Origin of the sequence: Pseudomonas sp. BF-RE-22 (assembly GCF_019956155.1) — a bacterium.
Classification (GTDB): Bacteria; Pseudomonadota; Gammaproteobacteria; order Pseudomonadales; family Pseudomonadaceae; genus Aquipseudomonas; species Aquipseudomonas migulae.
On record NZ_JAHBDD010000029.1, the window covers coordinates 1 to 52,969 of the forward strand.

Annotated in this window: 41 protein-coding genes and 2 pseudogenes; 24 read left to right on the top strand and 19 right to left on the bottom strand. The window is 59.3% G+C overall.

Features of this window, described 5'->3' with window-relative positions; translation table 11 throughout:
* Positions 1 to 813, bottom strand: an 813-nt coding sequence (locus KGA82_RS15880) for a UDP-2,3-diacylglucosamine diphosphatase (RefSeq protein ID WP_008043641.1), incomplete at its 3' end; no start/stop codon positions are given.
* A 135-nt stretch (positions 814 to 948) separates the two neighbouring features.
* Here KGA82_RS15880 and KGA82_RS15885 point away from each other — a divergent pair.
* Both KGA82_RS15885 and KGA82_RS15890 read left to right on the top strand, forming a co-directional pair.
* The gene (locus tag KGA82_RS15885) at positions 949 to 1,707 is read left to right on the top strand and encodes a helix-turn-helix transcriptional regulator (RefSeq protein WP_008030432.1); all 759 of its coding nucleotides are present in this window, start codon (positions 949 to 951) and stop codon (positions 1,705 to 1,707) included.
* A gap of 78 nt (positions 1,708 to 1,785) precedes the next feature.
* Positions 1,786 to 2,679 (top strand): DMT family transporter, encoded by an 894-nt coding sequence (locus tag KGA82_RS15890; protein ID WP_223451153.1) that lies wholly within the window; start codon positions 1,786 to 1,788, stop codon positions 2,677 to 2,679.
* On the opposite strand, the gene KGA82_RS15895 is transcribed toward KGA82_RS15890, so the two are convergent.
* The 4 genes from KGA82_RS15895 to recQ all read right to left on the bottom strand — a co-directional run bounded on the left by KGA82_RS15895 (position 2,673) and on the right by recQ (position 7,514).
* Complete coding sequence (locus tag KGA82_RS15895) at positions 2,673 to 2,960, bottom strand: SelT/SelW/SelH family protein (protein WP_008030428.1); 288 nt, start codon at positions 2,958 to 2,960, stop codon at positions 2,673 to 2,675. The genes KGA82_RS15890 and KGA82_RS15895 overlap by 7 nt on opposite strands.
* 45 nt (positions 2,961 to 3,005) lie before the next feature.
* Positions 3,006 to 4,694: a FimV/HubP family polar landmark protein gene (locus tag KGA82_RS15900; RefSeq protein ID WP_223451154.1), complete on the bottom strand. Its 1,689-nt coding sequence runs from the start codon at positions 4,692 to 4,694 to the stop codon at positions 3,006 to 3,008.
* 128 nt (positions 4,695 to 4,822) lie between these two features.
* Positions 4,823 to 5,257: a MarR family transcriptional regulator gene (locus KGA82_RS15905; protein WP_008030423.1), complete on the bottom strand. Its 435-nt coding sequence runs from the start codon at positions 5,255 to 5,257 to the stop codon at positions 4,823 to 4,825.
* A gap of 130 nt (positions 5,258 to 5,387) precedes the next feature.
* A complete protein-coding gene (gene recQ, locus KGA82_RS15910) occupies positions 5,388 to 7,514 on the bottom strand; it encodes a DNA helicase RecQ (RefSeq protein ID WP_008043638.1) in 2,127 nt (708 codons plus the stop codon).
* Between the two features lie 1,389 nt (positions 7,515 to 8,903).
* Between recQ and KGA82_RS15915 the strand changes: the two genes are divergently transcribed.
* The 3 genes from KGA82_RS15915 (at position 8,904) to KGA82_RS15925 (ending at position 11,546) form a co-directional block, all read left to right on the top strand.
* Positions 8,904 to 9,491, top strand: coding sequence for a YecA family protein (locus KGA82_RS15915; protein WP_008035840.1), 588 nt, complete (start codon positions 8,904 to 8,906; stop codon positions 9,489 to 9,491).
* A 10-nt stretch (positions 9,492 to 9,501) separates the two neighbouring features.
* Positions 9,502 to 9,888: a YbaN family protein gene (locus KGA82_RS15920; RefSeq protein ID WP_008040608.1), complete on the top strand. Its 387-nt coding sequence runs from the start codon at positions 9,502 to 9,504 to the stop codon at positions 9,886 to 9,888.
* Between the two features lie 149 nt (positions 9,889 to 10,037).
* On the top strand, positions 10,038 to 11,546 hold the full coding sequence (locus KGA82_RS15925) for a hypothetical protein (RefSeq protein WP_223451156.1): 1,509 nt from the start codon (positions 10,038 to 10,040) through the stop codon (positions 11,544 to 11,546).
* A 61-nt stretch (positions 11,547 to 11,607) separates the two neighbouring features.
* Here KGA82_RS15925 and KGA82_RS15930 read toward each other — a convergent pair whose 3' ends face one another.
* From KGA82_RS15930 to KGA82_RS15940, 3 genes are all read right to left on the bottom strand, one after another.
* Positions 11,608 to 13,887, bottom strand: coding sequence for an autotransporter outer membrane beta-barrel domain-containing protein (locus KGA82_RS15930; protein WP_223451158.1), 2,280 nt, complete (start codon positions 13,885 to 13,887; stop codon positions 11,608 to 11,610).
* 211 nt (positions 13,888 to 14,098) lie between these two features.
* Positions 14,099 to 16,060: a hypothetical protein gene (locus tag KGA82_RS15935; RefSeq protein ID WP_223451159.1), complete on the bottom strand. Its 1,962-nt coding sequence runs from the start codon at positions 16,058 to 16,060 to the stop codon at positions 14,099 to 14,101.
* A gap of 287 nt (positions 16,061 to 16,347) precedes the next feature.
* Complete coding sequence (locus tag KGA82_RS15940; RefSeq protein WP_223451162.1) at positions 16,348 to 21,543, bottom strand: retention module-containing protein; 5,196 nt, start codon at positions 21,541 to 21,543, stop codon at positions 16,348 to 16,350.
* A 590-nt stretch (positions 21,544 to 22,133) separates the two neighbouring features.
* On the opposite strand from KGA82_RS15940, the gene KGA82_RS15945 reads away from it, so the two are divergent.
* Genes KGA82_RS15945 through KGA82_RS15955 form a run of 3 tightly spaced genes read left to right on the top strand, consistent with a single transcriptional unit; the run spans position 22,134 to position 27,036 of the window.
* Positions 22,134 to 23,492: a TolC family outer membrane protein gene (locus KGA82_RS15945; protein WP_223451164.1), complete on the top strand. Its 1,359-nt coding sequence runs from the start codon at positions 22,134 to 22,136 to the stop codon at positions 23,490 to 23,492.
* A gap of 18 nt (positions 23,493 to 23,510) precedes the next feature.
* Positions 23,511 to 25,670 carry a type I secretion system permease/ATPase gene (locus tag KGA82_RS15950; RefSeq protein ID WP_223451166.1) on the top strand — a complete coding sequence of 720 codons (2,160 nt, stop codon included), beginning with the start codon at positions 23,511 to 23,513 and terminating at the stop codon, positions 25,668 to 25,670.
* A gap of 10 nt (positions 25,671 to 25,680) precedes the next feature.
* A complete protein-coding gene (locus KGA82_RS15955) occupies positions 25,681 to 27,036 on the top strand; it encodes an HlyD family type I secretion periplasmic adaptor subunit (protein ID WP_223451168.1) in 1,356 nt (451 codons plus the stop codon).
* Between the two features lie 135 nt (positions 27,037 to 27,171).
* Here the strand turns inward: KGA82_RS15955 and KGA82_RS15960 are convergent, their stop codons facing one another.
* Positions 27,172 to 27,768, bottom strand: a complete 597-nt coding sequence (locus KGA82_RS15960; RefSeq protein ID WP_223451170.1) for a tRNA-uridine aminocarboxypropyltransferase — start codon at positions 27,766 to 27,768, stop codon at positions 27,172 to 27,174.
* A 4-nt stretch (positions 27,769 to 27,772) separates the two neighbouring features.
* Complete coding sequence (locus KGA82_RS15965; protein ID WP_008034255.1) at positions 27,773 to 28,666, bottom strand: LysR family transcriptional regulator; 894 nt, start codon at positions 28,664 to 28,666, stop codon at positions 27,773 to 27,775.
* 333 nt (positions 28,667 to 28,999) lie between these two features.
* Between KGA82_RS15965 and speB the strand changes: the two genes are divergently transcribed.
* From speB to KGA82_RS15995, 6 genes and pseudogenes are all read left to right on the top strand, one after another.
* Positions 29,000 to 29,950, top strand: coding sequence for an agmatinase (gene speB, locus KGA82_RS15970; protein WP_008034256.1), 951 nt, complete (start codon positions 29,000 to 29,002; stop codon positions 29,948 to 29,950).
* 9 nt (positions 29,951 to 29,959) lie between these two features.
* A complete protein-coding gene (locus tag KGA82_RS15975) occupies positions 29,960 to 30,382 on the top strand; it encodes a YybH family protein (RefSeq protein WP_223451172.1) in 423 nt (140 codons plus the stop codon).
* A 54-nt stretch (positions 30,383 to 30,436) separates the two neighbouring features.
* Complete coding sequence (locus tag KGA82_RS15980; RefSeq protein WP_008034259.1) at positions 30,437 to 31,948, top strand: purine-cytosine permease family protein; 1,512 nt, start codon at positions 30,437 to 30,439, stop codon at positions 31,946 to 31,948.
* 205 nt (positions 31,949 to 32,153) lie between these two features.
* Positions 32,154 to 33,533: a sodium:solute symporter gene (locus KGA82_RS15985; protein WP_192225980.1), complete on the top strand. Its 1,380-nt coding sequence runs from the start codon at positions 32,154 to 32,156 to the stop codon at positions 33,531 to 33,533.
* 85 nt (positions 33,534 to 33,618) lie between these two features.
* Entirely contained in the window at positions 33,619 to 34,344 is a 726-nt protein-coding gene (locus tag KGA82_RS15990) for an MBL fold metallo-hydrolase (protein ID WP_223451174.1), read from the top strand.
* Between the two features lie 34 nt (positions 34,345 to 34,378).
* Positions 34,379 to 34,468 (top strand): annotated as a pseudogene (locus KGA82_RS15995) (acyl carrier protein); the annotation flags it as partial.
* A gap of 93 nt (positions 34,469 to 34,561) precedes the next feature.
* Here KGA82_RS15995 and KGA82_RS29340 read toward each other — a convergent pair.
* The 3 genes from KGA82_RS29340 to KGA82_RS16005 form a co-directional block, all read right to left on the bottom strand.
* Positions 34,562 to 34,690 (bottom strand): PA1414 family protein, encoded by a 129-nt coding sequence (locus KGA82_RS29340; RefSeq protein ID WP_007914492.1) that lies wholly within the window; start codon positions 34,688 to 34,690, stop codon positions 34,562 to 34,564.
* A 183-nt stretch (positions 34,691 to 34,873) separates the two neighbouring features.
* Entirely contained in the window at positions 34,874 to 35,806 is a 933-nt protein-coding gene (locus KGA82_RS16000; RefSeq protein ID WP_223451177.1) for a DMT family transporter, read from the bottom strand.
* A 165-nt stretch (positions 35,807 to 35,971) separates the two neighbouring features.
* A complete protein-coding gene (locus KGA82_RS16005; protein WP_008034266.1) occupies positions 35,972 to 36,808 on the bottom strand; it encodes a S1 RNA-binding domain-containing protein in 837 nt (278 codons plus the stop codon).
* A 351-nt stretch (positions 36,809 to 37,159) separates the two neighbouring features.
* Between KGA82_RS16005 and KGA82_RS16010 the strand changes: the two genes are divergently transcribed.
* On the top strand, positions 37,160 to 37,348 hold the full coding sequence (locus KGA82_RS16010) for a hypothetical protein (protein ID WP_028621608.1): 189 nt from the start codon (positions 37,160 to 37,162) through the stop codon (positions 37,346 to 37,348).
* Between the two features lie 275 nt (positions 37,349 to 37,623).
* Positions 37,624 to 38,493: a DUF6279 family lipoprotein gene (locus tag KGA82_RS16015; RefSeq protein WP_223451179.1), complete on the top strand. Its 870-nt coding sequence runs from the start codon at positions 37,624 to 37,626 to the stop codon at positions 38,491 to 38,493.
* 124 nt (positions 38,494 to 38,617) lie between these two features.
* On the opposite strand, the gene KGA82_RS16020 is transcribed toward KGA82_RS16015, so the two are convergent.
* On the bottom strand, positions 38,618 to 39,007 hold the full coding sequence (locus tag KGA82_RS16020; protein ID WP_008040973.1) for a hypothetical protein: 390 nt from the start codon (positions 39,005 to 39,007) through the stop codon (positions 38,618 to 38,620).
* Between the two features lie 177 nt (positions 39,008 to 39,184).
* Here KGA82_RS16020 and KGA82_RS16025 point away from each other — a divergent pair, with 177 nt between their 5' ends.
* Positions 39,185 to 39,919, top strand: a complete 735-nt coding sequence (locus KGA82_RS16025; protein WP_223451181.1) for a DUF899 domain-containing protein — start codon at positions 39,185 to 39,187, stop codon at positions 39,917 to 39,919.
* A 257-nt stretch (positions 39,920 to 40,176) separates the two neighbouring features.
* Complete coding sequence (locus KGA82_RS16030) at positions 40,177 to 40,452, top strand: hypothetical protein (RefSeq protein WP_008034277.1); 276 nt, start codon at positions 40,177 to 40,179, stop codon at positions 40,450 to 40,452.
* Between the two features lie 144 nt (positions 40,453 to 40,596).
* Here KGA82_RS16030 and KGA82_RS16035 read toward each other — a convergent pair whose 3' ends face one another.
* Positions 40,597 to 41,943, bottom strand: coding sequence for a DEAD/DEAH box helicase (locus tag KGA82_RS16035; RefSeq protein WP_008034278.1), 1,347 nt, complete (start codon positions 41,941 to 41,943; stop codon positions 40,597 to 40,599).
* A gap of 193 nt (positions 41,944 to 42,136) precedes the next feature.
* Between KGA82_RS16035 and KGA82_RS16040 the strand changes: the two genes are divergently transcribed.
* A complete protein-coding gene (locus tag KGA82_RS16040) occupies positions 42,137 to 43,435 on the top strand; it encodes a mechanosensitive ion channel family protein (RefSeq protein ID WP_008034280.1) in 1,299 nt (432 codons plus the stop codon).
* A 116-nt stretch (positions 43,436 to 43,551) separates the two neighbouring features.
* Here the strand turns inward: KGA82_RS16040 and KGA82_RS16045 are convergent, their stop codons facing one another.
* The gene (locus KGA82_RS16045; RefSeq protein WP_008040938.1) at positions 43,552 to 44,196 is read right to left on the bottom strand and encodes a hydrolase; all 645 of its coding nucleotides are present in this window, start codon (positions 44,194 to 44,196) and stop codon (positions 43,552 to 43,554) included.
* Positions 44,197 to 44,355: 159 nt separating this feature from the next.
* On the opposite strand from KGA82_RS16045, the gene KGA82_RS16050 reads away from it, so the two are divergent.
* Positions 44,356 to 45,243: a LysR family transcriptional regulator gene (locus KGA82_RS16050; protein WP_008034284.1), complete on the top strand. Its 888-nt coding sequence runs from the start codon at positions 44,356 to 44,358 to the stop codon at positions 45,241 to 45,243.
* Between the two features lie 104 nt (positions 45,244 to 45,347).
* Here the strand turns inward: KGA82_RS16050 and KGA82_RS16055 are convergent, their stop codons facing one another.
* From KGA82_RS16055 to KGA82_RS16065, 3 genes are all read right to left on the bottom strand, one after another.
* On the bottom strand, positions 45,348 to 46,214 hold the full coding sequence (locus KGA82_RS16055; protein ID WP_008040940.1) for a carboxylate/amino acid/amine transporter: 867 nt from the start codon (positions 46,212 to 46,214) through the stop codon (positions 45,348 to 45,350).
* Between the two features lie 334 nt (positions 46,215 to 46,548).
* A complete protein-coding gene (locus KGA82_RS16060; RefSeq protein WP_207286301.1) occupies positions 46,549 to 47,148 on the bottom strand; it encodes an FMN-dependent NADH-azoreductase in 600 nt (199 codons plus the stop codon).
* 262 nt (positions 47,149 to 47,410) lie between these two features.
* The gene (locus KGA82_RS16065) at positions 47,411 to 47,725 is read right to left on the bottom strand and encodes a hypothetical protein (RefSeq protein ID WP_008034289.1); all 315 of its coding nucleotides are present in this window, start codon (positions 47,723 to 47,725) and stop codon (positions 47,411 to 47,413) included.
* 49 nt (positions 47,726 to 47,774) lie between these two features.
* On the opposite strand from KGA82_RS16065, the gene KGA82_RS16070 reads away from it, so the two are divergent.
* The 4 genes and pseudogenes from KGA82_RS16070 (at position 47,775) to KGA82_RS16085 (ending at position 52,008) form a co-directional block, all read left to right on the top strand.
* Positions 47,775 to 48,698 carry a LysR family transcriptional regulator gene (locus KGA82_RS16070; protein ID WP_008034291.1) on the top strand — a complete coding sequence of 308 codons (924 nt, stop codon included), beginning with the start codon at positions 47,775 to 47,777 and terminating at the stop codon, positions 48,696 to 48,698.
* Between the two features lie 14 nt (positions 48,699 to 48,712).
* Positions 48,713 to 49,518, top strand: a pseudogene (locus tag KGA82_RS16075) (alpha/beta fold hydrolase).
* A 3-nt stretch (positions 49,519 to 49,521) separates the two neighbouring features.
* On the top strand, positions 49,522 to 50,085 hold the full coding sequence (locus tag KGA82_RS16080; RefSeq protein WP_008040944.1) for a peptidylprolyl isomerase A: 564 nt from the start codon (positions 49,522 to 49,524) through the stop codon (positions 50,083 to 50,085).
* Positions 50,086 to 50,175: 90 nt separating this feature from the next.
* Entirely contained in the window at positions 50,176 to 52,008 is a 1,833-nt protein-coding gene (locus KGA82_RS16085; protein ID WP_223451184.1) for an ABC transporter ATP-binding protein, read from the top strand.
* Positions 52,009 to 52,969 lie beyond the last annotated feature (961 nt).

Genomic DNA, 52,969 nt, shown 5'->3' on the forward strand with positions numbered 1-52,969 from the left:
CGCGGGCTCCGCGATTTTGATGGCCTTCAACTCCGCCTCCCGCGCCTGGGCATCCGCCAACCGGTACAACTCGATCGAACCATCCCAATGTTCGATCAGCGCCGTGCACGACTCCACCCAATCCCCGCAATTGAGGTAATCCACCTCGCCCACCTTGCGAATCTCGGCATGGTGAATGTGCCCGCACACCACGCCGTGCAACTCGCGTTTGACGCATTCGTGGGCGATGGCTTCTTCGAAGTCGCTGATGAAGCTGACCGCGGTTTTCACTTTGTGCTTGAGGTACGCCGACAGTGACCAGTAACCGTAGCCATACCGGGCACGCCAATGGTTGAGCCAGCGGTTGAGGGTCAGGGTGAATTCGTAGGCCGAGTCGCCGAGGAACGCCAGCCAGCGGTGATAGCGGGTAATCACGTCAAACTGGTCGCCGTGGATCACCAGCAAATGACGGCCGTCGGCGGTCACGTGCACGGCCTCATCCACCAACTGGATGTTGCCCAGAATCAGCTTCGAGTAACGGCGCAGGAATTCGTCGTGGTTGCCAGTGACATAAATCACCTCGGTGCCGCGCTTGCTCATGGTCAACAGACGACGGATCACGTTGGTGTGCGCCTGGGGCCAGTACATGCCGCCGCGCAGCTTCCAGCCATCGATGATGTCGCCGACCAGGTAGATCTTGTCCGCGTGGTAGCCCTTGAGAAACTGCGACAAGTGCTCGGCCTGGCAATCCCGGGTGCCCAGATGCACATCGGAAATCCACAAGGTCCGCACACGTTGCTTACGACTGGGTTTGGCGAGCTCGGCGCTGGTCATGGGCAACCCTCTGCGATTGTTTGCGCAAGCTTGCGCCGGTCGGGTTAATTGCCCATGACAGGGACAAGTCAGTCCTGTGACAACGCACATGAACGCCCTCGGTGTAGACTGGCAGCCTTAATCGGGAGACCTGCGATGAGACCGATCCTCACGCTGCGCCAATACACTCACGACCTGATCGTCCACAGCCACGACCACGCGCAACTGGTGTTCGGGTTGTCGGGTGCGCTGGATTTCGAGGTCGACGGGCATGGCAGCCAGGTGGTTCAGCAGAGTTTCGTGGTCGTCCCGTCCGGCTTCCATCATGCGTGCGGCAGCGCCAATGGCAGCCGCTGCCTGGTGCTGGATGTGCCGAGCGATCAATGGGTGGTTCAGTCCCTTGGCGAACACGCCGATGCCAGCCGCCGCTTGCTCGACAACGCCGGGCGCCTGCCGCTGGATGCCGGGCAAAGCCAATTGGTCAGTTGGCTGGCGGGCAGTCAGGTCAGCGACCCGCTGATCGCGCAACAAGGCGCGGTGCTGTTGCTGGCCAGCCTCAACAACGCCAAAAGCGAAGGGGTGGGCGGTCGGCGTCTGCCGTACGCCGCCTTGAATGCGCACATCGATCAATACGCGGCCTATCCGTTGCAAGTGGCCGATCTGGCGCGCATTGCCGGGCTGTCCAGCGCTCGGCTGCATGCGCGATTTGTCGCTGAATGCGGGCAGACGCCGATGGACTACATCCGCAGCCGTCGCTTGCACATGGCCGTGAGTATGTTGCGCGATTCGGCATTGCCCGTTGGCGAGATTGCGAGTCGGGTCGGCTACAGCTCTCAAAGTGCATTTTCAGCGGCGGTGCTGCGGGAGTTTGGTGTCTCACCCGGCAAATTGCGGCGCGAGGCTGGCGACAAATGATGCGAGCCTGACGACAGACAGGCATACCGACAGCCCTCTAGACTGCACCTCTGTTGGTTATGTTTATCAAGGATCGCAATGACTCCCCGTACCGCCCTGGGCGCACTGCATATCGGCGCATTGATGTTTGGCCTGACCGGTGTGTTCGGCAAACTCGCCGCCGCCTCCCCCGCCGTTATCGTCTTCGGTCGTGCGGCCTTTGCCGTGCTCGCCCTGGCCCTTTTCGCGCGGTTCGCCAGCCACACCCGCTGGCAAAAACTCGACGCCGTGGACTGGCGCCGATTGCTGCTCAGCGGTTTGTTGCTGGCCGGACACTGGGTGAGTTTCTTCATTGCGGTAAAGGTGGCGGGCGTGGCGATCGCGACCCTCGGTTTCGCCAGTTTCCCGGCGTTCACCGTGATCCTGGAAGGGTTGATCTTCCGTGAGCGAATTCGCGCCAACGAGATCCTGCTGGTGGTGCTGGTGAGTGTCGGGTTGGTGCTGGTCACGCCGGACTTCGATCTGGCCAGCGGCGCCACCACCGGCCTGTTGTGGGCGGTAGGTTCAGGCCTGCTGTTCGCGTTGCTGTCGCTGACCAACCGCGCCAGTTCCGGACGAATCCCGCCGGTCCAGGCTGCGCTGTGTCAGAACGTAGTGGTCGCGTTGTGTTTGCTGCCGGTAGCGGCACCGCAATTGAGCGAAGTGCGCACCATTGACTGGCTGTGGATCGGCCTGCTGGGAATATTCTGTACCGGCGTCGCTCACAGTCTGTTCGTCGCCAGCCTCGCGGTGATCAAGGCACGAACCGCCGCCGTGGTGTTTGCGCTGGAGCCGGTGTACGGCATCACCATGGCGTGGTTGCTGTTCAATGAAAACCCGACGCTGCGCATGCTGATCGGCGGCGCGTTGATCATCGTCGCGATTGTCGTGTCCAGCAGGCTCTCCGGCGGTTCAAGCAAGAAAGTGGTCGCTGCCGAAGCCGCGTCTCACTGAGTGCGGTCGTTGTGGCCCAGGTCGCGGTCCGGATCAATCTGATCGCGGACCCGCTGCTTGAGTACCTTGGCCTCCGGAAAACCGCCGTCAGCCTTGCGCTCCCAGATCTGCACATCGTTACAGAAAATGTGAAACACGCCACCGGTGCCAGGCACCAGCGACACCTTGCCCAAATCGTCGCCAAAGGTACTGAGCAGTTCTTGCGCCAACCACGCCGCACGCAACAGCCATTGGCATTGCGTGCAGTAAGTGATGACGATTTCCGGTTTATGCGCGGTCATGACAGGCGAAACTCCTGAGCCAAGGGGCACCGCCATGATAGAGCGTCAGCGGATGCCGGCCAACAACGTCCGCGCAGTCTGTTTGAGTGGCTCATCACCGTCCTTGAGCAACTCGTTCAGCAGCTCGATGGCGCTGTCCAGATCGCCGTCATCGATGCAGGTCTGAGCCTGTTCCAGTTTGCCTGCATTGGTCGGTTCCATAGGTTCCGGTCTCAGCGGTTCAAGCTCAAGCGATTGACCTGCATCGGCGAATTCGTTGAGAAAATCGTCGTCCAGAGACTGTGAGTCCGGTTCGGCGATCCATTCCAGCTCGGGCTCGCCCAGGGTCGGTTCTTCGGGTTTGGGCGATTCGTCCGAGGGTTTAGGGTTTTCGAATGGACTGACCAGGTCCCAACTCGAATCCATCGACAGGTCCTCCAGGTTCAACTGGAACTCATCGCCCGGCGCTGCTTCGGATTTTACCGGTGTCGTGATAACGCTGGTCACCGCCTCGGGCACCGCGCTGTTCACCTTCGGGTAGCGGGCACGGATTTCCTGAAGTTGCCGGGAATCGAACCCGGTGTCTCGCAAGCTGCTCTCCTGCACATCATAGGCTGGCACATCCCCTTGTTTACCGAGGACTTCCAACAGTTGCACCGCCAGATCCGTGCGCTGTGGTTCCTTGACCAGGGCTTCTCGCAACAATGCCGCTGCTTCGGAAAAACGCCCATACGTCAGGTAGATGCCCACACCCTCCAGCACATCGCCAGATGGCGTCTCTTCGTGATGGACAGGGGCGGCCTTCACAACCGGCGCTACGGTTCGATCAAGCACCGGTTCATGCCGCGACGGTAAAACCGGGAGATCTTCGGGCAATGCCTGAGTCTGCTGTCGTAGCCGACGAACAATCAGCCCCAGCAATAGCAACAGCAACGCCAGCAACCCGATAATCAGCGGCCAGTTGAACGCCCCGGGTTCTTGTGCCACTACCGGGGCGGGCACCACGGCTTGCGGCGTGACCGGCGGTGCTTGCTGGACCTCCGCCAGGCGGGTTTGCAATTCGGTGATCTGTTTTTTTTGGCCGGCGATCTGTTCGTCTTGAGCCTGCAGCTTCGCATTCAACTCATCGACGTTTTTTTGCAGCTGCTGATTTTGCAGCACGTTGGCAGCCAGCTGTTCTGCGACAGGATCAATCACCGGTACAGCGGCCGGTGGCTCAACCTTCGCCTGGGCGGTTTTCTTCGCTACGGGTGGAGGCGCAACGGCAGGTGTAACGCTCGGGAATGGAGAGTTCGGTGAACTGGCGGCGGGTTCGTCAGTGACCGGAGTAATCCCCGGCGTTCCCGGAGGATCGATCAGCACGGTGTACTCGCGCAGCACACGGCCGTTCGGTTGATTCAGTTGCACGAGAAAATTCAGGAAGGGTTCGTTGACCGCTTTGTTGGAGCTCACCCGGATCAGGCTGCGATTGCCCCGCAGGATCGGCGTGAACTTCAGGTCATTGAGAAAGAAAAGCCGTTCGACACCAGCACGGCTGAACTCGTCTGCCGTCGCCAGGCTGACCGACAGCTCGCCCTCCTCCAGACCGGCGGCATCCACCAGGGCGATGTCGGCACGCAACGGTTGATTGAGCGCCGAATGCAGGGTGATCTCACCCAGGCCCAGTGCAGGCGCCAATGCCGAGTAGCTGACAACTCCACCGGCCAGCAGCAGCCTGGCGCAACACCGCAATACAACGTGCCAACTCTCAAGCATGAGCATCCCTTAGATAACCAGAACCAACCAGTGCGTGTTCGCACATCCGTTACGAACACGATATTGCCTGGTAGTTCTTTATAGTCTGCCCAACGGGGTATCTCAAAAAGCCGGCGCTTGCTTATGCCTCAAGATTTTTCCAGGTTGGCCAGTATGTGCCCGTGGACTCGCATGCAGACCTTCAAATCCGCCTCATCGACGCCGTCGAACAGCTCGTGGCGCAGTTGAGTGGCAATGGTTTCAATTTGTTCGATCAGGGGAAGGGCCGGTGCACAGAGGACGATTTTTTTTGCCCGGCGATCTTCGAGCACTGCCTGGCGCTGAACCAGGCCCTGGCTTTCCAGGCTGTCGAGCAGTCGTGCCAGGGTGGGCCCTTCGACGCCGACGCTTTGCGCCAATTCACGTTGGGTCGGGGCGTCGTCAAAACGCGCGAGGTGCAGCAGCACCAGCCAGCGCGCCTGAGACAAACCCAGGCCGGCCAGACGGCGGTCCAGTTCGGCACGCCAGCCGCGCGACATCTGGGCCAGTTGCATGCCAAAGCGGTGTTGATCGGTTAACGGCATAAAACACTCATGGTTAGACTGAAATAGAGAAAAACTAATTATTAGTCAGCTAAGCATGACCCTTGGCTTGAGGCAAGGTTTGCTCTGTACTGAATCGTTACATCAATACAACCGTTTCAGGATTTGAGCGTCAGATCTCGAATTCCGATTGCAGTGCGGCACGTACGCAGTACAAAACACCTTCCGGCACACGACCGGCGAACAGTGCAGCAATCTCCGCCACCGGCGGCAACTCGCCCTCGCCGTCGAGGAACGCGTCCTGCACTTCCCCCATCAAGTCTTCGGGCAGATCCAGCGCCTGTTCCAGCGACAACTGCTGCTTGCCAATGGCCTCGGCGAGCATGGTGTAGACATTCTTTTCCGAACATTGCAGCTGACCGGCGATTTGCAGCGGCGTCATGCCGGCCCGCGCGAGCGTTATCAATTCGTGGCGCACGTCGGCCACCACTTTTGGTGCCTCGACCTGACCGCCGAGGACTTCAAGGAAGGCCTCGCCGTAACGCTCCAGTTTGCGCGCACCGACACCGCTGACCGTGGCCATTTCCGATAGAGAGGTCGGCTGGCTGCGGAGCATTTCCAGCAAGGTCGAGTCGGGGAAGATGACGTACGGCGGCACCCCATGCTCCTCGGCGAGCTTGCGGCGCAAGGCGCGCAAGGCTTCCCACTGTTCGCGTTCTTCGCCGCGAACCAGCTGGCTTGCCTGGCTCTTGCTGCTTTTCGCCGTGGTTTGCGGCTTGAGGTCGCGACGCAGTTCCAGGGTCACTTCGCCCTTGAGCAGCGGTCGGCAGGTGTCACTCAGGCGCAGGCCGCCATAGCCTTCGAGATCGATGTCGGCCAGACCGCGAGCCACCAATTGGCGAAACAGCGAGCGCCACTCACTCTCGCCCATCGCCTTGCCGACACCGTATACCGACAGGTGTTGATGGCCGAAGCTGCGGACCTTTTCGTTGTCCTTGCCCAGCAACACATCCACCAGATGCCCGACGCCATAACGCTGGCCGGTGCGATAAATCGCCGAGAGCGCCTGACGGGCCGGTTCGGTAGCGTCCCAGGTCTGCACGCCGTCAACGCAGTTGTCGCAGTGACCGCACGGCTCGGGCATGTCTTCGTCGAAGTAGGCCAGCAAGGTTTGACGACGGCAGCGGGTTTCTTCGCAGAGCGAGAGCATGGCGTCGAGCTTGTGATGCTCCAGACGCTTGTGGCGCTCGTCACCTTCGGAGTTCTGCAACATCTGCTTGAGCATCACCACGTCTTGCAGGCCGTAAGCCATCCAGGCATCCGCCGGCAGACCGTCACGGCCGCCGCGACCGGTTTCCTGGTAGTAAGCCTCGAGGGATTTCGGCAAATCGAGGTGAGCAACAAAACGTACGTTGGGTTTGTCGATGCCCATGCCGAACGCCACGGTGGCAACCATGATCAGGCCTTCCTCGTTGAGGAAGCGCTTCTGGTGCAGCGCTCGTGTTTCGTTGGGCAGGCCGGCGTGGTACGGCAGCGCCGGGAAACCCTGCTCGCTGAGGAACACCGCCACTTCATCGACTTTCTTGCGCGACAGGCAGTAGACAATGCCGGCATCGCTGCGCCGCTCCGCGAGGAACGCCAACAACTGTTTGCGCGGCTGCTCCTTGGGCACGATGCGGTAAAAAATGTTCGGGCGGTCGAAACTGGAGAGGAAGCGCTCGGCATCCTGCAGGTGCAAACGATCGACGATTTCTTCGCGAGTCCGCTTGTCCGCCGTCGCGGTCAGGGCGATGCGTGGAACATTGGGAAACAGTTCCGCCAACTGGCCCAGTTGCAGATACTCGCGGCGGAAGTCGTGGCCCCATTGGGACACGCAGTGGGCTTCGTCGATGGCGAACAGGGCAATTTCAAGGCTTTGCAGGAAGGCCAGCATGCGTGGCTGGACCAGACGTTCCGGCGCGAGGTAGAGCATCTTCACTTCGCCGCGCTTGATCCGCGCAGCGAGATCGCGCTGCTGCTCGGCGCTCAGCGTGGAGTTCAACGCAGCGGCAGCGACGCCCAATTCTTCGAGGGTCGCGACCTGGTCGTCCATCAGGGCGATCAGCGGCGACACCACCACCGCCAGCCCTTCGCGCAGCAGCGCCGGCACCTGGAAGCACAGGGATTTACCGCCACCGGTAGGCATCAGCACCAGGGCGTCGCCGCCACTGGCCACGCGCTCAATGATTGCACCCTGACGGCCACGGAAACTGTCGTAGCCGAAGATGTCCTTGAGGACGCGTTGAGCCTGTTCGAGCATAAAAACTCCAAAAATCACCGAAACATCCCTGCAAGGCTGGTTCAGAACCACGCGGGCTGCACTGACAAATCGTAAGTGCGCATTGCATGACGCTTCACATTTCAGCCGCGACGCCAGCAGGGCATCACAAAGCGCGGGAGTATACCCGAGGGCTTCCTTGCAAAGGGCGCCGCTTAGAAGAGGATGCTGTGTACATATCCGTTTCTGCGGTAACGGCTGCTATTGGTTTCGCCCTTACGGCGAGTTACTTGGAAAAGCGCCAAGTAACCAAGCGCTCTTGCCCCTTTCGTTCGGCCCTTCGCCAAGGCTCAGGGTTCCCTCGCTCCGGTCCTGCTCCGTGGGCCCGCCGCCATCGGCCATCCATGGCCGGGGGCGGCTAACCCGGCCTCCATGCCGGGTTGCCCACTGCGCAGAACCTCCACTCGGCCTCTCGAGGGGGCGACTACCGCCACAGCCGCCGAGGCGGCCTGAAAGCCGACCTGGCTCTTCAGTTGTCCGCGTTGTTCTTCTCTACTGCATTCACTCATTCCGAACATGTACACCAATCCCCTGTAGGAGCCGGCTTGCTGGCGATGGCGTCCGTCCAGCCAATACATGCGTCGACTGATCCACCGCTATCGCCAGCAAGCCGGCTCCTACAGGGGATTGGGTTCACACGATTCAAAATGGTAGGAGCTGGCTTGCCAGCGATGGACGTCAACGATAACGCGGGCTGTCTGAATGAACGCGTTGCCCCGACGCTTTTCGCCGGCAAGCCGGCTCCTACAATGGATTGGGTTCACACGATTCAAAATTGTAGGAGCCAGCTTGCTGGCGATGGACGCCAACGATAACGCGGGCTGTCTGAATCAACGCGTTGTCCGGTCGTTTTTCGCGGGCAAGCCTCGCTCCTACAGGGAATCGTGTGTGTTTTTGATTTCCACCACTCATCAGGCCGAGCGTTAGCTCGCCTTCCGCTTTTGATCTGAGCGCCCCCTCGAGAGGCCGAGCGCAGGTTCTGCGCAGTGGGCAACCCGGCATGGATGCCGGGTTAGCCGCCCCCGGCCAGGGATGGCCGATGGCGGCGGGCCCACGGAGCAGGACCGGAGCGAGGGTATGGCGAGCCTTAGCGAGGCACCGAACGAAAGGGGCAAGAGCCCTTGGTTACTTGGGGCTCTTCCAAGTGACTCGCCGTAAGGGCGAAACCAATAGAAGCCGTAACCGCAGGAATGGATATGTACACCATCAAAATCCTCGCCGACTGACACACAGCATTCGCAAGCAGGCTCGCTCCAGCAAGGAATGCGCTGTTCTGGAAAATCACTGAGCGCAAATATGCCGCGCGGCTGGCCTGAGTGCTCAAGAAGGCCTAGAATTCCCGCATCTGTTAATTCCCAAGGTAGCCCTTTAATGTCCTTCGCTGAGCAACTAACCCGCCTGCAAGTCTTCCTCGACGCCGATGAACTGCATGACGAGGCGCTGGACTACGTGGCCGCCCACGGCTACCTCACCGCGCTGTCGATCTGTTCCGAAAGCGTTCCCGACCGTGAATGGATCGACGCCCTCTTCGCCGAAGAGCCGCATTACGCCGACGACACCGAGCGTGAAGCCATCGAATCCACCCTGCTGGCCCTCAAGGCTCACATCGCCCGTCAACTGGCGTCCGATGAAGAGTTCGAGCTGCCGTGCGAACTGGACCTGGGCGACGACCCGGACGATTCCGACCTGCGCGGCTGGTGCATCGGCTTCATGGAAGGCGTGTTCCTGCGCGAAGCGGCCTGGTTCGAAACCGCCGAAGACGAAGTCAGCGAAATGCTGCTGCCGATCATGGTCGGTTCGGGTCTGTTCGACGAACAGCCCGAGTTCTCCGACATCGCCGCCGACGCCAACCTGATGGACGACATGATCGTGCAGATCCCGGAAGCCCTGACCGCGCTGTACCTGCTGTGCAACGCGCCAGACGAAAAACCGGCGATCCTCAAGCCACGTCACCACTAAGGTTTTGCCTATGGACAACCCCATAGGCAACCGCTCCCTGATGTTGCGTTACGGGCTGCTGGCCATCGGCTGGCTGAGCGTAGCGCTGGGGGTGATCGGGATTTTCCTCCCGGTATTGCCCACCACGCCTTTCCTGCTGTTGGCGGCCGCCTGCTTCGCCCGCAGTTCGCCGCGTTTTTACAACTGGCTGGTGGAGCATCCACGGCTGGGTCCGTGGATTCGCGACTACCTCGACGGCAACGGCATTCCGCTCAAGGGCAAGGTCTACGCCATCGGCCTGATGTGGGCGAGCATTCTGTTGTCCTGCTACCTGGTGCCCCTGCCGTGGGCGCGCGGGTTCATGCTGACCAGTGCGGTGCTGGTGACGGTATATATTCTTCGGCAAAAAACACTCTGAAAATCCGGGCCATTGCGATGTGATGCTGGCTGTCACTCCAACCGCTTATCGGAAACCCTCCCACAACTGTTATTTCTGACAGTAGTCAATGCTGATGCTTCACGCATTAAATCAATCCGGCACTCACACCAGGACCGGAGTCCATCACCATGACAGCCAGACAACCGAACGTCCCGTCGGGCACTGCGCCCGAGGAAACAGATTTGACATTGAGTATCACAGCCGTCTGGGACTCCGAAGGGGTCCTTGTAGGTCAAAACCGCGAGACCTCGGACACCTTCTTCAAGGTCGGTGGAACCGCTGAGCCGAACAAGCCGATTCTGGTACGGGACGGCTTCAGTGTATTGGCACCCGCCCAAAGCGACGTGAACGGCATTTGGAAGACCGAGTTGTTCGAAGTCAGGGAAGTCAAACGCTACAGCCTGACGGCCTTGGGTGATTACGGCAGTAAGCCCGTTTCTACCCCCCCTCGAAACTTCACCGTGGTCGCCGACGCCCCCATCATCGAGTACATAGAAGATGACGAGGGAACGATTGATGAAGGCGAAACGACCTACTCCTCATCGGTGAGCGTCACAGGTAAAGCCCTCCCGAGCCAGAAGGTTCAGGCGTTCAATGGCAGCACACCACTTGAAGAGGCGCCGGTTAACCAAAATGGCGTTTACACACTTGAACTCAAGAATCTGCTGTCAGGCACCTCCTACACCATCACCGTCAAGGCACTCTACGGCGAAGGTAAATCATCCGAACCACGAAACTTCAACGTTGCAGCGGACATCGGCCTGTCTCTCGATGCTGTCGAAGACTCGGACGGCAATCCTGTCAACGAAGGCGACACTACCTCCGACCAAAACCTCACCGTCACGGGCAAGTGCAGGCCAGGCAAGGATGTTCAACTCCTCGACCACGACGACCCAGAAGGATTTCCGCCGGCGACCGCCAAGGGTAACGGAGAGTGGGAAATCAAAATCAGCCTGGCCCCTGGCGAGCACAGCCTGAAAGCCAAAAAACTGTACGGTGACGGGGAAGTAACCCCTACGCCCAGAACCTTTACCGTTAAAGGGGCGGATCTTGTAACGCTGGACACCGTGACTGACACCCATGGAACAACCGTCGATGACGGTGGTTTCACCTATGAGAGCAACCTGATTGCCAAAGGCGAAGGCGAAGCAGGCGAGTACGTCGAGATATTCAACGGCGACGACTCTTTAGGTGAGGGGCAAATCGGAGCTGATGGCTACGAAGTCCCCATCGGCCCGCTGCCACTCGATAATTATCGCCTTGTTGCCAAGGCAAAATACCCCGATGGCGGTGAGTCTGGCCCGTACTCGTTTGAGGTCAGAAAATCCATCGCACCACGCGAAACCCAAGTGCATGATGCCAAAGAGGAAATTATCGATAACGGTAACACCACCTCCAGTTATGTAAGAGTCGGCGGCAAAACCGAACCGCTAGCGTCGGTCAACCTCAAGGTCAACGGGACCGTCGACCCGAAATCAGAGTCGGCCAACGAGGATGGTAATTGGGCGACACTCCTCACCGGATTGGCAGTAGGCAGAGCCTATGAGGTCAGTGCCGTTGCTTCCGAAGATCATAACGCCGAATCGAATAAAGTAAGGTTCACGCGGGTTTCGGCGAACGGCTCTACCGACAGTTAACAAAGTCCATTGTGGCAGTGCAAAAAAAACCGCTTTTAGCGGTTTTTTTTGTCTCACACATTTAAAACTGATAGTTCGCACTGAAGGTGGCAGCCACGGGCTGTTCGATATTTTTACCCTTGGCATAATCGACACCGACACCAAGGTGCAGCCTCTCGGACACTGAAACCATCACCCCGGCACCGACTTCGAAACCGCTGCCCGACAGGTTGTTATTGATCGAGTTTCCATTGACCCGCACGTTGTTATCGTTCGATGCAAACTCATGGACCACCGCCACTCGCCCGTATGGACGCACCTGAGTGTCGCCCAGGTTGATGCTTCGACCCGCCATTACTCCGAGCTTTGTGCGCAATGAATGCGTGTCGTCACCTTCAGCGCTCATGCCATTGTCCAAGTAATAGCTTTCTCCCTGGATGATTGCAGCGGATACCTGAACAGAAGGTTTGGCAAACCAGCCATCCCCCAGATCAATTTGGCGACCCCCTTCTACCATCGCACTCACAGCCGAGTTGTTGTAATCGCCTTCGGAACGTTTGCCATCGCTCATACCGACTTTGGACTCGTTACGGAAATGGTTGAACTTCAGGGCGCCATCAACGAAGTAGCCATTGTCCTGATTCCGCCAGCCGAAATAAGGACCGAAGTAGTAGCTGTCAACCGTGGCCGAGGTGCCGCCGCTGAGATTCAGATCGGACTGGCTGTAACCCGCCAGCATACCGACAGTCCACGGACTGTCACCCAGTCGGGTATCGGCGCCCAGGGTGAAACCCTGTTGCTCTTGACGATAACCCACACCCATCGAACCGTCGTCAACGTTCCACTTGTTGCCATAAGCTCGTACCCACAGGCCGTGGCGCTTGTCATCCGCCTGCAACTCGCCCATGCGGTTTTCCAGCGACTTCAACTCGCCATAGGAAACGGTAAGGGCTGTCTGAAACAATGCCACTACCGATTGAGCACCGGCACTGAGCCGGGTGGTAGGGTTCAGGTAATACTCCGCTTCGCCGGAGGCGTTGGTTCTTTCGGCTAAATCGTATTGCCATGTCCCCACATCGACCCGGCCACCCAACAGCGCGAAATCTGCCTGGTTATTGCCGATTTGCACCAGCGTCAATTGTCGAGGAGACGTCGCGTCCTTGCCCGAAGCGTTGACGGCCAATTCATAGCTGCCAGTGGCCGTGCCGGCTTTCAGCAAGTCACTTTCACCGGTCTGGAAGTTGCCCTGCATGGCAATGATGCCGCTGCCATTGAGCGTACCCACCTCAAGTTGACGATTCGCACGTGGCACGCCAGGCGCACCGAAATTAACCGTGCTGTTGCTCAACGTCAGGGTGTCGATGCGGTCATCGCCAACCATGGTCAGGTTCGAACCGCTGTTAAGGCTGAGGTTGCTGTTGTTCAGGCGTCCGGTGAGCGATGAGCGATTGTTCAAGGTGACATTGGCCGTCGAACCGTTCTCGCGCAGGATATCGCCTACCATCGAAGCGCTATTGAAGGTGAGATTGGCGGTGCTATTGCCAGTCACTTGCACATTGCCTTGCAAGGTGCTGTTCGCAACCCGCATGTTCGCCGTCGAGGCGCCTTCTACTTGAAGTACATTGTCGCTCCCGCCAATCAGCGTGGAGTTGTTCAATACCTCGATGGTGGCGTTGATGCCCTGCTCCACAACAATGGCCGCTCCATTGCGCCCTTCAGCTGTCGAGTTATCCAGCACCAATGTGTTAGCGCCGACGCCGGCAGGGTCCCTGTCCATTATCACGCCAGCCCTGTCACCGCTTATACGAGAACCGGCCGATGCGAGCACTTCACCACCGCGCACGTTCAAGCCAACACTGCCGACGTCGGTTCCCGTCAAGCTCGTATTGAACAGGGTAAGGGTGCTGAAGCCAGTCACCCTGGCGCCGAGTTCACCGCCATGGAACTCACTGTTTGTGGCAGAAACAACCGAACCTTGTAGCGAGTTGTTGACCCGATTGACCACCAGGCCGACTGTATCGCTGAAAACCTTGGTCGAGTTAATGGTGGCAGTACTGTTGGTAATCGATATACCTTCAATACCAGTGTCGGCATTAATGGTCCCGCCGTTGATGTTTAGCGTAGATCCGGTTTCGACAAAGATACTCTTGGTGGTACTACCTGCCACATTCAAAGTGCTGTTATTGCGGACCAGATAATCAGTAACGGGGGTTGCCGTATCGATATCCTTAATGGTGCCGTTATCGATAATATCAGCAGCAAATAGCGACGAATTTACGAAAAAAAATGCTGGCAGCATTGCCAGTTTCTTGAATGAGCCTGTGCCTGCGGCTGTACGCGGCCTGATATTTTTAAAAGTCATGTTCGTGCGTCCTGTTCGTCAGTTCGTCAACCTCATCGAATTGCGGGTGACGTCGAGAGGTGCGCACGATACCGGCTCGTCTTACAGAAAAATGTAGGATTAATCTCTCTGAGCATGAGGAAATCACCCTGCGTCAAACCAGAGAGCTCAATAAAATAAAACTAAAAACACGCCGTAAAAAAAGGAGGCGCATAAAGCGCCTCCACTTCAGTTACTCCAACGGAGGGACAACACATGACCCGCCTTCACCCTCCCTCATATGCACCTGAACCAAATGCCTACCGGATTTTGTTGGAACCCCCCCTAGCGTCACAGTGTATTCAACTGCACCGTAGGCACTGCCAGTCTGATCGAAGACGGCGAATGGGAAATTGATATAGGCGCCATCGATGGACTCCTGCACACTGATTTTGTAATTAACCTTGTCGGTTACACCAACGATTGGAGTAATACCAGCGGCATCTGAATACGCCTGATAAACAAGCTCGATATCTTGATCCGCCAGTTGAGCATCCGGTGGAATCAAGACAATAATTGCCAATCCACCGCCCGAAACTCTGCGAACGGAATTACAGTTAAGATAACCAAAGTCCTCATCAAGATGCTGGAATACCGGATCAGACACGTCGACATCATGAATTTGAACGTCAACTTCTGTCGGCAGAGAAACAGCATAGCCATCCGCAACTGCATCAAAGGCGATGTAGTGAACCAGCGTATCGATATCATTGCCTGATGCATCAACCAACGTCCACGGGACCGTAAAAGTAATTTCAAAGCCGGTGGGTTCGGTGCCGAGAACGACATAACGCCCGCCTTCATTCGGCGTGGCAGATACCGGAACTTCTACGCCGTTCCAGTAAAGCTGCACTTCTTCGCCTGCTTTAGACCCATCGTACAAAGGTACAGTGACTGTCACAGGCCCCGTTGAGTCAACTTTGCGTATCACATTGTTTTCAGGTGTAACGGCGCCTTTAGCCGTCACCAAAGGCAAACTTTCGTCCGGTGGCCCTGGTTTTTCGGGGTCTATGGTGCCGGGCCTTCTCAAATCTTTTTTGACAAGTGTAACGAGGGGGCCAGCAGCAGGGTGGTGTTTGTTACCACGCCGAACCCGCAGTCCTACCGGGACGTCATCCTTAAAGGCAACACCGTTGTAGACGTCTCTAAAATGCACGTCAGTAAAGACTGGAAAACCAGTGATCAACTTTTCCTGTTGTACCCTGCCATCCCAGATAATTTGCATATAGTCACGACCGGACACAAACCCCACATACTGTTCTTTGATGCCAGCTCCCACACCGGTAACAGTCTGCGCGTCAATCAAGCTGATGACCCCGTCGTCCTCGTACTGTGGAACAAAGGGTGGTACCAACACCGGAGGATCAGTCAGAACCAAGTCAAGATGCAGACGATCCGATTGCGCCGATCGATTGCCTTTACGGTCAGTATGATCAGTCCAAAGCGCTTTAGGGATTTCCTCCGTGCCTACCATCTCTTTGGTTAAACTGAACACCGGCGCAGTAATCGGGCTTTTGAGAGTCTCTGTCCCGACCAATACGGTATCGTTTATACGTGAACCAAACCAACAGCGGATGACATCACCAATTTTGTTGGCTTGGGTCAGCGGCGCTGTCACTTCTATATATCCGTGAAGATCTAGGTACTCCTTGGTAATTTCAGTAACCGGGGCCGTCGGCTTAATGGGCGGAGGTGCTTCCCTGTCGACATTGACAGTCAATGGAGTGACTACAGCTCCGGTATTCCCTCCATGATTAATACGGTACTTTAACTCGTGCCTACCAGCTTTATCTGTCAATCCGGCAGGCAACGTCAAATCAATAGGGAAATTAGCAGGGTTAACGGGGGTTGTATAAGTAAATTTTGGCTCGCTCAGCAAAGTCCCGTCCCACATAAGCTGAACGATCCCGTCGATGGGAGGATTAGTTTGCTGCGACTGTTCAAACTGGTCTATCTGGACCTTGAGTGGCAAACCCTGAAACTGGAAATGAAGCTGATTCACATCATCATCGACTTCATGGTTCATGAAGGCGTTATCCGGGTGTAGTCTTGGCGGAGCAGCCGGTACTGGGTCTGCTGAAAATCGCAACTTTCGATAAGCCAGTGCGTTTTCCTGTTCCTTCGTCAGTCGAGTCAGCTTGATGTAGTTCGACATATTATCGTTCCTTTCAGTGCCTGGGCTTTACCTGCCCTTAGGTATAACGACCCAGCGCCTGACCAACGACTGCAAGGCGCCGATAAACAACCTGCTTTGCAAACATTCGCTACAACTAAAAACCTGCAACCTCATGGTTGGATTTAAAGACAGGCCGCTAGCGCTGGCTACTGTCAGAAATCACAGGTTTTGCTACCGCTGGTCGGACACTTCCCCAAACTGCACACAACAAAAAACCCGCCATCCCTTACACAGGGATGACGGGTTTTGTTGTTTAAGGTTTCAGGTCACACGGTATCCACCTTCAACGAGTGGTCATTCAACATGCCGTTGATGATGGTCGCCGTATCCGCTCCGGCAATCACCCCACCCGCGCCCGGTGTCACACCGTAATGGCTGGCCAGGTCCACACCGGCCAGGTCGATCGTCTGGTTCGGCGCAGCACCCGCCATGCCGCTGACGTCGATGCTGGTGACCAGTGAATCGCCGCTGCCGGTGACTTTGAAGTGCAGGTAGTCATCCAGCGACGCCGCCGTGCCGTTCTCCCCTTGCAGCAGTTGCGACAGGTCGAGTTTGTCGGCACCTGGCGTGAAGTCGGTGACCACGTCGTGGCCGCTGTTGCCTTTGAGCCACAGGAAGGAGTCGGTGCCGGCACCACCGGTGAGGGTGTTGTTGCCGAGGCCGCCGATGAGCACATCATCGCCGCCGCCACCGTTGAGCACGTCGTTGCCGAGGCCGCCGGTGATGATGTTGTTGTGGCTGTCGCCAGTCAGTTTGTCATCGAAGCTGGAACCGGTGAGGTTTTCGATGGCGGTCAGGGTATCAGTGCCGGCACCCACGGTGTTTTGCGCGCCGAGCAGGCTCAGATCCACTTTGACCCCGGCGGTGGCGTGGGCGTAGCTCGCGGTGTCGATACCGGTGCCGCCGTCGAGCAGGTCGTTGCCCGCGCCGCTGTAGAGCAAGTCATTGCCGGCGCCACCGTGCAGCTCGTTGTTGCCTGCACCGGCGGTGAGCACATCGTTGCCGTCGCCGGCGTTGATCACGTTGTTGCCGGTGCCCGCCACCAGCATGTCGTCGCCCGTTGTGCCGGTGAGGGTGTGACCGTCCTGATAGCTGATGGTCACCGCTGTGCTGTCGTCGACGGCGTAGGCGCCGTGATAGTCCGGGGTGGTGTTGTGGGCGCCGGAGTAGTCGACGGTCATGGTCAGTTGGTAGTTTTCCGCGCCCTTGCCGTTGCCATGCCCGCCGTCATCGATGTTGATGATGTGGATCTGGTAGGTGCCGTCTACTGCGGCGGTGATGGTCTGGCCATCGCCGATGCCGATGAACGAGCCGCCGTTGACCGAGTACTCCATGCTGACGTGACCGCCCGCCAGGTTGTGATCGAGGTTCAGGGTTTCACCCTGTTTGAGGGTGACGGTGATGTGGTCCTCGTCATTGCTGTTGCTGTTGCTGTTGCTGTTGCTGTTGCCGTTGCCGTTGCCGTTGCCGTTGTTGTTGTTTTTGGCTTCGCCCAACGCTCCGCTGACCACCAGCACCGCGGTCATGGCTGCGGTGTTGGCGACGAATGCGCTGCGCGCGATGGTCACCGATTGAGCGTTGTTGCCGGTGAAGCTGTAGCTCGGGTTGCTGCCGGTAAAGTCCGCACCTTTGACAATCCAGCCAGTGTTGAAGGTGGTTGGCGATACGGTCAGCGGGTTGGTGTTGGCATCGATGTCGTTGGCCAGCAGCACGTCGCCCGGCACCGTGACGTTGCCCGACAGGACGTTGGTGATGATGGCGACGCCATTGTCGCTGACTGCGTTGATGCAGCCGTTGCTGACGTCGATGGTGATGGTCGTGGTGCTTTCGTCACCGTCGTTATCACGCAGGGTGTAGGTGAAGACGTCGGTCGCACCGGGGCCGTTCACGGCATTCGGGGTGCTGTGGTATTCGACGTTGCCTTGGGCGTCCAGGGTCAGGTAGCCGTAGGTGCCGTTGATGTGGGTGTTGAGGCCGCCGTTGACCGGCGTCGAAGTGTCCGAGCCGGCGCGCACGCCGACCACGCCACCGCCGAGCAAAGGTCCATCGGCGCCGGCGACGTCATTCCACAGCACGTTGCCGCTGACGGTGCCGCCCTCCACCACCGACGTTGCCTCAAGGTTGGCGTTCGGCGTGTCATCGACGATGTTGACGTTGATCTGCCCGGTTGCGGTGCTGCCGTTGACATCCTTGGCCGCCACATCGAAGTGCTCGGAGATGCTGTCGGCACCACCGGGATTCGGGTGGTCGCTGTCGTAGCGCAACGTGTAGCTGTAACTCACCACGCCGGTCGCCGGGTTGTAACCGGTGATGGTCAAAATCGCACCGGTGTCGGTCTCGCTCGATTGCGGGAAACCTGCCGCCACGCCGGCGGTGACCACGGCGATGCCGCCGACGGTGAGGGTCAGCAGGCCATCCGGTGCGTTGACGTTGAAGGTGCCGGTCTGGGTCAGCGCCGGTGCGTCCGGGTCGGTGCCGTAGGTGAGGTTTTTTTCGTAGACGGTCAGTTCACCGCCATACGCGTCAAGGCCGCTGAGGGTGACCGGGCTGATGCAGCCGTTGCTGACGTCGATGGTGATGGTCGTGGTGCTTTCGTCACCGTCGTTATCGCGCAGGGTGTAGGTGAACACGTCGGTCGCGCCCGGGCCGTTCACCCCGTTCGGGTAGCTGTGGTATTCGGCGTTACCCTGGGCGTCCAGGGTCAGGTAACCGTAGGTGCCGTTGATGTGGGTGTTGAGGCCGCCGTTGACCGGGGTCGAGGTGTCCGAGCCGGCGCGCACGCCGACCACGCCACCGCCGAGCAAGGGGCCATCGGCGCCGGCGACGTCATTCCACAGCACGTTGCCGCTGACGGTGCCGCCCTCCACCACCGACGTTGCCTCAGGATTGGCGTTCGGTGTGTCATCGACGATGTTGACGTTGATCTGCCCGGTTGCGGTGCTGCCGTTGACATCCTTGGCCGTCACATCGAAGTTCTCGGAGATGCTGTCGGCACCACCGGGATTCGGGTGGTCGCTGTCGTAACGCAGTGTGTAGCTGTAGCTCACCACACCGGTCGCCGGGTTGTAACCGGTGATGGTGAAGATCGCGCCGGTGTCGGTCTCGCTCGATTGCGGGAAACCTGCCGCCACGCCGGCAGTGACCACGGCGATGCCGCCGACGGTGAGGGTTAGCAGGCCATCCGGCGCGTTGACGTTGAAGGTGCCGGTCTGGGTCAGGGCCGGTGCGTCCGGGTCGGTGCCGTAGGTGAGGTTTTTTTCGTAGACGGTCAGTTCACCGCCATACGCGTCAAGGCCGCTGAGGGTGACCGGGCTGATGCAGCCGTTGCTGACGTCGATGGTGATGGTCGTGGTGCTTTCATCACCGTCGTTATCACGCAAGGTGTAGGTGAACACGTCGGTCGCGCCGGGGCCGTTCACCCCGTTCGGGTAGCTGTGATATTCGGCGTTGCCCTGGGCGTCCAGGGTCAGGTAACCGTAGGTGCCGTTGATGTGGGTGTTGAGGCCGCCGTTGACCGGGGTCGAGGTGTCCGAGCCGGCGCGCACGCCGACCACGCCACCGCCGAGCAAGGGGCCATCGGCGCCGGCGACGTCGTTCCACAGCACGTTGCCGCTGACGGTGCCGCCCTCCACCACCGAGGTCGCGTCCGGGTTGGCGTTCGGTGTGTCATCGACGATGTTGACGTTGATCTGTCCGGTCGCGGTGCTGCCGTTGACATCCTTGGCCGTCACATCGAAGTGCTCGGAGATGCTGTCGGCACCACCGGGATTCGGGTGGTCGCTGTCGTAACGCAACGTGTAGCTGTAGCTCACCACACCGGTCGCCGGGTTGTAACCGGTGATGGTGAAGATCGCGCCGGTATCGGTCTCGCTCGATTGCGGGAAACCTGCCGCCACGCCCGCCGTAACCACGGCGATGCCGCCGACGGTGAGGGTCAGCAGGCCATCCGGCGCATTGACGTTGAAGGTGCCGGTCTGGGTCAGCGCTGGTGCGTCCGGGTCGGTGCCGTAGGTGAGGTTTTTCTCGTAGACGGTCAGTTCACCGCCATACGCGTCAAGGCCGTTGAGGGTGACCGGGCTGATGCAGCCATTGCTGACGTCGATGGTGATGGTCGTGGTGCTTTCGTCGCCGTCGTTATCACGCAAGGTGTAGGTGAACACGTCGGTCGCACCGGGGCCGTTCACCCCGTTCGGGTAGCTGTGGTATTCGGCGTTGCCTTGGGCGTCCAGGGTCAGGTAGCCGTAGGTGCCGTTGATGTGGGTGTTGAGGCCGCCGTTGACCGGGGTCGAGGTGTCCGAGCCGGCGCGCACGCCGACCACGCCACCGCCGAGCAAGGGGCCATCGGCGCCGGCGACGTCATTCCACAGCACGTTGCCGCTGACGGTGCCGCCCTCCGCCACCGAGGTCGCGTCCGGGTTGGCGTTCGGTGTGTCATCGACGATGTTGACGTTGATCTGCCCGGTTGCGGTGCTGCCGTCGACATCCTTGGCCACCACGTCGAAGTGTTCGGAAATGCTGTCGGCACCACCGGGATTCGGGTGGTCGCTGTCGTAGCGCAGCGTGTAGCTGTAACTCACCACACCGGTCGCCGGGTTGTAACCGGTGATGGTGAAGATCGCGCCGGTGTCGGTCTCGCTCGATTGCGGGAAACCTGCCGCCACGCCCGTCGTAACCACGGCAATGCCGCCCACGGTCAGGGTTTGCAGACCGTCCAGCGCGGTGACGGTGAAGGTGCCGGATTGGGTCAGGGCCGGTGCGTCCGGGTCGGTGCCGTAGGTGAGGTTTTTTTCGTAGACGGTCAGCTCGCCGCCCTCTACGTCGAGGCCATCCAGGGTGACGGGATTGTCTGGATTGTCTGGATTGTCTGGAGTATCCGGAATGTCCGGAATGTCCGGACGATCCGGGGTATCCGCCACAATCGGTGCAGCGGTCGCATTGCCGCCATTGTCCGGATCACCGGCCAGACGCTCCCGGGGAAATTCGGGAACACCATTGAAGCCCGCCGTGGGAAAACCGACAGTCGGATCGACCCGCCCGGCCACTTCCTCCAGCAGCACAAAACTATGGCCGCCGCCCAATGCACCGCCGGGCGCACCCGGTGTGCCCGGCCCCGCCGCGGTCGCTTCAGCGGTTTGGGTCGGGTCGTCGCCCGCCGCGATGGCTTTTTGTACTCGCTCGACATCTGACAGTTGAGCCTGAGTCGGCGTGGTCGCTTCAGGTGTATTCACATGGGAGGCGTGATCCACCAGCAACTGAGGGTTCATTTGCAGGCTGCTGCCACGCCCGAGCGTCAGTTCCTGGCCATTTTGCAGGTGCACCGCCACCGCGCCTTCGGCCCCGGTGATCAGTTGATCGCCGGCAAACAGCCGGTCCCCCTCGATCAGCACACGCCGGGTACCGTCGCTCCCCTGGGCGAACACCTGACCAATGACCTTACTGACGATACCGATGAGCGTAGCCATGTGCACTTCCTCCGCTGCCGACTGCCGTCGGCATCCTGTTGTTTGCGAAGAACGTGCTCATGGGTAAAGCGGTGGCCGGCGAGCCTCTTCCGGGGAGCAGCTCGTCAACACCAAGCCACTGCCCTGGCGACTATCTCGCCAAGCGTGTCGCTCACGGGCGACGTGTCCGCTACGGAATAAAACCCTCTGCAATCAAAGGCATCGGGATCCTGTTCGGTAACACCTCGTCCAGTGAGCGATGCGTAACGGTTCTGAACCAACCAAGTGACAAAAAACCGTCACCAAGAAAACCGTTTCGCGTCCCTCCCCTCCAGCACTTCTACGCCCTAGTCGATATGTGGGTGGAACTTTCCTTTTGCCCTTTCGAGCGCCCTAACGCTCATAAATCAAGGGCTTTCGACGTGAACAATGTGCTGGATTTTGCAGAGCGCATAAGTTTTTTTTGGCATAACCCTTATGAGAAATCCTTCTTAGATTCCTCCCAGAATGTTCTTAGCTCTGTTGTAAAGAGCATGAAACGGTTTTACCTATAAATGTCGTCAAATAATTGGCGACTAATAAGCACCATTAGGACTCAGGGAGATGTACCCATGCGCCGATTGAACCCCATCTGCAGTGCGATTCTATTGGCGATGGCCTGTACTTCTCAGGCTCACGCCATGTCACTGACCGAGGCGATCCAGAGCACCCTTGCGACTCACCCGGAACTGGCGTCGCGGGTGGACAGCCGTCTGTCGGCCGATGAAGACGTGAAAGTCGCCAAGGGGGGCTTTTATCCTTCCGTGGACCTGAACGCCTCGTACGGGCGCGGGTACAGCGATAACACCAACACCCGGGCCTTCGGCAATCACCACACGGAAATCCTGAACTACACCCAATCGGAACTGCGTCTGCGGCAGATGCTGTTCGATGGCTTCAACACGGCCAACGAAGTCGAGCGCACCAAAGGCGTGGTCAATTCACGGGCCTATTACGCGCAGGGCACCGCTCAGGATCTGGCCCTGCGCACCATCGAGGTCTACCTCGAAGTGCTCAAGCGCCGCGAACTGGTGACGCTGGCCAAGAACAACCTGCAAGCCCACCTGCGGGTCAACGACCAGATCGGCCTGCGCACCCAGCGCGGGATCGGCAGCACCGCTGACGCCGACCAGTCCGTGGCGCGTCGAGCCCTCGCGGAAAACAACCTCGACACCGCCGAAGTCGATCTGGCCGATGCCGAAGCGAATTTCTACGCCGTCACAGGGCGCATGCCCGATGAACTGGAAACGCTGCCATCGATTCGCGGCGAATTGCCGGCCACGATCCGGGATGCCCAACAAAGCATGGTCGACAACAACCCGTACCTGAAATCGGCCCAGGCAGATGTGCAATCGGCCGAGAGCCAGTACGAAGTCGCCAAGTCGCCGTTCTACCCACGCTTCGACGCTGAAGCCGCGGTGGGGGCGAATAACAACATCGCCGGTGAAGAAGGCCACGACAACGAATGGCGCGTCGGCGTCGTGATGAACTACAACCTGTTCCGCGGCGGCAGCGACAAGGCACGACTGGCCTCCGACGCGCACAAGATCAACCAGGCCATGGACATCCGCAACAACGCCCTGCGCCAGCTCAACGAGAACATTCACCTGGCCTGGAACGCCATGGTCAACGCGAAAAAACAAACCCCGACTGCCCGCGAATACGCCGAAACCACTACCCGCGTACGGGCGGCGTATCAGGACCAGTTCGGCCTCGGCCAACGGACCCTGCTTGACGTGCTCGACAGTGAAAACGAACTCTACAACGCCAACCGTCGCTATACCGAAGTGCGCTACACCGAGGAATTCTCGATGTACCGCGTGCTGGCAAACATGGGCCAGTTGCTGAGCAAACAACGCGTGGTACTGCCCGCCGACGCGATTGCCCGGACCGAAGTGAAAAACGAAGCCCGTTTGCCTGAACTGAAGTAGCGTACTGGAGCGAGCAATGTGACCAGCATGGAATCCGGCAACACTGGTGTCGATCCGCGGCTGAGCTTCGATGACCCGCTTCTGGACGGTCTGTTGATTCTCTGCAAACTTCATGGCGCGACGGTCAGTCGCGCCAGCCTGAGTGCCGGGCTGCCAATGGCACACCAACGCCTGAGCCTGGACCTGCTGCCGCGCGCAGCGGCCCGGGCCAGTTTGCAGGCGCGTTTGTTGCGCCGTGAACTGGGCGACATTTCTGCGCTCAACCTGCCGGTGCTGCTGATCCTCGACAACGGTCGCACCGCCGTGCTGCGTCGCTTTGGCGATGATGGTCGCCTGCTGATTCTGCCGAGCGAAGCCGACGGCGGCGAGCAATGGGTCAGCCGTGAAGAGCTGGCCGAAAGTTATAGTGGCCAGGCCTTGTTCGCCCGGCCACGGCATGAACTCGAAGACCTGCGTTCGCCACTGGTGCCGCGTGTGGAGGCGTGGTTTCGCGACACCTTGAAGCTGTCGAAGTGGCTTTACAGCGATGCGATCCTGGCGAGTTTCCTGATCAACCTGCTGGGGCTGATGGTGCCGTTGTTCGTGATGCAGACCTACGACCGAGTGGTGCCGAACCAGGCCACTTCGACCCTGTGGGTGCTGTCCATCGGCTTGCTGACCGGCACCGGTTTCGAGCTGGCATTGCGGGTGGTCCGCGCGCATTTGCTGGACACCGCCGGCAAGAAGACCGACGTGATCCTGTCCGCGACCTTGTTCGAACGCATCACCGGCATGTCGATGAAAGCGCGGCCGGCGACCATCGGCGGTTTTGCCCAGAGCATCCATGACTTCCAGGGCCTGCGCGAATTCCTCACCGCGGTCACCCTGACCAGCCTGATCGACCTGCCCTTCGCCGTGCTGATGCTGGTGGTGATCGGCCTGCTCGGTGGCTGGCTGGTAGTCATTCCGTTGCTGGCGTTTCCGATTACGATCCTGTTCGCAATGGTGATTCAGGTAAGGCTGCGCGACACCGTGCAAAAAAGCCTGACCCTCGGCGCCGAACGCCAGGCGTTGCTGATCGAAACCCTCGGCGGCCTGGAAACCCTCAAGGCCTGCAGCGCCGAAAGCGAGCGCCAGCACAAATGGGAAAGCACCCACGGCGCCCTCACCCGCCTCGACAGCCACGCGCGCAACCTCTCGGCGCTGGCCACCAACGGCACGCTGTTCATCCAGCAGTTCTCCGGCATGGCGACCATCGTCGCCGGGGTCTACAGCATCATCGCCGGCAACCTCAGCGTCGGCGCGCTGGTGGCGACCTACATGCTTGGCAGCCGCGTACTCGCACCGCTGGGGCAGATCGCCGGGCTGATCACGCGCTATCAGCAAGCGCAACTGACCATGAAAAGTACCGATGCGCTGATGGGCCTGCCGCAGGAGCGCGATGCGAAACAGCGGCCATTGGAGCGCACGCAACTGCAAGGCGCCCTCGACGTCAGCGGCGTGACCTTTCGCTACAACGGCCAGAATGCACCAGCGCTGGCCAACATCAGTTTCAGCCTCAAACCCGGTGAGCGGGTCGGCATCATCGGTCGCAGCGGCTCGGGCAAAAGCACCCTGGGGCGACTGGTCATGGGGTTCTACGAACCGGAGGAAGGCCAGTTGCTGCTCGATGGCCTGGACCTGCGGCAACTGGACGTCGCCGACCTGCGCCAGCAGATCGGTTACGTCGCCCATGACCTGCCGTTGCTGGCCGGCAGCCTGCGCGACAACCTGACACTCGGCGCACGCTACATCAGCGATGCGCGGATGCTGGAGGTGGCCGAACTGACCGGCGTCACCGAGCTCGCGCGCCAACACCCACAAGGGTTTGACCGCCCCGTCGGCGAACGCGGGCAGTTGTTGTCGGGGGGGCAACGCCAAGCCGTATTGCTGGCCCGCGCCTTGTTGCTCGACCCGCCAATCATGCTGCTCGACGAACCCACCAGCGCCATGGACAACAGCAGCGAAGATGTTTTGCGGCAAAAACTTCACGGTTGGGTCCAGGGTAAAACCTTGCTGCTGGTGACCCACCGCACCTCGATGCTCAGCCTGGTGGATCGGCTGGTGGTGCTCGACAACGGGCGGATCGTCGCCGACGGTCCGAAAGAAGCGGTCATCGATGCACTGCGCAAGGGCCGTGTCGGCTCTGCGGCCGTCTAGGAGTCCGCTCATGTCATCGTCACAAAGCTCACGCGGCTACTTCGACAGCTTCAGCAAAAGCGCCGAAAGCGAGTTCATGCCGGAGACGGCCGGCGCTTCGTTGCAGGATTCCCCACGCTGGTCGCGGATCACCGTGTGGCTTGCCGCTACGCTGATCATCAGCGCCGTGGTCTGGGCCAAATACGCCGTGTTGCAGGAAGTCACCATGGGCGAAGGCAAGGCGATTCCGTCGAGCAAGGTGCAGGTGATCCAGAACCTGGAAGGCGGCATCGTCACCGAGATTTTTGTGCGCGAAGGGCAAATGGTGAACAAGGGCGACACGTTGCTGCGCCTGGATGACACGCGGTTTCTGTCGAACAAGGGCGAGAGTGAAGCGGATCGTTATGCCTTGACCGCGCAGGTCGAACGCCTGTCCGCCGAGGCCGAGGGGCGGCCGTTCAGTTTGTCGCCGGAGGTGATTGCCAAGGCCCCGCAAGTGGCCGAGGACGAGCGCTCGCTGTACGAACAACGGCAACGCCGGTTGGCCAGCGAGCAACGCACGCTGACCGAACAACTGCGGCAGAAAACCCAGGAACTGGCGGAGTTCCGCTCCAAACAGGGTCAATACAGTTCAAGCCTGGCGTTGCTGCAACAGGAAATGAACATGTCCGCGCCACTGGTGGGCACCGGGGCGGTGTCGCCGGTGGAAATCCTGCGGCTCAAACGCAGCGCGGTGGAAATACGCGGTTCGCTGAATGCCACGACCCTGGCGATTCCTCGCGCCGAGTCGGCGATCAACGAGATCAAAAGCAAGATCGACGAGTCGGAACAAACCTTCCGTTCGGACGCGGCGAAAGAGCTCAATGAGAAACGCACCGAGCTGTCGAAAATCACCGCATCGAGCATCGCCATCGACGACCGCGTGAGCCGCACCACGGTGGTATCGCCGGTACACGGGATTATCAAAGTGCTGAAGGTCAACACCATCGGCGGCGTGGTCCAGCCGGGCAGCGATATGGTGGAAATCGTGCCCATCGAAGACAACCTGCTGATCGAAGCCAAGGTGCGCCCGCAAGACGTGGCGTTCCTGCATCCGGGGCAGAAAGCGATGGTCAAGTTCAGTGCATACGACTACACGATTTATGGTGGGTTGAGTGCCAGGCTTGAACTGATTGGTGCGGACACGATTACTGACGACAAGGGCAACAGCTTCTATCTGATTCAGGTGCGGACCGATAAAAACCACTTGGGCGGGGATGTGAAACCACTGCTGATCATTCCGGGGATGGTGGCGACGGTGGATATCATTACCGGGGAGAAAAGTGTGTTGGATTATCTGCTGAAACCGGTGTTGAAAGCGCGGACGGAGGCGATGCGGGAGCGGTAATCACTTTCCGAAAAATTGGGTGTTTGACCCGGCCTCTTCGCGGGCAAGCCTCGCTCCTACAGGTTATGCGTTGATTCCGACATTACGCATACCTGTAGGAGCGAGGCTTGCCCGCGAAGAGGCCCTCACTGACGACTATTGCGGACCGTGGTTGCGCTGGAAAACGGCCTCCCCCATCGCCGCAATCTGCCCCTCGATCAACGCCTCGAACGGTTTCAACAACGGCTCGAAACTGACAGGCGCTTCCAGCGTCTGCAACGCCTGCACAATCGCCTCCACCGTCGACAACGCCCCCGGCGCCGGCGCCTTGCGCAAGCGATACCGCGACACGCCGCCCTCCACCAAAGTCACTCGGGGCAATGCCGCCAGCAGCGGATTGAGGTGCAGCATTTTGCGCGCCTTGCGCCAGGTGCCGTCCGGCACGACCAACAAAAGTGGCTCATCGTTTGCGGCGTACGCCTGCATCGGTTGCGCATCATCGGCCGGAAACAATAATCGCGCCTGATAGCCCGACTGGTTCAACAGTGCCGGTAAATCCTCGAACACTTCACCCACAATCAACTCGGCATTGTTCAACCCCAACGCCGCCAGCCTTGCGGTGTTCAGCGCATGGTTCACTTCGCTCGGATGCTGCAACAGCAACACCCGAGTGCGGCTGTCGAGGCTCGGGATCAATGGGCACAGGCAGTGGGTTTGCGGGCGCAGGCAGCGCGGGCATTGGATTCTGGACATGGTTTCAAGCCTGATTGAGCTGCGCCTTGAGCAGGTCGCGGAAGGTCTGGATCAACGGTTCGCGGCTGCGGCCCCGGCGCATGATCATCGAGAACGGTGCCTGGTAACCGAAGGTCGCCGGCAGCAACACGCGTAAATCACCCTTGTCGGCCCAGGCCTGGGCGTAATGCTCCGGCAGGTAACCGATGTAGGCGCCGGACAGCACCAGAATCAACTGCGCCTCCATACTTTCCACGGTCGCGGCACTGTGCTTGAAGCCGTGGCGCGCCAGTTCGGCCTGGCTCCAATAGCCGCGACCGACCATGCGCTGCTGGGTGATGACCTGTTCGGGAATGCGCCGCTCGGTGAACAGCGGATGACGGCTGCTGCAATACAGCCAGTGTTGCTCGCGGTACAACGGCATGTAGACCAGCCCGCTCATGCGCGTGGAAAACGCACCGATGGCCAGGTCGAGGCGGTTGTCCTGTACGCCGAGTTGCAGCTCGTACGGGCTCATCACCGACAGGTGCAAATGCACGGCCGGGTGTTCCTGGCTGTAGGCGCCGATGGCTTCGGCGAACGGCAAGGCCTTGTCGCTGACGGTGGAGTCGATGACGCCGAGGTTCAGCGTACCGCGCAATTCGCCCTTCAGCGCCGCCGCGTATTGCTCGAAGCCTTCGAGTTCGCCGAGCAGGCGCAGGGTTTCCTGATGGAACAGCTCGCCTTTGCTGGTCAGGCTGAAACCGCCGCGCCCGCGATGGCACAGCACCAGGCCGAGGGCCGCTTCGAGCTGGCTCATGTAGGTGCTGATCGCCGAGGTCGAGAGGTTGAGCTCTTGCTGGGCGTTGGCAAACCCCTGATGGCGGACCACGCTGACGAAGATGCGTAATAGTTTCAGGTCGGGTAAAGCGTTGGCCATGGGGGCTCCGTAGCGTGTATCGGTGAGTCCGCGTTGTTTGACGGCGGTTGCTGCGCAACCGATCGCCAGCAAGCTGGCTCCTACAGGTCGGCACCGATTTCGAGACACACACAAATCCTGTAGGAGCGAGGCTTGCCCGCGAAGAGGACCTCCGGGCAGACGAGAAGTCTATCCCCCCTCCCGCCATTAGTTTAGAAAAATCTGAACTAAGTATTTGTCCGTAGCGATTCTTCCCGGTCACTACATTTCGCAGAATCGGCCCCTAACGGTGCCCGAGCCTCCCCGGTGCGGTGCAACCGACATAAATAAAACAACGACGATGAGGCCTTACCCGTGGACAAGATTCTTCACCAACCACTGGGCGGCAACGAAATGCCGCGCTTCGGCGGCATCGCCACCATGCTCCGACTCCCCCATGTACCTACCGCTGCCGGCCTGGACGCTGCCTTTATCGGCATCCCACTGGACATCGGTACTTCCCTGCGCCCTGGCACCCGTTTCGGGCCGCGTGAAATCCGCGCCGAATCGGTCATGATCCGCCCGTACAACATGGCCACTGGCGCGGCACCGTTCGACTCGCTGTCGGTTGCCGACATCGGCGACATCGCGATCAACACCTTCAACCTGCTCGACGCCGTGCGGATCATCGAAGAGTCTTACGACAATATCCTTGAACACGATGTGATCCCCCTGACCCTCGGCGGCGACCACACCATCACCCTGCCGATCCTGCGTGCCATCCACAAAAAGCACGGCAAGGTCGGCCTGGTGCACATCGACGCTCACGCCGATGTGAACGATCACATGTTCGGCGAGAAAATCGCCCACGGCACCACCTTCCGTCGCGCCGTCGAAGAAGGTCTTCTGGATTGCGACCGTGTAGTGCAAATTGGCCTGCGCGCTCAGGGCTACACCGCCGATGACTTCAACTGGAGCCGCAATCAGGGTTTCCGTGTGGTTCAGGCCGAAGAATGCTGGCACAAATCCCTGGCCCCCCTGATGGCCGAAGTTCGCGAGAAAGTCGGCGGCGGTCCTGTGTACCTGAGCTTCGATATCGACGGTATCGACCCGGCCTGGGCACCTGGCACCGGCACTCCGGAAATCGGCGGCCTGACCACCATTCAGGCAATCGAGATCGTTCGTGGCTGCCAAGGTCTCGACCTGGTCGGTTGCGACCTGGTAGAAGTCTCGCCCGCTTATGACACCACCGGCAACACCTCGCTGCTGGGCGCCAACCTGCTGTACGAAATGCTCTGCGTACTGCCTGGCGTGGCCCACCGCTGAGGATTGGTCATGAACGAACGTGATCAGGTTCTGCACGCTGCCGCCGACCTGGTGGCAGCCTTTGCCCGTAACGATCGCGAAGCCTACTTCGGCGCCTTCAGCTTTGACGCCAGCTTCGTTTTCTACACCCTCGAGCAGCCTCTGCTGTCGCGCGATGCCTATCAGGCGTTGTGGGACACCTGGCGTGCCGAGGATGGCTTCGAGGTGCTGTCGTGCACCTCGAGCAACGCTTTCGTCAGCCTGCAGGGTGACGTCGCGATTTTCATCCATGACGTGGCCACCGAGCTGCGCATGCAAGGGGAGCAACACTTCAGCCAGGAGCGCGAGACGATTGTTTTCAAGAAACAAGCGTCTGGCCAAGAACAACAAGGCCTATGGCTGGCCTGCCACGAACATTTGTCCGCAATGCCGGAAGGGCTGCCACCCCCTTAGCCAAACAGGTGACGCTCACACACGATGAGCGCGCCTTTATGATCGGAGCAGATCATGAATAACAACAACAACGACCAAAGCCTTACGCACATTGAAACCTACGGGGTCGAACAGATCCCGGACAACGAACGCACCGCAGGCCCGACGGATTTGTTCCGGATGATCTTCGGCGGTTCCAATACCTTTGCCACCGCCGTGCTCGGCAGTTTCCCGGTGCTGTTCGGCCTGTCATTCCAGGCGGGTGTCTGGGCGATTGTGCTGGGCGTGTTGCTGGGCTCGCTGATCCTCGCGCCGATGGGCCTGTTCGGCCCGATCAATGGCACCAACAACGCCGTGTCTTCCGGTGCGCACTTCGGCGTGCACGGGCGGATCGTCGGTTCGTTCCTGTCGTTGTTGACCGCTATCGCCTTCTTCTCGCTCTCGGTGTGGAGTTCGGGTGATGCGCTGATCGGTGGCGCAAAACGCCTGATCGGCCTGCCGGAAACCGACCTGACCCTGGGCCTGGCCTACGGTCTGTTCGCGATCCTGGTGCTGACGGTTTGCATCTACGGCTTCCGTTTCCTGCTGTGGGTCAACAAGATCGCGGTGTGGAGCGCCAGCCTGCTGTTCCTGCTGGGCATCTTCGCTTTCGCCGGTCCTTTCGATGTGAACTACGCCGGCACCGTGAGCATGGGCCAACCGGGTTTCTGGGCTGCCTTCATCGGCGCTGCGCTGGTGGCGATGAGCAACCCGATTTCCTTCGGCGCGTTCCTCGGCGACTGGTCGCGTTACATCCCGCGTGAAACCTCCAAGCGCCGGATCATGGCCGCGGTGGTGATCTCGCAGATCGCAACGTTCATCCCGTTCCTGTTCGGCCTCGCCACCGCCACTATCGTAGCGATCAAGGCGCCGGACTACATCGCCGCGAACAACTACGTCGGCGGCCTGCTGGCCGTCTCGCCGAGCTGGTTCTTCCTGCCGGTGTGCCTGATTGCGGTGATCGGCGGCATGTCCACCGGCACCACCTCGCTGTATGGCACCGGGCTGGACATGTCCAGCGTGTTCCCGCGTGTGCTGTCGCGGGTCAAGGCCACCCTGTTGATCGGTGTGATGTCGATTGCCTTCATCTTCATCGGACGCTTTGCGGCGAACCTGGTGCAGAGCGTGTCGACCTTCGCCGTTCTGATCATCACCTGCACCACTCCGTGGATGGTGATCATGATCATCGGCCTGCTGGTACGCCGCGGCTTCTATTGCCCGGATGACCTGCAAGTGTTCACCCGCGGCGAGAAAGGCGGTCGTTACTGGTTCACCCACGGCTGGAACTGGCGTGGGCTGGGTGCCTGGATCCCGAGTGCATTGGTCGGTTTGTGCTTTGTGAACCTGCCGGGGCAATTCGTGGGTGTACTCGGGAACCTGGCGGATGGCATCGACATCAGCCTGCCGGTAACCCTCGGCCTGGCCTCGCTGGTGTACCTGGCGCTGCTGAGCCTGTTCCCGGAATCGGCTGCGGTGTTCGGCCCGAATGATCCACGCAGCAAGAGCACGGATTCGCTCGGTAAACCGGCGTTGCGACAAGCCGCCTGATTAAACGCATTACCTGTGGTTAGGGATGACCTGTAGGAGCGAGGCTTGCCCGCGAAGGCGGCGGCACATTCAACATCAATGTTGACTGACACACCGCCTTCGCGGGCAAGTCGGAACGCCGCATCGCACGCTCCTACAGAGATGGTTTTTCCACAGGGATTGATTTTCGCCTCACCATAAAAAAGACAATCGGAGACACGCCATCATGGCATTGGATTTATTCGTCGTACTCATCTACGCCGCCGCGATGCTGATACTCGGCTACTACGGCATGCGCAAGGCCAAGACCAACGAAGACTTTTTGGTCGCCGGTCGTAACCTCGGCCCAAGCCTGTACATGGGCACCATGGCCGCTACCGTTCTGGGCGGCGCATCTACCGTCGGCACCGTGCGCCTGGGCTACGTCCATGGCATTTCCGGTTTCTGGCTCTGCGCGGCCCTCGGTTGCGGGATCGTGGCGCTGAACCTGTTCCTCGCCAAACCGCTGCTGAAACTGAAAATCTACACCGTTACCCAGGTGCTGGAAAAACGCTACAACCCGATGGCCCGCTCCGCGAGCGCGGTGATCATGCTGGCGTATGCACTGATGATCGGCGTGGTTTCGATCCTGGCCATCGGCACCGTGCTGCAAGTGCTGTTCGACCTGCCGTTCTGGCTGTCGGTATTGGTTGGCGGTGGCGTGGTGGTAATTTATTCGGCGATCGGCGGCATGTGGTCCCTGACCCTGACCGACATCGTCCAGTTCGTCATCAAGACCGTGGGCCTGATGTTCATCCTGTTGCCGATCTGCCTGTACCGCGTCGGCGGCTGGGATCAGTTGGTGGCCAAACTGCCGGAGGCGAGCTTCAGCTTCACCACCATCGGCTGGGACACCATCATCACCTACTTCGTGATCTACTTCTTCGGCATCCTGATCGGTCAGGACATCTGGCAACGGGTGTTCACCGTCAAGACCGCCAAGGTCGCGCAATACGCCGGTACTGCCGCAGGCATCTACTGCATCATCTACGGTCTGGCGTGCGCCCTGATCGGCATGGCCGCTCACGTACTGATCCCGGATCTGGACAACGTCAACAACGCTTTCGCCGCCATCGTCAAACTGTCGCTGCCGGACGGTATCCGTGGCCTGGTCATCGCCGCTGCACTGGCCGCCATGATGTCCACCGCCAGCGCAGGCCTGTTGGCTGCCGCCACTACTCTGAGCGAAGACCTGCTACCTAAACTGCGTGGCGGTAAACAGTCGAGCCTGAGCCTGAACCGCCTGGTGACGCTGCTGACCGGTATTGTCGTGCTGGGTATCGCCCTGGTGGTGAACGATGTGATCAGCGCCCTGACCCTGGCCTACAACCTGTTGGTCGGCGGCATGCTGATCCCGCTGATGGGTGCGATTTTCTGGAAACGCGCCACTACCGCCGGCGCCATCGCCAGCATGGGCCTGGGCTTCGCAACCGCTCTGCTGTTCATGGTCAAGGACGGTCTGGATGCCAACACCCCGATCTACTACAGCCTGCTCGCAGGTCTGGTGAGCTTCATTGTGGTGAGCCTGATGTCTCGCCGCCCGGCTGCGGTGGCGAACGCCATCTAAGCTTTCTATAACGACTTGATGCTTTCTTCGACGGGTGTGGCGTCGGTTGCCACACCCGTTTTTTTTCGCCTGGAGAAAACCTTTGATGAAGATTGTTTCTCGCGATCAGTGGTTCGAGGTCAAGCAACTCAGCGACGGCATCCGTCTGATTCACGAGCCTTACATCCGTCCCTTCTACCGCTGCAACCTCTGGCACATTCAGGGCCGTGACAAGGACCTGCTGCTGGACAGCGGCTCCGGTTTGGTGAGCCTGCGCGAGCAACTGCCGTGGATCACCGAACGGCCATTGGTGGCGGTGGCCAGTCATTGCCATTTCGACCACATCGCCGGCCATCACGAATTTGCCGAACGCCTGGTGCATCCGGCCGAGGCCGACATCCTGGCGGCACCTGACGGCGAAAACGATTTGAGCCGGGCATTCGTCGGCGACGATATGTTCGAGGCGCATCCTGATTGCCCGCTGTGCTACGCCGAGTATCGGGTCAAAGCCGCGCCGGCCACGGGAATGATCGAGGAAGGTGACGTGCTGGATCTGGGCAATCGCGTGTTGCAGGTGCTACACACGCCGGGACACTCACCGGGCGGCATCAGCCTGTATGAAGCAGCGACCGAAACCCTGTTCAGCGGCGATATCATCTACGACGGGCCGCTGATCGAAGACGCTTACCATTCCAACCTCGACGACTACGCGCACAGTCTGCAACGCTTACGTGAGTTACCGATCCGCACCGTGCATGGCGGGCATTTCGGCAGTTTTTCCGGGGAACATTTGCGCACGATGATTGATGAGTGGCAGCGCTCGCATGGCTGAAGCCTGCTGTACTCGACACCAGGGAAAACAACAGGCATTTAGCGCCGAGGAAGAGCGGATGCTCAAAATCGCCAGGACGGCGAATGATCTGAGTCGGTTTTTGATGGAGATCGGGCGACACTGATTTCGCCCGATTTTTGAATTTACACCTGCTACGCAGCCGAATGCAGCCGTCGACAGCTGCTACAACACGGCTGCGGTGTTCCAGACCTTGACGTTACCGACGACGCTGCTGGCGTCGACGCTGTTCATCGTCAGTGCGAATAGGCACAGGTTGCAGAGGCGGTTCGATCAAACCGAGTGCGACACCCAGGTCATGCAGCCAGTTTTGAATTTTCTCTTTCATGGTGCCCCCTTCAGGGTAGTGCCGAGCGGCTGAAATTCTGTAGCCCCTTCGCACTGATAATAGTCCGAAGTCCTACGAAATGCTCGGCAAAATCCGCAATGATCTGTTACTGAATTGATCAAAATACCTGACCATTAGCTCAGGCAATCGCCTGGGCCTGGATCGACACCCTGGGTTGACCGGTCACTGCTGGCCAAGGGCTTTGCGCAAACGACGGCGCACCCACTGCTCAGCGCTGACAAACGTAATGCCGAGCAGCACCAGCACGGCACCGATGACAAAGTTGAGACTCAGCGCCTCACCCAGCAACACCACGCCGAACGTGACACCGAACAACGGCGTCATGAACGAAAACACCGCGAGGTTCGCCGCCAGATACCGGCGCAACAGCCAGAACCACGTCAGGTAGCTGAAAAACGAGACCACCAGCCCCTGGAACAGCACGCTGGCCACGGCCACGGTGGTCAGACTGACGTGGGTAACCTGGCCACTCAGCATCGCGATCAGCAGCAGGCCGACGAAACCGACAATCAACTGATAGAACAACGTGAGCGTCACTGGCGCTTCCGACAGGCGCGAGGCCCGCACCACGACCGTGGTCGCCCCCCAGGAGGCACCGGCCAATACGCCCAGCGCATCGCCCATCAACATGCGGTGATCGAGGTTGTCCCAGGACACCCCGCCGGCAAACGCGATGGCAATCCCGACAAACGCCAGAAAAATCCCCAACCATTGCACCGGTCTTAAACGCTCACTCGGCAACAGCCAGTGCACGCCCAACGCGGTGAAGATCGGCGCCGTGTAAAGGAACACCGACATGTGTGCGGCCGTGGTCAGCTGCAAGCCTTCGGAAATGAAGAAAAATTCCAGTCCAAACAGCGCGCCGGCCAATAATCCACCGCGCCACGTATGGCTGACCTGATCCCAACCGCCCTTCCAGCAGATCAGCAATCCTACAAGCAACGCAGAAATGCCTGACCGACCGGCCGCCTGCATGACTGGCGCGATGTCCGGCGCCGCCCACTTGATCATGACTTGCTGTACGCCCCAGATCAGGCACAACCCGACCATCACTTGCAGGGCAAACCCATCGGCGCTACGCCGGGTGGCGTTCACCGGAACACCTCGACAATACAATCCATGGCAGTGACTCACAGTAGAAAGCAAAGCCCCGACTCAAGGTCGGGGCAAATATTTATGCTGTCGATTATTAACCAGATGGCCAGAAAAAGTAGCCTGTGGGAGACCTTCAAGTCACCACGGACGCCATCTTGCGCGACGTCACTTCAGTTCAATGCGATCGGCATGAATGACGATCTGGCCATTCTTGTACAACGCGCCGATGGCCTTCTTGAAGTTGCCCTTGCTGACACCGAACATGCTGGTGATCACCGCCGGATCGCTCTTGTCGCTCACCGGCAGCGCGCCGTTGTTGTCGCGCAACTTGGCGAGGATCTTCGAGTTCAGGCTGGTGGCGGCTTCTTCGCCCACTGGTTGCAGGCTCAGGCTGATCTTGCCGTCGGCACGGACTTCTTTGATAAAGCCCTTCTCTTCTTTACCGGCGCGCATGAACTTGAAGATTTCGTTCTTGTGGATCAAGCCCCAGTGCTTGTTGTTGATGATTGCCTTGAAGCCCATATCGGTGGCTTCGGCAACCAGCAGATCAACTTCCTGGCCAGGGGTGTAGTTGGCCGGGGTCTTGTCCAGGTAACGGTCCAGACGCGCGGTCGCGGTGATGCGACGGGTGTGCTTGTCGAGGTAGACATGCACCACGACATATTCGCCCGCGGTCATCTGACGCTTTTCTTCGGAAAACGGCAGCAACAGATCCTTCGGCAAGCCCCAATCCAGGAAGACGCCGATGCTGTTGACTTCAACGACTTTCAAACTGGCGAATTCACCGACCTGAACTTTCGGCTTTTCGGTAGTTGCGATGAGTTTGTCATCGCTGTCCAGATAAATAAAAACGTTGAGCCAGTCTTCATCTTCGCTGGGAATATCTTTGGGAATATAACGATTAGGCAGAAGGATTTCGCCGTCCGCACCACCGTCCAGATATAAACCGAAGTTAGTGTGTTTAACCACTTGCAAACTGTTGTAACGCCCGACTAAAGCCATTTCCAATACCCTCATTGCGTGGGCGGCATTCTACCCGTTTTTGCAGGCCGCGTTCGGCGCCCGGCCCGGTGGCGCGAGAAAATCCTCTGGGGGCCTTAATTTTCCTGGGGTTTGACAGGCGGGTCTGGCCGCTCGTCAGGCCGACCTGTCGATTCATCGCCCTTCCAGCCAGGTAAAAATCCATTCTTCCCTACCGATGTTCTTATTTAAAACAGCAGCTTAGGGACATAACTCGAATAATAACTTGCGATTAATGGCGCTTTTGTGATGTGTATTTCAGGGGGATATTTGCCAAGCAATTGTCAAGTATTTCCTGTACGATGCGTGGCCAAGTTAATTTTCTACAGGTTAATGGCCGCCATGCGCGTAAAAGCATCCACCAGCAAAGCAAAGCCAGCTCCAGCCGTTGAAACCAGCGAATCGATCAACAATCAGATTGCTGCGTTCCTCAAATCCGGCGGCGAGATCCAGCAAATTGCCAAAGGCGTCAGCGGCCAGACGTTCGGCCCGTCCAAGCAGATTACCTTGGGCAAAAAATAACACCCGCGTTACCTGGTCCCTAAGCGCTTTGAGCTTCGAAGCGCTTGGACTGGAACCCTCCCCGCAACACCCCGCCAAACCCCATCAATATTTCAAAAATCGACGAACGGCCCTCGATGCCGAGCATTCGCCGGTAGCTCCGCCTATTCCGGGCACAACCGTCAGTGCAATGGCCTGGTCACCTTCAAGGCTGAACGCGCGTTTTATTGATTGGCTGAACTGGCAGGCTCATCCTGCGATCACATGAGAACCTACGCTTTCGCAAGGACTCGCCCATGTCGCGCTGGTTGAAGTGTCTCGCTGTCGTCATCACTCTCAGTCTTGCCCTCGGTGCCTGCAGCCGCATGGGCCTGGCCTATCGCAACCTCGATGTGATCATCCCGTGGACGCTCAGCGATTACCTGGACATGAACGGCGAGCAGAAAGGCTGGTTCAACGAGCGCCTCAAGGAACACCTGAGCTGGCACTGCACCACGCAACTGCCAGGCTATCTCGACTGGCTGGACCGTTTGCAGGTGATGGTCGAAACCAATCAGGTCACCGACGCCGCGCTGCAATCCCGCACCCAGGAAGCCAAACAAGCCATCGCCCAGACCGCCCGGGAAATCACCCCGTCGGCCATCGAGCTGTTGCAGGGGCTGGACGACAAACAAGTCGCGGAAATGAACGAAGCCTTTGCCAAAGACCAGCGCAAACGCCAGCAGGACTACGTAAAACCGTCGCTCGTTCAACAGATCAAGGAACGTAGTCAGCGCATGGAAAAACGTCTGGATGGCTGGATCGGACCGCTGAGCCCGCCCCAACAACAACGGGTCGTTGACTGGTCAAATGCGTTGGGCGACCAGAACACGCAATGGATTGCCAACCGCGTGCATTGGCAGAAACAGTTCAGCGCGGCGGTTGCGCAGCGTCAGAGTCCTGGATTCCCACAGCGCATCGAGACGCTTCTGGTGAATCGCGAGAGCTTATGGACAGCCGATTACCGCAAGGCCTACGCCAACACCGAAGCACAGGCACGAAGCCTGTTTGTGGATTTGATGGCCGAAAGCACACCGGCTCAACGCCAGCGGCTGCTGAAAAAAATCGAAGGGGTACGCAAAGACTTCAACGACTTGAAGTGCCTTAAGGCAGCACAACAGAGCTAAGAACAACACAAAAACAATGTGGGAGCGAGCCTGCTCGCGATGGCGGTGTTTCAGACAACATCGATGTCGACTGACACACCGCCATCGCGAGCAGGCTCGCTCCCACATTGGTAATCGAAGTTCTTCAGGCAATCTGCGCGTGGGACGCCACCTCATCAAACGTCACCTCATCCAGCGCATCGTCCTGCTCATCCAGCACCTGCCGCGGATGATCATTGCCCGGAATGCTGCTGTCGATCAGGCTCAACAACCTTGAACCCCGCATCGTCAGCCTGTAATTCGAACCGGTTCCACCCTGCTCTTCAGGCCTAGGCTCGATGTAGCCACGCGCCAACAGTAACTTTTCATACTCGCCGGCCACCGCTTTCAGGTGATCCAGGTTCTCAGGCTCTTCGCCCTCCGTGGCTTTCTCCGCCGCGTACTGCTCGGCATAGGGCCGTGGCGTGAAGCTGGGTGCTGCGTTCTGCACTTCGTGCAGCAGGCGTTCAATCAAATCCCAGTTATAAGTCGTCATCCTGTCCAACCTCCAAAACCTGTGAGTGTGATGGCCTTCATAGCTTGTGACCGACAGCGCTCGCCGCCGTTCAGCGCAGTTCTTTAACGGCGCTGACCGGCGGTATGTCGAATTTGGCATAGGTCAAACGACAAGGTTATGTCAGTCACCGCCCAGCATTGCGCAGGAGAAAACCCGATGAACGTTCAGAACCATCCGGTCGTGTCGCGAGAAGAATGGCTCGCCGCCCGCAAACAACACCTGGCCCACGAAAAAGCCTTCACCCGGGAACGGGACAAACTCAGCGCCGAACGCCGCGCCCTGCCTTGGGTGAAAATCAGCAAGGACTATCACTTCCAGGGCCCCAATGGTGAATTGAAGCTGGCCGACCTGTTCGGCGGTCGCAGCCAACTGGTCATCTACCACTTCATGTTTGCCGACGGTTGGGACGAAGGCTGCCCCGGTTGCTCATTCCTGTCCGACCACATCGACGGCGCCAACCAGCACCTGGCGCATCACGACGTGGCGGTGGTGGCGGTTTCCCACGCACCCTTCGCCGAATTCCAGGCGTTCAAGCAACGCATGGGCTGGAAATTCGATTGGGTGTCGTCAGAAGGTTGCGACTTTAACTATGACTTTGGCGTCTCGGCCCGAGCTGAAGATGTTGCTGCTGGAAAGGCCACCTACAACTACGAAAAAACTGACGGCGCCGAAGAAGAACTCCCAGGCCTCAGCGTGTTTTATCGCAACGAAGCAGGCGAGATTTTTCACACCTATTCAACTTATGCCCGTGGCCTGGACATGCTGGTCGGCGCCTATAACTACCTCGACCTGACGCCCAAGGGGCGCAACGAAGAGCAGATCATGGAATGGGTACGGCATCACGACAGGTATGAAGACAAGGTGAGTTCGAGCTGCTGCCATGGGGGGTAGACCACACCTTCGCGAACCAGCTTGCTCCCTCAGCGGTCAGGACCGGACACAATGTCCGTGAACACCGCAACTCCTGTAGGAGCAAGCTTGCTCGCGATGCTTACTTACAATCAACGCCGATGCAACTGACACACCGCTATCGCCAGCGATTGGCTTTCAGCTTGTCACTCGAACAAAAGAAGCCGATACGCTGAACTTTCCCCTGATCTCAACCCTCAACCGGATAACCCGCCTTAACCGGAACTGAGGCCCGCCATATGAAAACCCTGCTGAAACTCACCCTCGCCGCCACCCTCGCGTGCGCCCTGCCCGTTTGGGCCTGCACACCCGAGGAAGCCACCACCAAACGCGAACAACTGGCCAAGGAAGTGGCCAAACTCACCGAGCAGAATCCGAAGAAGGCCAAGGAGATCAACGACGAGTTGCAGAAAATGGATTTGGGCACGGCCAGCGCGGATCTGCCGGACAAGTGCCAGTTGATCGATCAGCGCATGAAGGAGTTGGAAACAGCGGATAAAAAAGCTGAGAGCTAACCTTGTAGGAGCCAGCTTGCTGGCGATGGCTGCACCGCGGTGTATCTGTTAGATCGCATCGCCGGCAAGCCGGCTCCTACAGGGGATCGCGCTATAAAAAAAACCGGACATTTGTCCGGTTTTTTATGGGATCGCTACGGCGCTTTATTCAGCAGCCGGCGCTTCCGGCTTGCGGCGCTTGAGCGGGGCCATGCCGTCCTTGCTGACCAGCGACAGGGCGTCGGTCTTCGGGCGGTTGGCGATTTTGCGCTTGGTCGGTGCCTTGGCGCCGGTTTTCTTCTTCTCGCCCTTGGCGTCGACCTTTTTCTTCTTCACGCCAACCGCTTTGCCCGAGGCCTTGACCTTTTTCGGTCCGCCGTAGGTGCCTTTGACTTCCTTGATGGTGCGGCGCTCGAAGCTCTGCTTGAGGTAGCGCTCGATACTCGACATCAGGTTCCAGTCGCCGTGGCAGATCAGCGAGATGGCCAGACCATCGTTGCCGGCACGACCGGTACGACCGATGCGGTGAACGTATTCGTCGCCGCTGCGCGGCATGTCGAAGTTGATCACCAGGTCCAGGCCGTCAACGTCCAGGCCGCGAGCGGCAACGTCGGTGGCCACGAGGATTTTCACGCCGCCTTGCTTCAGGCGATCGATCGCCAGCTTGCGGTCTTTCTGGTCCTTGTCACCGTGCAGGACGAACGCTTTGTATTCCTGCGCCACCAGGCGGCCGTAGATACGGTCGGCCATGGCCCGGGTGTTGGTGAACACGATGGCCTTCTGATAGGTCTCGTTGGCCAGCAGCCAGTTCACGATCTGCTCTTTGTGCTGGTTGTGGTCAGCGGTGATGATCTGCTGACGAGTGGTCGCATTCAGATCGCTGACGTTGTTCAGCTGCAGGTGTTCCGGGTTGTTCAGAACCTTGGCAACCATCTCGCGCAGGCCCGAACCGCCAGTGGTGGCGGAGAACAGCATGGTCTGCTGGCGGTTGGTGCACTCGTCCACCAGACGCTGCACGTCTTCGGCAAAGCCCATGTCGAGCATGCGGTCGGCTTCGTCGAGCACCAGTACTTCGACTTCTTTCAGGTCGAGGTTGCCGGCGTTCAGTTGCTCGATCATCCGGCCCGGCGTACCGATCAGGATGTCCGGCACCTTGCGCAGCATGGCGGCCTGGACCTTGAAGTCTTCACCGCCGGTGATCAGGCCGGACTTGATGAAGGTGAATTGCGCAAAGCGCTCGACTTCCTTGATGGTCTGCTGGGCCAGCTCGCGAGTCGGCAGCAGGATCAGGGTCTTGATGCTGACGCGGATTTTCGCCGGGCCGATCAGACGGTTGAGGATCGGCAAAACGAAAGCAGCGGTTTTGCCGCTACCGGTTTGCGCTGTCACCCGCAGGTCACGCCCTTGGAGCGCCAGCGGAATAGCCGCTGCTTGCACAGGCGTTGGCTCGACAAATTTAAGCTCGGCCACGGCTTTGAGCAGGCGTTCGTGCAGGGCGAATTGGGAAAACACGGGTGCTACCTCGAAGAAATACAAAAAAACAGCTGCATAGGGTAACGGTTTCGAGCGCGAAGGCCGAGTTTCTTTATGCAATCGACCGTAAACAGTGGCTTTTTTGTTGCCTCTTTTGTCCTTAAACGTCATGCAAAGCGTCTTAAATGCTCTAATCGGTCCGACACGGACAATAGAAGAAACGGTTTTACCCATGGATATCAAACAGCTCTGGCTCAACGTCCAAGACATCTGGGGTGCTCTCGATCAGCATCCGCTCCTGCATTCCGGCCTCGGGCTGCTTCTGTTGCTGGTGGTGGCGCTGACCCTCGGACGAGTGGCGCGTTACCTGATCCTGCACGCGACCAAAATGCTCGGCCGCCAACCGGCGTTGCACTGGGTCAACGACTTTCGCCAGAACAAGGTGTTTCATCGCCTGGCGCAGATGACGCCGTCGCTGGTGATCCAGTTCGGCCTGCACCTGGTGCCGGAGCTGGGCAAAACCAGCCTGATTTTCCTCGGCAACGTCGCACTGGCCTTCACCATTCTGTTCCTGGTGCTGGCGATCAGCGCCCTGCTCAATGCGTTGCTGGACATCTACGCCCGCACCGAACATGCCCGCACCCGCTCGATCAAAGGCTACGTGCAACTGGCGAAAATGGTGTTGTACGTATTTGGCGCGATCATCATCGTCGCCACGTTGATCGACCGTTCGCCGCTGTTGCTGCTGTCGGGTCTGGGCGCCATGTCGGCGGTGATTCTGTTGGTCTACAAAGACACCCTGTTGTCGTTTGTCGCCAGCGTGCAGTTGACCAGCAACGACATGCTGCGGGTCGGCGACTGGATCGAGATGCCGCAAGTCGGCGCCGATGGCGATGTGGTGGACATCACGCTGCACACGGTCAAGGTGCAGAACTTCGACAAGACCATCGTTTCGATTCCGACCTGGCGCCTGATGTCCGAGTCGTTCAAGAACTGGCGCGGCATGCAGCAGTCCGGTGGACGACGGATCAAGCGCAGCCTGTTCATCGACGCCAGCGGCGTGCGATTCATCCGTGATGACGAAGAGCAAAAGCTGTCCCAGGTGCACCTGCTGACCGACTACATCAGCCGCAAGCAGGCTGAACTCAAGGCCTGGAACGAGGCTCAGGGCAACGTCGCGGCAATGTCGGCCAACCGTCGGCGGATGACCAACATCGGGACCTTCCGCGCCTATGCGCTGGCGTATTTGAAAAGCCATCCAGAGGTTCAGCCGAACATGACCTGCATGGTGCGGCAGATGCAGACCACGGCGCAGGGGATTCCGCTGGAAATCTATTGCTTCACCCGCACCACGGCGTGGGCGGATTACGAGCGGATTCAGGGGGATATTTTCGATTATCTGCTGGCGGTGCTGCCGGAGTTTGGCTTGAGCCTTTATCAGCAGCCGAGTGGCGGGGATCTGCGGGCCGGGTTGCTCCCGGCGATGCTTGGCGCAAGCCACATCCCCGAACCCGAAAAACACATCATGTAACCCCCAAACCCTTGTAGGAGCGAGGCTTGCCCGCGAAGGCGGTGTGTCAGTCAACATTAATGTCGATAGACACACCGCCTTCGCGGGCAAGCCTCGCTCCTACAAGGGTAACGGTGTTATTTGACCTGACGCTGCGGCGCCTTGTGCACCATGGTGTAGGCGTAATCCACACCCATGCCATACGCGCCGCTGTGTTCCAGCACCAGCTCCATCACCGCCTCGTAAGTGTCTTTGTGTGCCCAGTCACGCTGGTATTCCAGCAGCACTTGTTGCCAGGTGACCGGCACCGCGCCTGCCTGAATCATCCGCTGCACCGACATGTCGTGAGCTTCTTTGGTGGTGCCGCCAGACGCGTCGGTCACGATGTACACCTCGTAGCCTTCAGCCAGGGCTTCCAGCGCCGGGAAGGTCAGGCAGACTTCAGTCCAGAGCGCAGCGATGATCAGCTTCTTGCGGCCAGTGGCTTTCACCGCGTCAACCAGCGCCTTGTCTTCCCAGGAGTTCATCGAGGTGCGCTCGATCGGCTTCTGCTCTGGGTGAACAGCCAGCAACTCCGGCCAGATGAAGCCGCTGAAGCTTTCGGTTTCCACCGAGGTGTAGATCGTCGGCACGTTGAAGATCTTGGCGGCCTTGGCCAGGCCGACGGTGTTGTTCTTCAGGGTCTGACGGTCGATCGACTGCACGCCGAAAGCCATTTGCGGCTGGTGGTCAATCAGGATCAGAGCGGAGTTGGTTGGGTTGAGCAGTTCACGAATAGACATGGCGCGTTCCTTTTGATGTCGATAGTTCAAATCAGTAATGGGTTAGTCGACGTGGCTTCCAGAGGCTTTGTCGTCGGCTTGGATGTCACTTTAGGGGCTAGCAAGGAAAGGGACAATTACCTAAAATCGAGAATCATTGATTCTAAAATAGGGACAATCATGGATCGCATCGAATGCATGCGCGCGTTCGTCGTCACGGTCGGCGAGAACGGCTTTGCCGCCGCTGCACGGGCAATGGATGTGCCGCGATCAAAAGTCAGCAAACAGATTCAGGCGCTGGAGGAAGCCATCGGCGTGCAACTGCTGCAGCGCACCACGCGCAGCCTGCACCTGACCGAGGCTGGCGCGGAGTATTTCGACGCGGCGCGGGAAGTACTGGCCTCGCTGGACGAGGCCGAACAGCGTGCCCGTAACGGCATCGGCGAGTTACGCGGGGTGCTGCGGGTCAATGCGCCGATGTCCTTCGGGTTGCGCCGGCTGGGGCCGCTGATTCCGCTGTTTCATGAACAACACCCGAACATAGAGCTGCAACTGGTGCTCAGCGATCAGCAGGTTGACCCGGTTCGCGGTGGTTTCGACGTGACCATCCGCATCGCCAGCATGCCGGACTCGACGATGATTGCCCGGCAACTGGCGCCGGCCCCGCGAATCATGGTCGCCTCACCTGCGTATCTCGAACGCGCAGGCACTCCGCAGACGCCGCAGGATCTGCGCGCCCATCAATGTTTGAACTACGGGTATTTGCAAAGTGGCGTGAGTTTGCAGCTGTGCAACGGCAAGGAAACCCAACGGGTCAACGTCACGGGCCCGCTGCACGCCAACAATGGCGACTTGCTCGCCCAGGCTGCCGAGGCCGGCATGGGCATCGCGCTGTTGCCCAATTTCATTGTCGAGGATGCGCTGGCGGCTGGCCGGTTGGTGCCGGTGATGTGTGAATGGCAGGCGCCTGCGATCACGATTAACGCGGTCTATCCATCGGCACGCCGGGTGCCGCAGAAGACCCGGACGTTCATCGAATTTCTGGTGGCGCAACTGGCAGAGAAATAACACATCCCTTGTAGGAGCGAGGCTTGCCCGCGAAGGCAGAGTGTCAGTCAACATACCTGTTGCCTGTCACACCGCGATCGCCGGCAAGCCGGCTCCTACAGGAGTCAGGTGATTGCCAACGACTTTCGTACACCCAACCGGCTGATCCACACCGCCATCAAAATCACCGATCCGCCAAAGAACAACCGCCCCAGCTCTTCATGCTGATTCCAGATCAGCAGATTGATCAGCAACCCCACCGGCACATGCAGGTTGTTCATCACCGCCAGCGTCCCGCCATTCACCAGGCACGCGCCCTTGTTCCACCAGTACAACCCCAGCGCGGTCGAGACCAGGCCGAGGAACACCAGCACGCCCCATTGCAGCGGTGCTTCGGGCAGGAAGTTCTGTTTACCGAACAACAGAAACGCCGGTAACGCCACCGCCAATGCGCCGAGATAGAAATAACCGAAGCGCCGGTAATGCGGCAGATCGCTTGGATGACGCGCCACCAGATGCTTATAAAGCACCTGCCCGGCAGCGTAGGTGAAGTTGGCCAGTTGCAGCAGCAGGAACCCCATGAAGAAATCCGGGTTGATCCGGTCGTAGCGAATCACCGCCGCGCCGAGCACCGCCACCAGCGCCGCGACCAAGGCCCAAGGATTGAAGCGTCGGTTCAGCGCGTCTTCGATCAGCGTCACATGCAGCGGTGTGAGGATGGTGAACAGCAACACTTCCGGCACCGTCAGCACCCGGAAGCTCAGGTACAGGCAGACGTAAGTCACGCCGAACTGCAACGCACCGATCAGCAGCATGCCGCGCATGAACGCAGGCTCCACCGAGCGCCAGCGCGTCAACGGAATAAACACCAGCCCCGCCAGCAGCACGCGCACCAGCACCGCGAAGTAACTGTCGACATGACCGGCCAGGTATTCGCCGATCAGACTGAAGGAAAACGCCTGGATCAGCGTGACAAAAAGTAGATAGCCCATGCTCGCCTCGTTTTGAATGGCGGCGACGATAGCGGGTTTTGCCGACGATCGCGAGACACGCAGGCCCCTGTAGGAGCGAAGCTTGCTCGCGAAGACGGTGTGTCAGCCGCTATCTCTGTTGACTGTGACACCGTCTTCGCGAGCAAGCTTCGCTCCTACAGGTTTGTGGCAAACCACTAAATCGCAGGCAAAAAAAAGCCCGATCTCGCTAAAGCGTTCAATCGGGCTACAGCACTCAGGAGCAACAAGTGCAAAGGGAGGTCGATGCGCGTACAGGCTTGAAGGGTTGCGCCAGGTCACTAGACCATCCAGCGATTATCTGGCGATTAAAGCCTCAGGCCACTTGGGAAAGCTTGGCGTTGGCCTGGTTCAGGCCCTTCTCCTGGAAGTCACCGCCCAGGTTCATGCCTTCGGCGTGAATGAAGGTCACATCGTGGATTCCGATGAAACCCATGACCTGACGCAGGTACGGTTCCTGATGATCCGCTGTGCTGCCGGCGTAGATCCCGCCGCGAGCGGTCAGCACGTAAGCGCGTTTGCCGCTGAGCAGGCCTTGCGGGCCAGTGTCGGTGTATTTGAAGGTCACACCGGCTCGCAGCACGTGGTCGAGCCAGGCTTTCAGCGTGCTGGGGATCGCGAAGTTGTACATCGGTGCGGCCATGACCAATACGTCGGCGGCCAGCAATTCATCGGTCAACTGATTGGAGCGCTCCAGGGAAGCCTGTTCGATGTCATTGCGCTGCTCGGCGGGTTTCATCCAGCCGCCCAGCAGGTTGATATCCAGGTGCGGCACCGGATTGACAGCCAGGTCACGTACGGTGATCTGGTCGTTCGGGTGAGCGGTTTTCCACTGGTTGATGAAGGTCTGGGTCAGTTGACGCGAAACAGAGTCTTGCTGACGGGCGCTGCTTTCGATGATCAGAACGCGGGACATGGGATGTAGCCTCCATCTGAGAATGCTGTAAGTCGATGGAGTGAAGGTTAAACAGAGTCATATCGATGAAAAAGCGCAAATAACTGCTATAACCCATCAATAAATTCGTTTATAAGCTGAGCATGACCTGTAGGAGCGAGCGGTGCGGCGATCCGACTTGCCCGCGAAGGGGCCGTGTCATTCAACATTGATGTCGACTGGTACATCGCCTTCGCGGGCAAGTCGGATCGCCGCATCGCTCGCTCCTACAAGGGGGTTGGTGTTATTTCGGGGTGCAGGTCAGGTTGATGCGCATCTTGATGATGGTCCGGTTGAACTTGGCAGTGGCATTTTTGTGCTTGCCGGCAGCCACTTCGATATTGCGGGTGCGCGGTGCTTCCGGACCGTTATTGAAAACCACCTTACAGACTGCATCGGTGCTGCCGAAGTTGTTGACCTGAATGGAGGCGATGTCGGTATCCGTGTCATACGCGTTGTAGTCGATGTCCATGCCGTTCAGCTGTTTTTGTACGTCGATCGGGTAGGCAAACGCAGTCAACGGCAACATCGCCAGCACCACACAACAGAATTTTTTCATTCGGCAGTCTCCAATAAGGACCGCCAGCTTAGGACAAGAGGAGCTCAAGATGAAAGCGCCCCGCGTGACCCTTGATCAATGGCGAACGTTACAGGCCGTGGTCGACCACGGCGGTTTCGCCCAGGCCGCCGAAGCGCTGCACCGCTCGCAATCGTCGGTCAGCTACACCGTGGCGCGCATGCAGGATCAACTCGGCGTGCCATTGCTGCGCATCGACGGCCGCAAGGCGGTGCTGACCGAGGCCGGCGGCGTCTTGCTGCGTCGCTCGCGGCAACTGGTGAAACAGGCCAGCCAACTGGAAGACCTGGCGCATCACATGGAACAAGGCTGGGAAGCGGAAGTGCGTTTGGTGGTCGACGCCGCCTACCCCAGCGCCCGCCTCGTCCGCGCCTTGACCGCGTTCATGCCGCAAAGCCGTGGCTGCCGCGTGCGTCTGCGCGAAGAAGTATTGTCGGGCGTGGAAGAAGTCCTGCTGGAAGGCGTGGCCGACCTGGCGATCACCGGCTTTAGTATTCCCGGCTATTTGGGTGCGGAATTGAGCGACGTCGAATTCGTCGCCGTCGCCCACCCCGAGCACGCCCTGCATCGATTGAACCGTGAACTGAATTTCCAGGACCTGGAAAGCCAGATGCAGGTGGTGATCCGCGACTCCGGCCGTCAACAGCCACGCGACGTCGGCTGGCTCGGCGCCGAACAACGCTGGACCGTCGGCAGCCTGGCCACCGCCGCGACGTTTGTCAGCAGCGGCCTGGGGTTTGCCTGGTTGCCGCGGCACATGATCGAACGCGAACTGAAGGAAGGGACGCTCAAGCTGCTACCGTTGGATCAGGGCGGTAGCCGGAACCCGAGTTTCTACCTGTATTCAAACAAGGAAAAACCCTTGGGCCCGGCCACGCAAATCCTCATCGAACTGCTGCGCACCTTTGACACCGCGCCGCTGGATGCGCCCTTCGCTGCCCCAGAACAAGCCTGACACGGAGTGATCGCATGGCCTATTTCGAACACGAAGGTTGCAACCTGCACTATGAGGAATATGGCCACGGCACGCCGTTGCTGCTGGTTCACGGGCTCGGTTCCAGCACCCTGGACTGGGAAAAACAGATTCCGGCATTGGCCGCCCGCTACCGGGTGATCGTCCCGGATGTGCGCGGCCACGGTCGCTCCGACAAACCCCGCGAGCGCTACAGCATCGCCGGGTTCAGCGCCGACCTGATCGCCCTGATCGAACATCTGAACCTCGGCCCGACACATTATGTGGGACTTTCGATGGGCGGCATGATCGGCTTCCAACTGGCGGTGGATCAGCCGCAATTGCTCAAGAGCCTGTGCATCGTCAACAGCGCGCCCGAGGTCAAATTGCGCAGCCGCGACGATTACTGGCAATGGTTCAAGCGCTGGAGCCTGATGCGTGCGCTTAGCCTGGGCACCATCGGTAAGGCCCTTGGTGGCAAACTGTTCCCCAAGCCGGAACAGGCCGAATTGCGTCAAAAGATGGCCGAACGCTGGGCAAAAAACGACAAACATGCTTATCTCGCCAGCTTCGACGCGATTGTTGGTTGGGGGGTTCAGGAACGACTTTCCAGGGTGTCCTGTCCAACCCTCATTGTCAGCGCCGACCGGGACTACACGCCGGTAGCGTTGAAAGAGAACTATGTAAAACTGCTGCCCGATGCGCGGCTGGTGGTGATCGCCGATTCGCGTCACGCCACCCCGCTGGATCAACCCGAACGCTTCAACCAAACCCTGCTCGAGTTTCTCACCGCAGTCGACACCACCACACTCAGGATCACTGACCCATGCTGAAAAAAATCGCCCTCGTCGCTGGCACCGTTCTGTTTGCCGCCAACCTGATGGCCGCTACGCCCGCCAAGGCCCCACACGTTCTGCTGGAAACCACCAACGGCCAGATCGAAATCGAACTGGACCCGGTCAAGGCGCCGATCAGTACCAAGAACTTCCTTGAGTACGTCGACAGCGGCTTCTACAACAACACGATTTTCCACCGTGTGATCCCGGGCTTCATGGCCCAGGGCGGCGGTTTCACTGCGCAGATGGCGCAAAAAGACACCAAGGCACCGATCAAGAACGAAGCCAGCAACGGCCTGCATAACGTGCGCGGCACCTTGTCGATGGCGCGTACGTCGAACCCGGATTCGGCCACCAGCCAGTTCTTCATCAACGTTGCCGACAATGCGTTCCTCGACCCGGGTCGCGACGCCGGTTATGCGGTGTTCGCCAAAGTGGTCAAGGGCATGGACGTGGTGGACATCATCGTCAATTCGCAAACCACCACCAAACAAGGCATGCAGAACGTGCCTATCGACCCGGTGCTGATCAAGTCGGCCAAGCGCATCGACTAAGATCCACAGGCACAGGGATGTTGAGCGGCCGCCGGCATTCGGCGCCGCTCATAGTGTTTAAAGGAGAGCCCGCACGCGGGCGGAGAACTGATGCTTTATCGCCGTTTTGAACAATTGATTGACGTGTTCCGTGACGCCCCGACGGCGGCTCCGCCCGACCGTGTTTTCCCCTTCTATACCTATTACCTGAAGCAGGTCTGGCCGAGTTTCGCCGCCCTGCTGACCGTCGGCCTGTTCGGTGCATTGATCGAAGTGGCGCTGTTCAGCTACCTGAGCCGCATCATCGACCTGGCCCAAGGCACGCCGAACGTCAATTTCTTCAAGGAACACGGCATCGAACTGGCCTGGATGGCCGTCGTGGCGCTGATCCTGCGCCCGGTGTTCGTAGGCCTGCATGACTTGCTGGTGCACCAGACCCTGAGCCCCAGCATGACCAGCATGATCCGCTGGCAGAACCACAGTTACGTGCTCAAGCAGAGCCTGAATTTCTTCCAGAACGACTTCGCCGGGCGCATCGCCCAACGCATCATGCAGACCGGCAACTCGCTGCGCGATTCCGCCGTGCAAGCGGTGGACGCGCTGTGGCATGTGCTGATTTACGCGATCAGTTCGCTGGTGCTGTTCGCCGAGGCCGACTGGCGCCTGATGATCCCGTTGTTGACCTGGATCGCCGCCTACATCGGCGCCCTCTACTACTTCGTGCCACGGGTGAAAGAGCGCTCCGTGGTGTCTTCGGATGCGCGTTCCAAGCTCATGGGCCGGATCGTCGACGGCTACACCAACATCACCACGCTGAAGCTGTTCGCCCACACCAACTTCGAGCAGCAATACGCCAAGGAAGCCATCGAAGAACAGACGGTCAAAGCCCAACTGGCTGGCCGCGTGGTCACCAGCATGGACGTGGTCATCACCAGCATGAACGGCTTGCTGATCGTCAGCACCACGGGCCTGGCGCTGTGGCTGTGGACGCAGTCGCTGATCACGGTGGGCGCCATTGCGCTGGCCACCGGCCTGGTGATCCGGATCGTCAACATGTCCGGCTGGATCATGTGGGTGGTTACCGGCATTTTCGAAAACATCGGCATGGTTCAGGACGGTTTGCAGACCATTTCACAACCGGTCAGCGTCACTGATCACGCAGAGGCCAAACCGCTGACCGTCGCCCGGGGCGAAGTGCGCTTCGAGCACGTGGATTTCCACTACGGCAAGAAGAGCGGGATCATTGGCGACCTCAACCTGACGATCAAACCCGGTGAAAAAATCGGCTTGATCGGCCCTTCCGGCGCCGGTAAATCGACCCTGGTCAACCTGCTGCTGCGCCTCTATGACGTGCAGGGCGGGCGGATCCTGATCGACGGCCAGAACATCGCCGAAGTCGGCCAGGAAAGCCTGCGCGAGCGCATCGGCATGATCACCCAGGACACGTCGCTGCTGCACCGCTCGATCCGCGACAATTTGCTCTATGGCAAACCGGACGCCACCGATGCCGAACTCTGGGAAGCGGTGCACAAGGCCCGGGCCGACGAGTTTATCCCGTTGCTCTCGGACGCCGAGGGGCGCACCGGTTTCGATGCGCATGTCGGTGAGCGTGGGGTGAAGCTCTCCGGTGGTCAGCGTCAGCGGATCGCCATCGCCCGCGTGCTGCTCAAGGACGCGCCGATTTTGATCATGGACGAAGCGACTTCGGCGCTGGATTCGGAAGTCGAAGCGGCGATTCAGGAAAGCCTGGAAACCCTGATGCAGGGTAAAACCGTGATTGCCATTGCTCACCGGCTCTCGACCATCGCCCGGATGGACCGGCTGGTGGTGCTTGAGAAAGGCAAGATTGCCGAGACGGGGACCCATGCTGAGTTGCTGGCGCATGGCGGGTTGTATGCGCGGTTGTGGCAGCATCAGACTGGGGGGTTTGTTGGGATCGATTGATTGGGGATTGGGGTTGGGATTGGGGGCATATCCGTTGCTGCGGTAACGGCTGCTATTGGTTTCGCCCTTACGGCGAGTCACTTGGAGAAGCGCCAAGTAACCAAGCGCTCTTGCCCCTTTCGTTCGGTGCCTCGCCTAGGCTCGGCATGCCCTCGCTCCGGTCCTGCTCCGTGGGCCCGCCGCCATCGGCCATCCCTGGCCGGGGGCGGCTAACCCGGCATCCATGCCGGGTTGCCCACTGCGCAGAACCTCCACTCGGCCTCTCGAGGGGGCGTGTACCTCAAAAGCCAGATCAAAAGCTGAAGGCGAGCTAACGCTCGGCCTGATGAGTGGTGGAAATCAAAAGCGTACGTGCCCCCTGTAGGAGCCGGCTTGCCGGCGATGGTGGTGGGTCAGTCGACGTATTTATTGCCTGAAAGGACGCAATCGCCAGCAAGCTGGCTCCTACAAGGGAAATGCATAGGTGTCTGGAGAAATACTATCAACTGTAGGAGCCGGCTTGCTGGCGATAGCGGTGGGTCAGTCGACACATCTATCGCCTGAAAGGACGCCATCGCCAGCAAGCCGGCTCCTACAAGGGAAATGCATAGTTGTCTGGAGAAATACGATCAACTGTAGGAGCCGGCTTGCTGGCGATGGCGGTGGGTCAGTCGACGTATTTATTGCCTGAAAGGACGCGATCGCCAGCAAGCCGGCTCCTACAGGGGTTGGTGTACATATCCGGAATGAGTGAACGCATCAGAGAAGAACAACGCGGACATCAAAAGAGCCAGGTCGGCTTTCAGGCCGCCTCGGCGGCTGTGGCGGTAGTCGCCCCCTCGAGAGGCCGAGTGGAGGTTCTGCGCAGTGGGCAACCCGGCATGGATGCCGGGTTAGCCGCCCCCGGCCATGGATGGCCGATGGCGGCGGGCCCACGGAGCAGGACCGGAGCGAGGGCATGGCGAGCCTTAGCGAGCCACCG

Coding starts and splice junctions, on each gene's coding strand:
- KGA82_RS15885 (WP_008030432.1), top strand. CDS start 949: ATGAGACCGATCCTCACGCTGCGCCAATACACTCACGACCTGATCGTC.
- KGA82_RS15890 (WP_223451153.1), top strand. CDS start 1,786: ATGACTCCCCGTACCGCCCTGGGCGCACTGCATATCGGCGCATTGATG.
- KGA82_RS15895 (WP_008030428.1), bottom strand. CDS start 2,960: ATGACCGCGCATAAACCGGAAATCGTCATCACTTACTGCACGCAATGC.
- KGA82_RS15900 (WP_223451154.1), bottom strand. CDS start 4,694: ATGCTTGAGAGTTGGCACGTTGTATTGCGGTGTTGCGCCAGGCTGCTG.
- KGA82_RS15905 (WP_008030423.1), bottom strand. CDS start 5,257: ATGCCGTTAACCGATCAACACCGCTTTGGCATGCAACTGGCCCAGATG.
- recQ (WP_008043638.1), bottom strand. CDS start 7,514: ATGCTCGAACAGGCTCAACGCGTCCTCAAGGACATCTTCGGCTACGAC.
- KGA82_RS15915 (WP_008035840.1), top strand. CDS start 8,904: ATGTCCTTCGCTGAGCAACTAACCCGCCTGCAAGTCTTCCTCGACGCC.
- KGA82_RS15920 (WP_008040608.1), top strand. CDS start 9,502: ATGGACAACCCCATAGGCAACCGCTCCCTGATGTTGCGTTACGGGCTG.
- KGA82_RS15925 (WP_223451156.1), top strand. CDS start 10,038: ATGACAGCCAGACAACCGAACGTCCCGTCGGGCACTGCGCCCGAGGAA.
- KGA82_RS15930 (WP_223451158.1), bottom strand. CDS start 13,887: ATGACTTTTAAAAATATCAGGCCGCGTACAGCCGCAGGCACAGGCTCA.
- KGA82_RS15935 (WP_223451159.1), bottom strand. CDS start 16,060: ATGTCGAACTACATCAAGCTGACTCGACTGACGAAGGAACAGGAAAAC.
- KGA82_RS15940 (WP_223451162.1), bottom strand. CDS start 21,543: ATGGCTACGCTCATCGGTATCGTCAGTAAGGTCATTGGTCAGGTGTTC.
- KGA82_RS15945 (WP_223451164.1), top strand. CDS start 22,134: ATGCGCCGATTGAACCCCATCTGCAGTGCGATTCTATTGGCGATGGCC.
- KGA82_RS15955 (WP_223451168.1), top strand. CDS start 25,681: ATGTCATCGTCACAAAGCTCACGCGGCTACTTCGACAGCTTCAGCAAA.
- KGA82_RS15960 (WP_223451170.1), bottom strand. CDS start 27,768: ATGTCCAGAATCCAATGCCCGCGCTGCCTGCGCCCGCAAACCCACTGC.
- KGA82_RS15965 (WP_008034255.1), bottom strand. CDS start 28,666: ATGGCCAACGCTTTACCCGACCTGAAACTATTACGCATCTTCGTCAGC.
- KGA82_RS15975 (WP_223451172.1), top strand. CDS start 29,960: ATGAACGAACGTGATCAGGTTCTGCACGCTGCCGCCGACCTGGTGGCA.
- KGA82_RS15980 (WP_008034259.1), top strand. CDS start 30,437: ATGAATAACAACAACAACGACCAAAGCCTTACGCACATTGAAACCTAC.
- KGA82_RS15985 (WP_192225980.1), top strand. CDS start 32,154: ATGGCATTGGATTTATTCGTCGTACTCATCTACGCCGCCGCGATGCTG.
- KGA82_RS15990 (WP_223451174.1), top strand. CDS start 33,619: ATGAAGATTGTTTCTCGCGATCAGTGGTTCGAGGTCAAGCAACTCAGC.
- KGA82_RS29340 (WP_007914492.1), bottom strand. CDS start 34,690: ATGAAAGAGAAAATTCAAAACTGGCTGCATGACCTGGGTGTCGCACTC.
- KGA82_RS16005 (WP_008034266.1), bottom strand. CDS start 36,808: ATGGCTTTAGTCGGGCGTTACAACAGTTTGCAAGTGGTTAAACACACT.
- KGA82_RS16010 (WP_028621608.1), top strand. CDS start 37,160: ATGGCCGCCATGCGCGTAAAAGCATCCACCAGCAAAGCAAAGCCAGCT.
- KGA82_RS16015 (WP_223451179.1), top strand. CDS start 37,624: ATGTCGCGCTGGTTGAAGTGTCTCGCTGTCGTCATCACTCTCAGTCTT.
- KGA82_RS16020 (WP_008040973.1), bottom strand. CDS start 39,007: ATGACGACTTATAACTGGGATTTGATTGAACGCCTGCTGCACGAAGTG.
- KGA82_RS16025 (WP_223451181.1), top strand. CDS start 39,185: ATGAACGTTCAGAACCATCCGGTCGTGTCGCGAGAAGAATGGCTCGCC.
- KGA82_RS16030 (WP_008034277.1), top strand. CDS start 40,177: ATGAAAACCCTGCTGAAACTCACCCTCGCCGCCACCCTCGCGTGCGCC.
- KGA82_RS16040 (WP_008034280.1), top strand. CDS start 42,137: ATGGATATCAAACAGCTCTGGCTCAACGTCCAAGACATCTGGGGTGCT.
- KGA82_RS16045 (WP_008040938.1), bottom strand. CDS start 44,196: ATGTCTATTCGTGAACTGCTCAACCCAACCAACTCCGCTCTGATCCTG.
- KGA82_RS16050 (WP_008034284.1), top strand. CDS start 44,356: ATGGATCGCATCGAATGCATGCGCGCGTTCGTCGTCACGGTCGGCGAG.
- KGA82_RS16055 (WP_008040940.1), bottom strand. CDS start 46,214: ATGGGCTATCTACTTTTTGTCACGCTGATCCAGGCGTTTTCCTTCAGT.
- KGA82_RS16060 (WP_207286301.1), bottom strand. CDS start 47,148: ATGTCCCGCGTTCTGATCATCGAAAGCAGCGCCCGTCAGCAAGACTCT.
- KGA82_RS16065 (WP_008034289.1), bottom strand. CDS start 47,725: ATGAAAAAATTCTGTTGTGTGGTGCTGGCGATGTTGCCGTTGACTGCG.
- KGA82_RS16070 (WP_008034291.1), top strand. CDS start 47,775: ATGAAAGCGCCCCGCGTGACCCTTGATCAATGGCGAACGTTACAGGCC.
- KGA82_RS16080 (WP_008040944.1), top strand. CDS start 49,522: ATGCTGAAAAAAATCGCCCTCGTCGCTGGCACCGTTCTGTTTGCCGCC.
- KGA82_RS16085 (WP_223451184.1), top strand. CDS start 50,176: ATGCTTTATCGCCGTTTTGAACAATTGATTGACGTGTTCCGTGACGCC.